This is a genomic window from Bradyrhizobium sp. WYCCWR15520 (assembly GCF_056174665.1).
In genome coordinates this window covers 57,672-105,248 of the sequence record NZ_JBWBWM010000030.1, presented here as the reverse complement: position 1 = coordinate 105,248, position 47,577 = coordinate 57,672, and the positions used below count along the sequence as shown (strand labels likewise).

The 47,577-nt window shown below is 62.9% G+C and carries 48 protein-coding genes (1 of these 48 cut by a window edge); 17 read left to right on the top strand and 31 right to left on the bottom strand.

What is annotated here, in order from left to right; genetic code table 11:
* Positions 1-208: 208 nt before the first annotated feature.
* Both AC0QUY_RS30035 and AC0QUY_RS30030 read right to left on the bottom strand, forming a co-directional pair.
* Complete coding sequence (locus AC0QUY_RS30035; protein WP_161851752.1) at positions 209-574, bottom strand: hypothetical protein; 366 nt, start codon at positions 572-574, stop codon at positions 209-211.
* Between the two features lie 490 nt (positions 575-1,064).
* Entirely contained in the window at positions 1,065-2,330 is a 1,266-nt protein-coding gene (locus tag AC0QUY_RS30030; protein ID WP_161851751.1) for a tyrosine-type recombinase/integrase, read from the bottom strand.
* A 333-nt stretch (positions 2,331-2,663) separates the two neighbouring features.
* Between AC0QUY_RS30030 and AC0QUY_RS30025 the strand changes: the two genes are divergently transcribed.
* Entirely contained in the window at positions 2,664-3,821 is a 1,158-nt protein-coding gene (locus AC0QUY_RS30025) for a sensor histidine kinase (protein ID WP_475389831.1), read from the top strand.
* A 207-nt stretch (positions 3,822-4,028) separates the two neighbouring features.
* On the opposite strand, the gene AC0QUY_RS30020 is transcribed toward AC0QUY_RS30025, so the two are convergent.
* The 5 genes from AC0QUY_RS30020 to AC0QUY_RS30000 form a co-directional block, all read right to left on the bottom strand.
* Entirely contained in the window at positions 4,029-5,303 is a 1,275-nt protein-coding gene (locus AC0QUY_RS30020; protein WP_475389830.1) for an MFS transporter, read from the bottom strand.
* A 150-nt stretch (positions 5,304-5,453) separates the two neighbouring features.
* Positions 5,454-6,014, bottom strand: coding sequence for a group I truncated hemoglobin (locus AC0QUY_RS30015; RefSeq protein WP_475389829.1), 561 nt, complete (start codon positions 6,012-6,014; stop codon positions 5,454-5,456).
* Positions 6,015-6,491: 477 nt separating this feature from the next.
* Positions 6,492-7,100 (bottom strand): LabA-like NYN domain-containing protein, encoded by a 609-nt coding sequence (locus AC0QUY_RS30010; RefSeq protein WP_202639244.1) that lies wholly within the window; start codon positions 7,098-7,100, stop codon positions 6,492-6,494.
* A 290-nt stretch (positions 7,101-7,390) separates the two neighbouring features.
* On the bottom strand, positions 7,391-8,389 hold the full coding sequence (locus AC0QUY_RS30005) for a DUF808 domain-containing protein (protein ID WP_475389828.1): 999 nt from the start codon (positions 8,387-8,389) through the stop codon (positions 7,391-7,393).
* A 152-nt stretch (positions 8,390-8,541) separates the two neighbouring features.
* Positions 8,542-9,348 carry a response regulator gene (locus AC0QUY_RS30000; RefSeq protein ID WP_161851748.1) on the bottom strand — a complete coding sequence of 269 codons (807 nt, stop codon included), beginning with the start codon at positions 9,346-9,348 and terminating at the stop codon, positions 8,542-8,544.
* A 297-nt stretch (positions 9,349-9,645) separates the two neighbouring features.
* On the opposite strand from AC0QUY_RS30000, the gene AC0QUY_RS29995 reads away from it, so the two are divergent.
* Positions 9,646-9,837, top strand: a complete 192-nt coding sequence (locus AC0QUY_RS29995) for a NepR family anti-sigma factor (RefSeq protein WP_161851747.1) — start codon at positions 9,646-9,648, stop codon at positions 9,835-9,837.
* Positions 9,837-10,385, top strand: coding sequence for a sigma-70 family RNA polymerase sigma factor (locus tag AC0QUY_RS29990; RefSeq protein ID WP_057838540.1), 549 nt, complete (start codon positions 9,837-9,839; stop codon positions 10,383-10,385). The genes AC0QUY_RS29995 and AC0QUY_RS29990 overlap by 1 nt, the downstream gene beginning before the upstream one ends.
* 323 nt (positions 10,386-10,708) lie before the next feature.
* On the opposite strand, the gene AC0QUY_RS29985 is transcribed toward AC0QUY_RS29990, so the two are convergent.
* The 15 genes from AC0QUY_RS29985 to urtA all read right to left on the bottom strand — a co-directional run bounded on the left by AC0QUY_RS29985 (position 10,709) and on the right by urtA (position 24,796).
* The gene (locus AC0QUY_RS29985; RefSeq protein ID WP_161851746.1) at positions 10,709-12,358 is read right to left on the bottom strand and encodes a CHASE domain-containing protein; all 1,650 of its coding nucleotides are present in this window, start codon (positions 12,356-12,358) and stop codon (positions 10,709-10,711) included.
* Between the two features lie 388 nt (positions 12,359-12,746).
* Positions 12,747-13,385, bottom strand: a complete 639-nt coding sequence (gene ureG / locus AC0QUY_RS29980; RefSeq protein WP_475389827.1) for an urease accessory protein UreG — start codon at positions 13,383-13,385, stop codon at positions 12,747-12,749.
* 135 nt (positions 13,386-13,520) lie between these two features.
* Complete coding sequence (locus tag AC0QUY_RS29975; RefSeq protein WP_475389835.1) at positions 13,521-14,255, bottom strand: urease accessory protein UreF; 735 nt, start codon at positions 14,253-14,255, stop codon at positions 13,521-13,523.
* Positions 14,236-14,856 (bottom strand): urease accessory protein UreE, encoded by a 621-nt coding sequence (locus AC0QUY_RS29970; RefSeq protein ID WP_475389826.1) that lies wholly within the window; start codon positions 14,854-14,856, stop codon positions 14,236-14,238. The genes AC0QUY_RS29975 and AC0QUY_RS29970 overlap by 20 nt, the downstream gene beginning before the upstream one ends.
* Before the next feature lie 21 nt (positions 14,857-14,877).
* Positions 14,878-15,156, bottom strand: a complete 279-nt coding sequence (locus tag AC0QUY_RS29965; protein WP_475389825.1) for a putative quinol monooxygenase — start codon at positions 15,154-15,156, stop codon at positions 14,878-14,880.
* A gap of 25 nt (positions 15,157-15,181) precedes the next feature.
* A complete protein-coding gene (locus AC0QUY_RS29960) occupies positions 15,182-15,481 on the bottom strand; it encodes a putative quinol monooxygenase (protein ID WP_057858349.1) in 300 nt (99 codons plus the stop codon).
* A 46-nt stretch (positions 15,482-15,527) separates the two neighbouring features.
* Positions 15,528-17,243, bottom strand: coding sequence for an urease subunit alpha (gene ureC, locus AC0QUY_RS29955; protein WP_475389824.1), 1,716 nt, complete (start codon positions 17,241-17,243; stop codon positions 15,528-15,530).
* Positions 17,244-17,399: 156 nt separating this feature from the next.
* Complete coding sequence (locus AC0QUY_RS29950; RefSeq protein ID WP_475389823.1) at positions 17,400-17,705, bottom strand: urease subunit beta; 306 nt, start codon at positions 17,703-17,705, stop codon at positions 17,400-17,402.
* 114 nt (positions 17,706-17,819) lie between these two features.
* A complete protein-coding gene (locus AC0QUY_RS29945; RefSeq protein ID WP_057838531.1) occupies positions 17,820-18,122 on the bottom strand; it encodes an urease subunit gamma in 303 nt (100 codons plus the stop codon).
* A 43-nt stretch (positions 18,123-18,165) separates the two neighbouring features.
* Positions 18,166-19,002 carry an urease accessory protein UreD gene (locus AC0QUY_RS29940; protein ID WP_475389822.1) on the bottom strand — a complete coding sequence of 279 codons (837 nt, stop codon included), beginning with the start codon at positions 19,000-19,002 and terminating at the stop codon, positions 18,166-18,168.
* 43 nt (positions 19,003-19,045) lie between these two features.
* Positions 19,046-19,741 (bottom strand): urea ABC transporter ATP-binding subunit UrtE, encoded by a 696-nt coding sequence (urtE, locus tag AC0QUY_RS29935; protein WP_057858344.1) that lies wholly within the window; start codon positions 19,739-19,741, stop codon positions 19,046-19,048.
* 3 nt (positions 19,742-19,744) lie between these two features.
* Complete coding sequence (gene urtD / locus AC0QUY_RS29930) at positions 19,745-20,506, bottom strand: urea ABC transporter ATP-binding protein UrtD (RefSeq protein WP_161851739.1); 762 nt, start codon at positions 20,504-20,506, stop codon at positions 19,745-19,747.
* A 4-nt stretch (positions 20,507-20,510) separates the two neighbouring features.
* Positions 20,511-21,677, bottom strand: coding sequence for an urea ABC transporter permease subunit UrtC (gene urtC, locus AC0QUY_RS29925; RefSeq protein WP_161851738.1), 1,167 nt, complete (start codon positions 21,675-21,677; stop codon positions 20,511-20,513).
* On the bottom strand, positions 21,674-23,209 hold the full coding sequence (gene urtB / locus AC0QUY_RS29920) for an urea ABC transporter permease subunit UrtB (RefSeq protein ID WP_475389834.1): 1,536 nt from the start codon (positions 23,207-23,209) through the stop codon (positions 21,674-21,676). The genes urtC and urtB overlap by 4 nt, the downstream gene beginning before the upstream one ends.
* 270 nt (positions 23,210-23,479) lie before the next feature.
* Positions 23,480-24,796: an urea ABC transporter substrate-binding protein gene (urtA, locus tag AC0QUY_RS29915; protein ID WP_475389821.1), complete on the bottom strand. Its 1,317-nt coding sequence runs from the start codon at positions 24,794-24,796 to the stop codon at positions 23,480-23,482.
* Between the two features lie 539 nt (positions 24,797-25,335).
* Between urtA and AC0QUY_RS29910 the strand changes: the two genes are divergently transcribed.
* The 3 genes from AC0QUY_RS29910 (at position 25,336) to AC0QUY_RS29900 (ending at position 27,566) form a co-directional block, all read left to right on the top strand.
* Positions 25,336-26,772 (top strand): DEAD/DEAH box helicase, encoded by a 1,437-nt coding sequence (locus AC0QUY_RS29910; protein WP_475389820.1) that lies wholly within the window; start codon positions 25,336-25,338, stop codon positions 26,770-26,772.
* Positions 26,773-26,795: 23 nt separating this feature from the next.
* The gene (gene infA, locus AC0QUY_RS29905; RefSeq protein WP_057838523.1) at positions 26,796-27,083 is read left to right on the top strand and encodes a translation initiation factor IF-1; all 288 of its coding nucleotides are present in this window, start codon (positions 26,796-26,798) and stop codon (positions 27,081-27,083) included.
* 270 nt (positions 27,084-27,353) lie between these two features.
* The gene (locus AC0QUY_RS29900) at positions 27,354-27,566 is read left to right on the top strand and encodes a cold-shock protein (protein ID WP_002714433.1); all 213 of its coding nucleotides are present in this window, start codon (positions 27,354-27,356) and stop codon (positions 27,564-27,566) included.
* A gap of 137 nt (positions 27,567-27,703) precedes the next feature.
* Here the strand turns inward: AC0QUY_RS29900 and AC0QUY_RS29895 are convergent, their stop codons facing one another.
* The 7 genes from AC0QUY_RS29895 to AC0QUY_RS29865 form a co-directional block, all read right to left on the bottom strand.
* On the bottom strand, positions 27,704-28,276 hold the full coding sequence (locus AC0QUY_RS29895) for a TadE/TadG family type IV pilus assembly protein (protein WP_475389818.1): 573 nt from the start codon (positions 28,274-28,276) through the stop codon (positions 27,704-27,706).
* A gap of 19 nt (positions 28,277-28,295) precedes the next feature.
* On the bottom strand, positions 28,296-28,829 hold the full coding sequence (locus AC0QUY_RS29890) for a TadE/TadG family type IV pilus assembly protein (protein WP_475389817.1): 534 nt from the start codon (positions 28,827-28,829) through the stop codon (positions 28,296-28,298).
* 164 nt (positions 28,830-28,993) lie between these two features.
* Complete coding sequence (locus AC0QUY_RS29885) at positions 28,994-29,494, bottom strand: pilus assembly protein N-terminal domain-containing protein (RefSeq protein WP_161851733.1); 501 nt, start codon at positions 29,492-29,494, stop codon at positions 28,994-28,996.
* A gap of 137 nt (positions 29,495-29,631) precedes the next feature.
* Positions 29,632-30,459, bottom strand: coding sequence for a sterol desaturase family protein (locus AC0QUY_RS29880; RefSeq protein WP_475389815.1), 828 nt, complete (start codon positions 30,457-30,459; stop codon positions 29,632-29,634).
* 58 nt (positions 30,460-30,517) lie between these two features.
* Positions 30,518-31,570 (bottom strand): acyltransferase family protein, encoded by a 1,053-nt coding sequence (locus tag AC0QUY_RS29875; protein WP_475389814.1) that lies wholly within the window; start codon positions 31,568-31,570, stop codon positions 30,518-30,520.
* The gene (locus AC0QUY_RS29870) at positions 31,567-33,024 is read right to left on the bottom strand and encodes a hypothetical protein (protein WP_475389813.1); all 1,458 of its coding nucleotides are present in this window, start codon (positions 33,022-33,024) and stop codon (positions 31,567-31,569) included. The genes AC0QUY_RS29875 and AC0QUY_RS29870 overlap by 4 nt, the downstream gene beginning before the upstream one ends.
* Positions 33,025-33,043: 19 nt before the next feature.
* Complete coding sequence (locus tag AC0QUY_RS29865) at positions 33,044-33,874, bottom strand: sterol desaturase family protein (RefSeq protein WP_475389812.1); 831 nt, start codon at positions 33,872-33,874, stop codon at positions 33,044-33,046.
* Positions 33,875-34,183: 309 nt separating this feature from the next.
* Between AC0QUY_RS29865 and AC0QUY_RS29860 the strand changes: the two genes are divergently transcribed.
* The 9 genes from AC0QUY_RS29860 (at position 34,184) to AC0QUY_RS29820 (ending at position 42,985) form a co-directional block, all read left to right on the top strand.
* A complete protein-coding gene (locus AC0QUY_RS29860) occupies positions 34,184-34,348 on the top strand; it encodes a Flp family type IVb pilin (protein ID WP_057858333.1) in 165 nt (54 codons plus the stop codon).
* 204 nt (positions 34,349-34,552) lie between these two features.
* The gene (locus tag AC0QUY_RS29855) at positions 34,553-35,077 is read left to right on the top strand and encodes an A24 family peptidase (RefSeq protein WP_161851728.1); all 525 of its coding nucleotides are present in this window, start codon (positions 34,553-34,555) and stop codon (positions 35,075-35,077) included.
* Positions 35,078-35,203: 126 nt separating this feature from the next.
* Positions 35,204-35,995 carry a Flp pilus assembly protein CpaB gene (cpaB, locus tag AC0QUY_RS29850; protein WP_161851727.1) on the top strand — a complete coding sequence of 264 codons (792 nt, stop codon included), beginning with the start codon at positions 35,204-35,206 and terminating at the stop codon, positions 35,993-35,995.
* A 41-nt stretch (positions 35,996-36,036) separates the two neighbouring features.
* Positions 36,037-37,488, top strand: coding sequence for a type II and III secretion system protein family protein (locus AC0QUY_RS29845; RefSeq protein ID WP_371419403.1), 1,452 nt, complete (start codon positions 36,037-36,039; stop codon positions 37,486-37,488).
* A 9-nt stretch (positions 37,489-37,497) separates the two neighbouring features.
* On the top strand, positions 37,498-38,253 hold the full coding sequence (locus tag AC0QUY_RS29840; protein ID WP_161851725.1) for a CpaD family pilus assembly protein: 756 nt from the start codon (positions 37,498-37,500) through the stop codon (positions 38,251-38,253).
* On the top strand, positions 38,250-39,524 hold the full coding sequence (locus AC0QUY_RS29835; RefSeq protein WP_161851724.1) for a CpaE/TadZ family protein: 1,275 nt from the start codon (positions 38,250-38,252) through the stop codon (positions 39,522-39,524). The genes AC0QUY_RS29840 and AC0QUY_RS29835 overlap by 4 nt, the downstream gene beginning before the upstream one ends.
* A 22-nt stretch (positions 39,525-39,546) precedes the next feature.
* Positions 39,547-41,013 (top strand): CpaF family protein, encoded by a 1,467-nt coding sequence (locus tag AC0QUY_RS29830; protein WP_475389811.1) that lies wholly within the window; start codon positions 39,547-39,549, stop codon positions 41,011-41,013.
* Positions 41,014-41,027: 14 nt separating this feature from the next.
* A complete protein-coding gene (locus tag AC0QUY_RS29825; RefSeq protein ID WP_161851722.1) occupies positions 41,028-41,999 on the top strand; it encodes a type II secretion system F family protein in 972 nt (323 codons plus the stop codon).
* Positions 42,000-42,010: 11 nt separating this feature from the next.
* Positions 42,011-42,985, top strand: a complete 975-nt coding sequence (locus AC0QUY_RS29820) for a type II secretion system F family protein (protein ID WP_475389810.1) — start codon at positions 42,011-42,013, stop codon at positions 42,983-42,985.
* Positions 42,986-43,064: 79 nt separating this feature from the next.
* On the opposite strand, the gene AC0QUY_RS29815 is transcribed toward AC0QUY_RS29820, so the two are convergent.
* Positions 43,065-43,901 carry a tetratricopeptide repeat protein gene (locus AC0QUY_RS29815; protein ID WP_475389808.1) on the bottom strand — a complete coding sequence of 279 codons (837 nt, stop codon included), beginning with the start codon at positions 43,899-43,901 and terminating at the stop codon, positions 43,065-43,067.
* Between the two features lie 140 nt (positions 43,902-44,041).
* On the opposite strand from AC0QUY_RS29815, the gene AC0QUY_RS29810 reads away from it, so the two are divergent.
* Together AC0QUY_RS29810 and AC0QUY_RS29805 are read left to right on the top strand one after the other, a co-directional pair.
* A complete protein-coding gene (locus tag AC0QUY_RS29810) occupies positions 44,042-45,424 on the top strand; it encodes a leucyl aminopeptidase family protein (RefSeq protein WP_475389807.1) in 1,383 nt (460 codons plus the stop codon).
* Positions 45,417-46,259 (top strand): C40 family peptidase, encoded by an 843-nt coding sequence (locus AC0QUY_RS29805; RefSeq protein ID WP_475389806.1) that lies wholly within the window; start codon positions 45,417-45,419, stop codon positions 46,257-46,259. Before AC0QUY_RS29810 ends, AC0QUY_RS29805 begins: the two co-directional genes overlap by 8 nt.
* 138 nt (positions 46,260-46,397) lie before the next feature.
* On the opposite strand, the gene AC0QUY_RS29800 is transcribed toward AC0QUY_RS29805, so the two are convergent.
* Positions 46,398-47,577 carry the 3' portion of an ABC transporter ATP-binding protein gene (locus AC0QUY_RS29800; protein WP_475389805.1) on the bottom strand. Its footprint extends 446 nt past the window's final position, so only the last 1,180 of its 1,626 coding nucleotides appear in the window; the start codon falls outside the window, past its right edge — the gene reads right to left on this strand; the stop codon is at positions 46,398-46,400.

Sequence of the window (47,577 nt, the reverse complement as noted above, 5' to 3'; positions counted from 1 at the left end):
GATGCTTCATGTCGATGATCTGATCGAGCCGGGAGCGGAAAAGATCCTGTTCCCCCGTCTCGCTCCGCTCTCGTGGCCGCATCGAATCTCTCGCCAAAGCCGGTTCTGCGCGAGTGAATCACAAATCCGATAGCTGACATCGGCAGGGCCAGGAGGCCGGGCTGCGCCCGTATGGTCAGAAATACGCTGTGCCGCTTGTCGCCGGCTTCTAGGAAGCGCCGGGCGGCCTGTTCATCGACCGAGGTCGAAAGAAGCCGCCGTATTCGTAAACAAGGCCGACCGATCGCTCGGGTTCGCTGTGCCAGAGGCTTCCCACTGCCGCGTAGCCATTCCCAATACCGGCATATAGGGTCGCCTCGTCTAGCAGACGCCATTTGCGGGTCGCCGACGCGATGAGGGGCAGGAGCCTAAAGTCTTTGCGCAGCTCGCTCTCGAACGCTGGGCAGCCCATGGCGTCTCGGCCCTGCATGAGATGGTGGAGTCGCGGAGATTCCGCAGCGTAGGACTGCACTGCCGCGACTTCTTCATCGGTAAAGTCACCCAGCTTCTCAAACTTTGGGCAGGGGATGGTCATGAGCACCACTCGCTACTTGCGCCTTCACCTAAAAGAGGAAAGTGTTGTCTCCGATCAATCAGCCCGTGCCGTCCGCTGCCAAGCTGGTCACGATAGCCGATCTGGCCGAGCGTCTGACTCATTAACGAAGCGGCTCCTCCCGCTTCCGACTTTTGAGTCGAATTTCCGCATTGCACGTGTCAAAAGACGAACGAGAGTGCTCCACCATAGTGCTCCACCGCAAATAACCGGCGGTTCGGGAAAAGCCTGATTTTGGAGGACTTTTCGCTATTGAAAATCCAGTGGCGGAGAGGGAGGGATTCGCGCCCCCACTATCGGTCGAACTATTGGTGTTGGTATTCCTGCTGGTAGCGCCCTTAATTCGCCTACGAAATTACGTCTAATCAGCCACTCATCTCCAAAATTCAATGCCGGCCAGGACAGCAGCACGGAGAACGGCTGATGACTGCCAGACGTGCGTGATCCCGCTACGCCTGCATCACCAGGAACTCTATTGCGATGCTCGCCGCGGAAGTGCGATCACATTAGAAGCGCTTCCAACGTATCGCCCCCAAGCTTCCATCAATTGTCGCCGCTTCTTCAACGCACTACCGCGTCGATAGGCTTGTTCCGTTTCGTCGCCAACCTTGTGGGCTAACGCCATTTCAGCGATGTCACGTTCGAAGCGAGTTTCATCACCTGCCCAATCGCGAAAGCTCGACCGACACCCGTGCGTCGTCATCGCCGGATAAACAGCCTTGAGCGCGTGTAGCACCGCGTTCATACCAAGCGGCTTCGAGTGGTCCGTTGACCACTGCCCGGCGAACACGTAGGCATCAGAGGCAGCATCCTTCGGAATGACTGCGTTCAAGATCGCGATTGCGCGATCGCAAAGCGGTACTTCGAAATCCTTGCCTTCCGGATCGACCTCCGCCTTCATCCGCTCTGCTGGGACGATCCAAAGCCGTTCTGTGAAGTCGACCTCGCGTACGCGCATAAAGCGGGCTTCGCCGGTCCGCACCGCCGTTAAGATGATGTATTCAGCTGCGAGATTCACTGTCGTGTCGGCCATATTGTGTTTGGCATTCAGCGCCCGAACGATACCAGGCACGTCCTTGTAGGGCGCAGCTTTGTGATGGCGCTTCGACCGTTTTGCCTTCGGCAAAAGCGGCTTCAATGTCTTCCACATGGCAGGGTTCTTTCCAGACCGGAACCCCTTGGCTTCTGCGGCGTCAAGCACACGCTCAATTCGGCTTCGCGTCTCGCGAGCCGTGCGGTTGATCGTCATCCAGATCGGCGACAAGATGGCCAACACATCATTCGAGTTGATGTCGGCAAGCTCCATAGCACGGATAGGTTTGCAGTGCACCTTCAGATCCCGCGTCCAATCGACGAGAGTGTTCTTACCTTTGAAGCCCGCTTTGATCGATGCCAAAAAGGTGTCCGCGAATTCTCCGAACGTAGTGCCCGCTACCACGTCGGCGCGTCGCTCTGCGGCAGGACTCCTGCCTTCAGCTAGCGCCCTGCGGGCGTCCCCCGCCTTGAGGCGAGCATCAGCGAGCGACAAGCCGTCCTTGCCCTTCCCCTTGGCCGAGCCGAGGCCAATCTCTCTGCGCTTGCTTGTACCGCGCACGCGATACATGAAAATCCATTGACGCCGCCCGTGCGCTCCTGTCTCGATCGCGAGATAAAGTCCCCCACCATCGCTGTGCCGTCCGGGTCCAGTGATTGTCTCCGCTTCTCGCGCGGAAAGCTTATGTAACTGTCTTTTGGCCATGTCCGCCCCACCATCCGCCCCACCATTGATCGCGGATTGCGACGAACGCCCGCGAATTTCCGTGGACTACTGCGAAATATGATCCGAGAATTATAGCAAAATTAACAAGCCGTTAGAAGCCAACAGCGGCTTGCGACGGACAATTACAAAAACTCCGCGCGACTGTGGTGATGCCGGTCGCGCCCTGCTTTTTTTGTACGGATGCGATCAACGTCGAGCGATACCGAATTGCCTCAGCGTGATCCCGATACCATCCTGACGAGACCCTGCCCCACCGCCAACGATCTAGTCGCCAGCCGTCTCCGAGTTATAGTGTCGGAGGGGGAAGAGATCATGGGCCGCCCAGCAGAACTGCCCGCCGCAATAGCGCAGGTTTTTACCACCGACGAGCTTTTGGTTCGCCCGGCGCCGGCGCCCGATTACCTCAGCGAAAAGCTGGCGCTGCAGGATCTCGCCGGCAATATGGCGGATCATCCCGCCGACGTGCTGCCGCGCCTCGTCGGGCTATCGATGGAAGTTTGCGACGCGGACTCGGCTGGCGTCAGCGTTCTCGATGGCGACGTGTTTCGTTGGAACTCACTCGTCGGCAAATTATCGGCGTTCGAAGGCGTGACCACGCCCCGGAACTTCAGCCCGTGCGGCGTTTGTCTCGACCAGAGCAGTCCGATCCTGATGGAGCGGCCCGAGCGTGCTTATTCGTGGATTGCGGAAGCCAACATCACCGTGCCCGAAGTTCTGCTGGTGCCGCTGTTGAGAAACGGCACCATCCCGGTTGGAACGCTTTGGGTGGTCGCCAAGGAGGGACACAAGTTCCACTCAGGTCATGCGCGCGTGCTGTCCGAACTGGCCGTGTTCACCGGCATCGCGCTGCAGATGATCCACGCCGATCTTCACTTGAAGAAGGCGCTCGAAGCCCAGGAGATCCTGGCCAAGGAGATGAGTCACCGGCTCAAGAATCTGTTTGCCGTCACCGGCGCCATGATCAAGATGACCGCACAGCATGCGGAAACCAAGGAAGAAATGACCGAGGCCTTGACCGGCCGCCTCACCGCGCTCTCCGATGCCCATTCGCTGGTTCGGCGCTCGTTCAATGCCGGTAACGCCCTCAAGGGCGTGGACATGGCAGAGGCTATCCGTACCGTCCTGAGGCCTTACACCATGCCTGACCTGAACGGGCCGATGGTGTCGCTGGGAGAGCGTTCCACCAACAGCATCGCCCTCGTCTTCCACGAACTCGCAACCAACGCCGCCAAATACGGCGCTCTCCGGGATGACGGAAAGGTCGCCGTGGCGTGGCAGATCGAAAACGAAAACGTCGACATCGTCTGGCGTGAAATCGGCAAAGCGGTCGAGGCGCCGGCTCAGTTGGGGTTCGGCAGCAATCTCGTTGCCTCAACGATTGCCTCGCATAACGGCCGCATCGATTACGACTGGTCGCAAAACGGCTTGGTCATCAAGCTGCAAATTCCGCTGGCGAACCTGGTGAATTGACGGCCGTTCAAATCCCTTGCCGTCTCCTCGGCGACGGCCGGCCCGGTACGATCACGACGCGCATCCATGACATCTACTGGCAGCGACACGACGATGAAGCGTTGTCGACTCCGATCGATTACGCCGGTTGATCGTGCAGCCGTTCGCGGACTCGCGTGGCGCAGGCCATCGGCGTGCCTTCGCCGACGGACGAATTTTTCACGCCGCTCACCGCCTTGCCGCCTTCATCTCATCACTCGGTTTGACATCCTGCGAGCGGCTGTAGATCGCGACCGCTGCGATCAGCACCAGCGTCAGCGTGCCGAACAGCGCGCGATAAGCCTCTTCCGTGCGGGCGCCGCTGGTGAGCGGTTCGAACGCGCCGATGATGATGCCGGAGAGCGTCTGCATGCAGGCGACGCCGAGCATCACTGATGTGTTCATGGTCGCGATGCCGCGGCCGATCAGGCGGTCGGGGAAGATGCCGCGGCCGTGCGTCATCACCATGGTGCTGGAGGCGGAGAAGAAGCCCATGGCGATGATGACGGCAACCGGCAGCCAGGCCGGCGGGTGCGAGAACAGTGCCAGCGTCGCGAGCAGGCAAACGATCACCAGCGTGCCGCCGATCGCAATGCCCTTGCGGGTATCGAGCCGGCGGTCGAGCGGACCGAAGGCGAGCATGCCGGCCTGGTAGGCGATCACGGCGCAGAGCAGGACGTTGCCGGCTGCGATCGGGCTCAAGCCATGGACCTCGCGCAGGAACGCGCCGCCCCACAGGCCCTGCACGGTGAAGGTGCAGGCATAGTTGCAGAAATTCAGCGCCAGGATCGGCTTCAGGCGCGGGTTGCGCAGCACCTCGATCAGGCCTTTGAGCATCTCGCCGGGCGGCTCCGCCTTGCGGCTCAGGAAGGGATGGCCGGGCGGCGCGTCGCGCACCACCAGAAAGATTGCGATAGTGGCGAGCGCGGTGAAGATGACGACGGCGCCGAACACCGGACGCCAGCCGACCGCCTGCGACGCCCAGGCGAGCGGCGTGGTGGCCGCAAGGTTGCCGAGCAGGCCGATCGACAGCACGAGCGCGGTCAGCGTGGAGAAGCGATCCGGCGGAAACCAGCGCGAGATCACCACCATGCTGCCGATCAGCATCACGCCGCAGCCGGCGCCCATCAGCACGCGGCCGGTGAGCAGCACCGGCCAGCTCGGCGCCAGCGTGAACATCGCGCCGCCGATCGAGGCCACGATCAGCATGCCGACCACGGTATAGCGCGGCCCGAAACGGTCGAAGAAGAAGCCGCAGGGGATCTGCATCGCGGCAAAGCCGAAGAAGAACGCGCCGGTCAGCGCCCCCAGCGCTTCCGGTCCGATGGCGAGGTCGCGCATCAGATCGAGACCGATGGTGACGTTCGAGGCGCGAAAAAAATGGCTGGCGACATAGGCGGTGGCCAGTGTCGCGACGATGATCAGGCCCCGGCGGTGGGGGAAAGGCCGCTCGGCGGACTGCATCGGAGAAAGGACGTTCCCGTTTATTTTCTTATTGCTCAGCACGCGTGAAGCGAGCCTAGGCGGCATCACGCAGCAGTTCAAGCTTCGCGTTCCGCACGTGCACGGCATGTGCGGATGAGCGGAATCGATCTGCGCCGCAACCGGGAAGCCTTAGCCGCGTTTGGCGCCCGCGGCGTAGCCGGCGGTGACCTCGTCCTTGTGGGCGGCAAACGCTGCCAGAACTTCATGCTTCTCGCGCTTCGGCACCTTGAAGAAGCTCAGCGTCCGCCCGAGTTCAGCCGCCACCTCATCGAATTCCGCGGGCGAGATCCGCAAGCTCCGGTGGGCCTCCTCAAGGCCGACCTGCGTCTTGCCGGGTTTCGTTGCGGTGAACTGGAACGGGCCCCCCGAAACGTTGCAGACCCAAAGCGTCCGCATGAATTTGAGACCGGGCAGCCTTTGCAGGTTCTTGGTGTGCCATTCCCGCAGTTGCGGGTTTTTGGACTTTTGGCCGACTACGGGGTTCTTCACGATGGCGTCGCTGAAGTGGTCCACGACGGCTGCGATGGCGAAAACGCCGCCGAGCCGGTCATACAGGCTTTTCTCTGAGGTCGCCTCCTTGCCCTGCGCGTGGACGCTGCTGGCTGTTGTCAAGGCCGCTGGCGCGGCCGTGAGCGCCAGTGCCGCGACGACGCTTCGTCGCGAGATGGAAGTCGAACGAGCCTGTGCCATTGATTACCTCCATGGTGTGGGTACGAAAGGCATTACGTCCGCCGTCCCACTTGGATGGAGTTGAAGGAAAAACGTTCCTGGAAAAGTTGAGCTAGGCCGGCGTCTCGCGTGCTCCGTAAAGCGCTATTGGAACACCGGCCTCGCGCCTCCTGCAGCGCCAACGCCACCGCGACACCCTCGCGCGCACCGGTCAAGCATGCCCCTCGCTTGGCAGCTTGCCAGACAACCGCTCGATGTCGGCGCGCGCAAAAAAAGATCCGGCGCGCGCTGGGTGAAACGCGCCGGATCAGTCCAACCAGCTTTCAAATCCAAGCTGGTGGCCCAGCCAGGGGGAGGTGCCTGGCCGCGAACTTGGGTCGCCCGTCCCGAGGCGTCGTCTCCGTGTCACGACGATAATACCGCGAGCCCGGCCAAGGCGACGTGAACTGGTTCACACGGCGCGCGCAAATCCGGCGCGCCCGCGGATCGATGGATCAATCATTTCGCGAGACCATTTCCATTGACCGGCGCGCGCGAAAGTTGCGGCGATTGATGGCGGAGCTCGCGTGCTGGCGGCCGCTCCAACGGATCGCGGCCCAGCTTTGGCTTCAGCTCGGAAAGATCGAGGAAGGCGTCGGCCTGACGCCGCAGTTCGTCAGCCACCATCGGTGGCTGACTAGCCAGGGTGGAGACGACGGTAACGTGGACGCCGCGACGCTGTACCGCTTGCAGCAGCGGACGGAAGTCCCCATCGCCCGAGAAAAGAAACATGGCATCGACATGATCGGCGAGCTCCATTGCATCGACGGTAAGCTCGATACTCATGCTGCCCTTTACCTTGCGACGGCCGGTGGCGTCGATGAATTCCTTGGTGGGCTTGGTGACGACGGTGTAGCCGTTATAGTCGAGCCAATCGACGAGCGGACGAATGGATGTATATTCCTGATCCTCGAGAATGGCGGTGTAGTAGAAGGCGCGCAGCAGCGCGCCACGATCCTGGAATTCCTTCAATAGACGCCTGTAGTCGATGTCGAAACCGAGCGCTTTGGCGGTCGAGTATAGATTGGCGCCATCGATAAAGAGCGCAATTCTTGCAGACAATGACATCAGACACTGACCTCTCATCCAGCATACGCGCCAAGCGAAGCATCCGTTCCGGCTTAGCCCGCAGCCGGGTGCGGTGCCGAAGTTGACCGAGGTGACGAGGCAGGCGGCGTCGGCGACCGGGAGGAACAGACAACGCGCCGAGCAATTCGATAATGCGCACCTGCCTCGACATGCCGACGCTAAGGCCGATTCGCGCCATGCTCAATTGTACCGAGGTAAATGGCCGGCATCGAAACGGATGGACCGGCTATACGAAGGTTTATGGTCTCCGGCCGGCAAACGGCCGCTCTTCATCGAGCCGACATATCCTGACGGCGCTGCAGGAGACGCTTTAGCGATTTCCATGCAGGCGCGAACACAAATCCGACCGCCGGAATCGCTGCGGCGCCGATCAAGAGGCCGATGATGCCAGATATGGCCGCCTCTACCGCCCATTCGAGGATCGCGGCAAGCGACGGAAATACGTGAGCCACGGCCTCCGCCGCGGTCTTGACGGCGTGGTGGATCTCGGGTGGGCCGTAGACTTCGACGCCATGCAGGATGATGCCACCGCCAACCCAGATCATGGCAGCGGTCCCGACTACACTGAGGACTTTCAGGAGCACGGGCATGCCGCGAACAATGCCGCGTCCGAGCGCGCGGCCGACGAACGAGGCGCTGTCGCTCCGTGCCAGCGTCACCCCGACATCGTCGGCCTTCACGATCAGGGCCACCACGCCATAGACCGCGACGGTGATTCCGATGGCCACTACCGCAAGCACCAGGGCCTGCTTCCAGATGCTCCCTGCGGGAAGGGCGGCCAGCGTGATCGCCATGATCTCGGCCGAGAGGATGAAGTCGGTCTTGATCGCGCTTGCGACCTTCTCATCTTCGACCGACTGCGCGTTCAACGCCACGGTGCCGAGCTGGGCTTCATGGTGGTGCGCACGATGGGGCATGACGGCCTCGAGCACTTTCTCCGCTCCCTCGTAGCAGAGATACGCACCGCCCAGCATCAGGAGCGGCGTGATCGTCCAGGGCAGGAAGTAGCTCAGCACCAAAGCAGCCGGCAGCAGGATCAACAGCTTGTTGCGCAGCGATCCTGCGGCGATCCTGCCGACAATGGGAAGTTCGCGCTTCGGCTCGAACCCGATCACGTAACCGGGCGTGACCGCGGTATCGTCGATGACGACACCTGCAGCTTTCGCACCCGCCTTGGCAGCCTGGCTTGCCACATCATCGAGCGAGGCTGCGGCTACTTTCGCGATAGCGGCAACATCATCGAGAAGGCCTATCAGCCCGATACTCATCGATTTCACCAATCAAAGGTTCGTTGCGGTGACATTGGCGGGTGCACCGCTTCCAGCACAAGACCAGAATGGAGGCCAACAATTCACGACAAAAAAATCCGGCGCGCAGTGGGGCGCGCCGGATCCTTTTCTACTCACTCAACAAGAAACTGTCAGCCCGTGGCCGCCCGCGGCGCACGGTTGCGCGAGTTGCGCTGGAAGAACAGCGCCTGGCTCGCCACCGCCGAGACCATCGCGGGCTGGAACGGTTTCGAGATCAGGAACGCCGGCTCGGGCCGCTCGCCGGTCAGGAAGCGCTCGGGGTAGGCAGTGATGAACACCACCGGCACCTCGAACACGCGCAGCAATTCGTTGACCGCATCGAGGCCGGACGAGCCGTCGGCGAGCTGGATATCGGCTAGGATCAGGCCGGGCTTCTTGTTCTTGGCCAGCGCCACCGCATCGGCATGGGTACGGGCGACGCCGATCACGTTGTGACCGAGGTTCTTCACCAGGCTCTCAAGGTCCATGGCGATGAAGGTCTCGTCCTCGATGATCAGAACGTCGGTGGCGATCTCCGCCGCCATCTCGCGGCCGGCGGTATCGGTCAGCTGTCGGGTCTCGGCGATGTCGGTATTGAGAATGAACGCCACCTCCTCCTCGGAGAAGCCTTCGAGCGACAGCAGAAGGAAGGCCTGCCGCGGCAGCGGCGTGATGTTCGACAGCCTGCGCTCCGGCGGCAGCGCCAGCGTCGCGACATCAGGGTTGTCGTTGAGCGAGACCGAATTCCAGATCTGGGTGAACAGTTTGAACAGCCCGGCGCGCGGGCCGAAGCGTTCGTCCAGCAGGGAGCCATCCTGCAGCAGGGCCTCCAGCATGGCAGCCACATAGGCATCGCCCGAGGCCTGGTTTCCGGTCAGCGCACGGGCATAGCGCCGCAACAGCGGCAGATGTTCAGCAACGAGCTGTGATCGGGACATCCCCATTCCATCCTTATCTTGGGCCGTATCCTTGGCCGTTAGGGTCTCAGCCGGGCGGACGTAACCAAATCGCCGCGTCGGGCGTCAATTTAGTTTCGGCGGGGGGACCCAGGTTCCCCTGTCACCCCCGACTACTCGCGAAGGGCAAAAAAGTTCCAGAAAAAGTTCCCAGAATTCGGAACCTTCCGGGGATATTCGCATTAGCCTTTGACCAATAACGCGGCGGCCTATGCCCAATTTCGAGGTAACCTCTTGAAAACACAGAGAATTAACTCTCGGGGAAGCGTGGATCACACCATGAAGGAAGTAAAGAAGCAGGGCGGGCTCAATGCCGAGATTCAATCCAGGATCGGGCATCAGCTCCGCGCCATGTACGATGACGTGGTCCGACAAGGCGTGCCGGACCGCTTTGCGGAGCTGATCCGAAAGCTCGATGGGCCTGAGGCGGCGGCGGCCCAGATCGATGACAAAAACGACGGGAGGGACTAATGCCTCTCACCGACTCTCTTCGCGACGACATTTTGGCGTCGGTACCAAGCCTGCGCGCGTTCGCGATCTCGCTCTCGGGCAATGGCGACCGTGCGGACGACCTGGTTCAGGAAACGTTGCTGCGTGCCATTGCCAACATCGACTCGTTCCAGCCCGGCTCGAACCTGCCGGCTTGGCTGTTCACCATCCTGCGCAACCTGTTTCGCTCCGACTACAGGAAGCGGCGGCGCGAGGTGGAGGACGCCGAGGGCAATTATGCGAAAACTCTGAAGACCCAGCCGTCGCAAGGCGCGCATCTGGAATTCGAGGAGTTTCGCACTGCTCTCGACAAGCTGCCGCAGGACCAGCGCGAAGCGTTGATTCTGGTCGGCGCCTCCGGCTTCTCCTACGAGGATGCCGCGGCTATCTGTGGCTGCGCGGTCGGCACCATCAAGAGCCGCGTCAACCGCGCGCGCTCGAAACTCTCGGCCCTGCTCTATGTCGAGGGCGCCGAGGATTTCGGACCTGACGAGACCGTGCGCGCCGTGATCGGCGGCAATGGCGGATGATGACACCATCGAAATGACACGAAAGGCGGCCCAATCGGGCCGCCTTTTTGTTTGCAGCCGGGGTGATGCGCAGTCGCTTCGTAGTTCGTAGGAGCGATGGTCGCGGATGTCGCTTCGCTCATCTGGGCTACGAGCCTGTTCTTAGTTCAGGCCGCCGAAGGCGTAGATCAGGACCAGAATCGGAATTGGCACGCCGAGCAGCCACAGCAAGAGATAACGTCCCATACGAGCTCCTCCCTTAAATGCATGGGGCATGCAGGGGGTTCCGAGCCGTAGGGTGGACATGGCGCAAATGCGCCTCCGTCCCGCGCGTTACGATCCCGTCAACGCAGCGGAGCGGAAATCTCGCCGGTTCGGTCGCGCTCGGTCATATCGACGACGGTAACCATCGGCGCGGTGAGTTCGTAGACGTAGCTGACGTCGGTGAAATAGCGTTTCGCGGTGCCGCCCATCGCTTCCGGCGCGACGCGGTCAAGCAGGATCAGACCGAAATCACTGTCCTCCCGCCGTGTCGCCGCGCTGGTGTTGAACTCCTCCCAGCGGAAATGAAAGATCTCGTCCGGCTCCTCGCCGGTGACTTCCCAATTGGCGACGATGTGCGGATGCTTGCCGACCAGCGACAGCCCTTCGTCGGAATGCGAAGCCAGCTCGAAAAACAACAGCGACAGCGACTGCGCGGCGCGCGCGCTCACCGAAATGTCCGGGCCGTTGACCACAATGCGATCAGCATGCGGTATCGCGCGCGATTCGAACAGGCCCCTGAGCTTGACGCCCTGCCACTGGCTTTCGCTGAGCAGCGTCACCACGTTCGACATCGCGTGGATGCGGCCGATCAACAGTTCGCGCGACACGTCCATGTCGGAGCCGTGGCGCAGCGTGCGCGTCACGATCGACTGAATCACGGCAAGGATGTTCTTGACCCGGTGGTTGAGCTCGTCGATGACGGCGGTCAATCGCCGCTCGAAACCGATCCGGACCTGGATCTCGCGGCTGAGCCGCAGATTGTTGTAGGCGACATAGCCGAACAGGCCGCAGACGATGCCGGTGAGCGCCAAGCCGATCGCCGCCACGATGATCGCCGTCTGCTGCGCGCGCTGCGCAGCGTTGTTCTTGGCATAATAGCCGAGCGACCAGTCGCGGCCGCCGAACGTCACCGTGCGCACCACCGACGGCAACGGGTCGCCCTGCTTCACCGGCCGCAAGGTGACGACACCCTGCTCGTTGGCGACATATTCGTCGCTGACGTCATCGGGGTCCTTCAGCACCACCGCAAACAGCGAGCGGTCGTCGTTGGTCAGCATCAAGGGCGCCAACTCATACGAAAAGGTGACGAAGCCTGCCGGCTCGGTGCTGCCTTCCGGCACGATGGCGGACGCCAGCACGATGCCGATCGGCCCGTTCTGGCGCAACAGCGGGATCGGGTCCGACGCCAGCGGCTTTCCGGCTGCCGCCGCCTGCACCAACATCGGCCCGATCACCGAATGCCGGTCGTAGGCCCGGCCCGGAGCGCCCAGCGTATCCGGGCTGCGCGGCTCGACATCCATCAGCACGTCAATCGGCTTGTTGATCGTCTTGATGTCCAGCGGCTTGTCGTCGAAATCCCGGATCGTCGGATTGGTGAAGCCGGCGCTCTTCAGCTCCGCCTGCGCCACAGGCAGATCGCCCGGCTTGAGCCGCGCGATCCAGGACGCGACCACGAAATCGGTCTTGAAGGCATAGATCGCCGAGCGCAGCGGCTGCAGCATGCTGGCCTTCACTACCGACGGTGCGCGAAACAGCCCGGATGCAACGCGTGCGAGCAGTTCGCGTTCGGTCAGGCGGTCCTGCACCAAGCTGGCATGAACGTCGATGGCGCGGGCGAGCGCGATCCCGTCGAGGGCCAATTCCTGATCGTGGACGCGATAGGCCGCGAGACCGGAGAGCAGAACTCCGACCAGCGCGATAAAGCCGATAATGAAGCCCAGCCGAACCACTCGCTTACTCAGGAATGACGTGTTGGCGACGACGTATTGAAAGCATTTTTGGGTCTGCCGGGGCAGAAACACATTGGCAATAGCGCGCAAGCCAACCGCGGCGAATATGACGGAGCGATCATCAGCACGCAACTGAGAGGTTGGCAGCGGGCAACAACACGGCCACCGTTAACGCTGATTTGGCGGGACCGGAGTTTGATAATCTGACAGCGCCGGTTTGGTTCCACTGCGGACCGACAAATCCGCGGGCTACGGCGGGGGACCGTGTATTAAGATTAACGTGCGGCCACCCGGCCGCTGGCCTGAACGCTTGTCCGGCCGCTTGCTCGCCGGGCCGGCAGGCCCCGATTATTCCAGCCTGCTTGTCTCCTGCTACTTGTCTCCCGGACTACTTGGCTTTGGCCTTTGCGGCCGGACGCAGGCCGCCCTTGGCCTCGATGAAGCCGATGATGCGATCGAGCCCCTCGCTCTTCTTCAGGTTGGTCATCACGAACGGCCGCTCGCCGCGCATCCGTTTGGTATCGGTATCCATCTTCTCAAGCGATGCGCCGACATAGGGCGCGAGGTCGATCTTGTTGATCACCAAAAGGTCCGAGCGGGTGATGCCGGGTCCGCCCTTGGAGGGGATCTTGTCGCCGGCGGCCACGTCGATGACGTAGATCGTGAGATCGGCAAGTTCGGGCGAAAACGTCGCGGCGAGATTGTCGCCGCCGGATTCGATCAGCACCAGATCGAGATCGGGAAATTTCGCGCGCATGTCGGCGACCGCTGCGAGGTTCATCGAGGCGTCCTCGCGGATAGCGGTGTGCGGACAGCCGCCGGTCTCGACGCCGGCGATGCGGTCCGGCGTCAGCGAGCCCGAGCGCACCAGAAATTCCGCATCCCATTTGGTGTAGATATCGTTGGTGATGGCGGCAATGTCGTAGCGCTCGCGCATCGACTTGCAGAGCAGGTCCATCAGCGCGGTCTTGCCGGAGCCGACAGGGCCGCCGACGCCGATCCGGAGCGGGCCGTGAGAATTAGACATGTCGAGTGCTCTTCCAGTTGCGCTTGAACGATCGTAGCCCGGATGGAGCGCAGCGCAATCCGGGACAGGTTGATGCGAATGTGGGACGGCCCCGGATTGCGCTTCGCTCCATCCGGGCTACAGCTTGCTGCAGCGTCATGACCGGAACAGCCTCGTATATTGCGTCTCGTGGCGAAGGCTGGCGAGATCGGCGCGGAAGGTGGCGCTGCCGAGATCGTCAAGCGACGCGATGAGCGCGCGCTTCGCGGTGGCGGCAACATCGGCTTCGAGGCTCGCGAGAATGCGCTGGCTGTCGGTCTGCCCGAGCGGCACGAGGCGCGCGCCGGCGGAAATCCAGTTCGACACCACGGCATGCAGGAAGGCGTGCATCGCCGGCGCGAGAGGAACGGCGTGCGCCGCGCTGACGACGCCGACCGCGACCGGATAGACCACGCCGCCACAGGCCGCCACCATTTCGTCGAGCCCGTCGCAGGCCCAGGCTGACCGTGCGATCTCGATGAAGGCGCGGCCCTGCGTCGAGGTCTCGAGCTGGCGCTCACGCGACGGCACGAACGCGGCCGCAAGTTCGGCAATCTCGCGCAATGCGGCGCCGTCTTGCGCTGCCGCCGCGCGATGCGCCTGCGCCAGAAGCACGGCGTCGCAAAAGCCGGAGCCCTCGCTGAGCATCGCCGCGAGCCAGTCGCGCAGCGATGCAGCGTCGGTGATGTCACCCGCCTCCACCGCCCATTCGATGCCGCTGGAATAGGAGAATGCACCGACCGGAAAGGACGGCGACAGCCACGTCATCAGCCGATACAGCGCCGCGGATTCCTCCGCCGGCATCCCGCCGGTTGGGTCGGCGGGCGCGGGCTCATTTGTGGTCATGAGCATGGGAATGGTCGTGATGGCGGTGATCGTGGTCGCAATGCTCGTCGTGATGATGATCGTCATCACCGTGGTGATGGTGATCACCGTGGTGATGGTGCGCGTGATCATCATGGTGACGATGACCGTGATCATGATGGTGATGGTCGTGATCGTGCGCGGCATGATCGTGAGCAGCTTGCGCATACGCCCCGCCCTCGGGATCGAACGGCGCCTCGATCTCGATGATGCGCGCGCCAAGCCCCTTCACCATCGCTTCGATGACATGGTCGCGGCGGATACGCAGGCCCTTCGGCATGATCTGCGTCGGCAGATGGCGGTTGCCGAGATGCCAGGCGATGCGGACGAGATGCAAGGGATCGACGCCGCGGATCTCGAGGAGCGGCTCGGCTGCCGCCACCACCTCGATCAGCCTGCCGTCCTCCAGCACCAGCGCATCGCCGCCGCGCAACGCGACCGCGTTCTCCAGATCGAGCAGGAATTCGAACCCGCGCGTTCCCGTCATCGCCATCCGTCGCCGGTGCCGGTCGTCGAAATCAAGCACGACGGTATCGGCGGCGGCTTGCGTCCAGCGGTGCTGGCTCAGGACTTTGGTCGCGCGGATCATGGTAGCTTGCTCAAGGACACGTCAAAATTTCTCCACCTTGCCGTCGCTGATGATCTCGATCACCGTCGGCGCCGTCTTCATCTGTGAGGAATGGGGCGCACGGCCGTGCGCATTGAGGTCGTCGCGGGTTTCCCACCGTTCGACCACTACATACAGATTGGGATTGTTTACGCTGACATGGCCTTCATAGGAGACGCAGCCCTTCTCCTTCAGAGTTTCGGCGATGCAGGCCTTGTGTCCCTTGATGAAGTCGTCCTTGTTTTCCGGCTTCATCGGCGTGGTGGCGATGACATAGATCATGAATTCTCTCCCGTTGCTTTTCTTGTTAGCGGGTTTCGACTTTTTCGGGCGTGATGTACTCGATCTTCGGCGGCGCGCTCATGCATTTGACCGCGACCCGGCCGAACGTCTTCATGTGCTCGGCAGTCCGGTGCGGCCCCAGCGCTTCCATGTTCTCCCACTGCTCGACGAACACCATCTTGGCGGGATCGGTAACGCTTTCGTGCAGGTCATAGGCGATGTTGCCGGGCTCTTTCCGGGTTTCCTTGATGCAGGCGGTGGCGGCGGCGATGAAATCGGCGCGCGTTTCAGGCTTGATGGTCAGCGTGGCAACGACGTAAATCACTAGATCCTCCCGGACTTTTGTTCTGGCTTGAGTTCCGGGGAGGACCTTAGAACATGAAATAGCGCTGCGCCATGGGCAGCACCTCTGCCGGCGCGCATGTCAGAAGCTCGCCGTCTGCGCGCACCTCATAGGTCTCGGCATCGACCTCTATCTTGGGGGTAGCGCCGTTGTGGATCATGCTCTTCTTGGAGATGCCGCCGCGGGTGTTTTTGACCGGATACAGCGTCTTGCTGATGCCGAGTTTGCGCGCCAGCCCGCCGGTGATGGCGGCCTTGGACGTGAACACCACCGAGGATGCCGTCAGCGACTTGCCGTAAGCGGCGAACATCGGCTGATAGTGCACCGGCTGCGGCGTCGGAATCGAGGCGTTGGGATCGCCCATCGGGGCGGCCACGATCGAGCCCCCCTTGATGATGCAATCCGGTTTGACGCCAAAGAAGGCCGGCGACCACAGCACGAGGTCGGCGAGCTTGCCCTTCTCCACCGAGCCGATCAGTTTCGACACGCCGTGCGCAATGGCGGGGTTGATGGTGTATTTCGAAATGTAGCGCTTGACCCGGAAATTGTCGTTGTCGTTGCCTTTGTCCTCGGGCAGCGCGCCGCGCTGCTTCTTCATCTTGTCGGCGGTCTGCCAGGTGCGGATGATGACTTCCCCCAACCGGCCCATTGCTTGCGAATCCGACGACATCATCGAGAGCGCGCCGAGATCATGCAGGATATCTTCCGCCGCAATCGTCTCCTTGCGGATACGGCTTTCGGCGAACGCCAGATCTTCCGCGATCGAGGGATCGAGATGGTGACAGACCATCAGCATGTCCAAATGCTCGTCGATGGTATTGCGCGTGAACGGCCGCGTCGGATTAGTCGAGGACGGCAGCACGTTCTTCAGCCCGGCGATCTTGATGATGTCGGGCGCGTGGCCACCGCCGGCGCCCTCGGTGTGGAAGGCATGGATGGTGCGGCCCTTGAACGCTTTCACCGTGTCCTCGACGAAGCCGGATTCGTTCAGCGTGTCCGAATGCAGCATCACCTGGATGTCGTAATCGTCGGCCACGCTCAGGCAATTGTCGATCGCGGCCGGCGTGGTGCCCCAGTCCTCGTGCAGCTTCAGCGCGCAGGCGCCGCCCTTGATCATCTCGACCAGCGCCGCGGGGCGCGCGGCATTGCCCTTGCCTGATATGCCGAGATTGACCGGGAACGCGTCGAACGACTGGATCATCCGGCCCATGTGCCAGGGGCCGGGCGTACAGGTGGTCGCAAACGTGCCGTGCGAAGGTCCGGTGCCACCGCCGAGCATCGAGGTGACGCCGGACATCAGCGCGTGCTCGATCTGCTGCGGGCAGATGAAATGGATGTGGCTGTCGAACCCGCCGGCAGTGAGGATTTTCCCCTCCCCCGCGATGACGTCGGTGCCGGGGCCGATCACGATGGTCACATTGGGCTGGATATCGGGATTGCCGGCCTTGCCGATGGCACTGATCATGCCTTCCTTGATCGCGACGTCGGCCTTGACGATGCCCCAGTGATCGACGACCAGCGCGTTCGTGATGACGGTATCGGCCGCGCCCTGCTTGTTGGTGACTTGCGACTGCCCCATGCCGTCGCGAATCACCTTGCCGCCGCCGAACTTCACCTCCTCGCCATAGGTGGTGAAATCCTTTTCCACCTCGATGATGAGATCGGTATCGGCGAGGCGCACCTTATCGCCGGTGGTCGGCCCGAACATGTCGGCATAGACGCTACGCTTGATTTTTACGGACATGTCAGACTCCAGCCTTCAATCTGAATTCAATCATCGACATTGCGACTCGTGGCCACCCCTCTCCCCAACCTCGAGAGCGAGCTTCGCCCGCCTCGGACCCCGCAAGGGGGCGGGAGCCTGAGAACCTCACCATAGATCACAGCGCGTCCCTGCAGATCACAGCTTGCCCATGACGTCGCCGCGAAAACCGTAGATGGTGCGTTTGCCGGCGAGGGCGACGAGTTGGACGTCGCGGGTCTGGCCGGGTTCGAAGCGGACCGCGGTGCCGGCGGCGATGTCGAGACGCATGCCGCGGGCGCGTCTACGGTCGAATTTCAGCGCTGGGTTGGTTTCGAAGAAGTGGTAGTGCGAGCCGACCTGGATCGGACGGTCGCCAGAGTTGGCGACGGTGAGCGTCACCGTCTTGCGGCCGGCATTGAGTTCGATCTCGCCGTCCTTGATGAAGAGTTCGCCGGGGATCATCTTTCCTCCTCCGTCATTCCGGGGCGATGCGCAGCATCGAACCCGGAATCTCGAAATGATTAAACTCTGGATTCCGGGTTCGGCCGCTTTGCGGCCGCCCCGGAATGACGATGACTATCGGATCGGCTCATGGACGGTGACGAGCTTGGTGCCGTCGGGAAATGTCGCCTCGACTTGGATGTCGTGGATCATTTCGGGAATACCGTCCATACACTGCGCGCGGGTGATGACCTGGGCGCCGGCCTGCATCAGTTCGGCGACGGTGCGGCCGTCGCGCGCGCCCTCGACGATGAAATCGGAGATGATGGCGACCGCCTCGGGGTGGTTGAGCTTGACGCCGCGCTCGAGCCTGCGGCGCGCCACCATGGCCGCCATCGAGATCAAGAGCTTGTCCTTTTCGCGGGGGGAGAGGTTCATACGAGCACTCTGGTAATTGATAGACCTAGTTGAGCCACAGCCTTTAGTTTAGCCAAAGTCTTGGCAGCGCCGTGCCGCTGGCGCGGCCGAGCACCGTCATCATGTCGGCGCGCAGCCGCGCCGCATCTTGGGCACAGAAGCGGGCCATTGCAAATCCATTCCAGCAGGAGATGCCGACCTCGCCGCCGAACGTGTCCTGCGCCTCGCGGATCCGCTCCACCAGCACCTCGTCACCCGGCACGATCAGCGCGGTGCCGATGGCAACGCCACCCTTCGCAATGGCAGGCCGCGCCAGCTTTTCGCCGATGTCACCATCGAGCCGAACGGTCTCCGCAAACACGAGGCGACCGCCGCGGCGTAGCCGCCAGCGATCGACGAATTCGCCATGCTGCATGGTTTCGCCCATCGCCGCGCGGCCGAACACCACGATTTCGCAAAGCAGAAGCGAAGCGTCCTCGGCTAGGTCGATATCGATCCGCCTGATGATCCGCGCACGGTCGAACAGGATGGTCTCCTGTGGCAGCCAGGCGAGATGCGCACCGGCCTCGGCCTTCAGGGCGATGCTCAGTTGAGCAGCAGCGCCGGGCGCGCGATAGACCTTCTCGGCCGCCGCCGTCGTCAGCGTCAGCCGTGCCCCCTCGCCTGCCGCGATATCGATATCGAAGCGGTCGCCGCCTGCGATTCCGCCGGCGGTGTTGACGAACACGCCCGACAGCCCTTCTGCTTCAGGGGAAGGAAACCGCACGCGCAGCGAGCCGGATTCATGCAGGTCGCCGCGGCGCGTGACACCGTCGTTAAGATGCACGCCGAACCGAACCGCGCCCTGTGCCCGGTTGGCCGCGAAGGTGGCTGAAGTCCCGCGCGCAGTTTCGGCCTGCATCCGTCCCCCAAACGACGTTACGACGCACCCCGATACACGAGGTTCACAGCGCCATCTGGCGGCTGATCTCGGCGGGATCGAGGTTGGAGCGGTCGCAGGCAAACTTCACCGCGCCGCGGTCCATGACAGCAAAATTGTCGCCGAGCTCGCAGGCAAAGTCGAGATATTGTTCGACCAGCACGATCGCGATGTTGCCGAGGCTGCGCAGATAGGAGATGGCGCGGCCGATGTCCTTGATGATCGACGGCTGGATGCCCTCGGTCGGCTCGTCGAGCAGCAACAGCTTTGGCCGCATCACCAGCGCGCGGCCGATCGCCAGTTGCTGTTGTTGCCCGCCGGAGAGGTCGCCACCGCGCCGGCCCAGCATCGTGTTCAGCACGGGAAACAGCGAGAACACGTCGTCGGGGATATGGCGGTCGTCACGCTTGAGCGGGCCGAAGCCGGTCTTGAGATTTTCCTCCACCGTCAGCAGCGGAAAGATCTCGCGGCCCTGCGGCACGAAGCCGATGCCGCGCCGTGCGCGCTCGTACGGCTTCAAGCCGGTGATGTCGTTGCCTTCGAGCGTGATCGAGCCGCCCGCAATCGGATATTGCCCGACGAGGGCGCGCAGCAGCGAAGTCTTGCCGACGCCGTTGCGCCCGAGCACGCAAGTCACCTTGCCCGGCTCGGCGGACAGCGAGACGCCACGCAGCGCCTGCGCCGCGCCGTAGTAAAGGCTGATGTTGTCGACCTTCAGCATGGATCAGCGCCCCAGATACACTTCGATCACCCGCTCGTTCGACGAGACCTGATCGATGGTCCCTTCGGCCAGCACCGTGCCTTCGTGCAGGCAGGTCACCTTGACGCCGAGCTCGCGGACGAAGGTCATGTCGTGCTCGACCACCATGACCGTCTTTTCCTTGTTGATTTCCTTCAACAGCTCCGCGGTCTGATGGGTTTCGACGTCGGTCATGCCCGCGACGGGTTCGTCGACCAGCAGCAGTTTTGGATCCTGCGCAAGCAGCATGCCGATCTCCAGCCACTGCTTCTGGCCGTGCGACAGGCTTCCTGCCAGACGATTGCGGGCATTGGTCAAGCGAATGGTTTCCAGCACGCGGTCGATCCGCTCAGATTCGACCCCGTTGCCGCGCCAGAACAGCGTGCCCTTGACGCTGTGATCGACATTGAGCGCGAGCAGCAGATTGTCCTCGATGGTCTGGCTCTCGAACACCGTCGGCTTCTGGAATTTGCGGCCGATGCCGAGTTCGGCGATGCGGGTCTCATCGAGACGCGTCAAGTCGGTCATGCCGTCGAACAGCACCGTGCCCTCGTCCGGCTTGGTCTTGCCGGTGATGATGTCCATCATCGTGGTCTTGCCGGCGCCGTTGGGGCCGATGATGGCGCGCATCTCGCCGGGCTCGAGCGTCAGCGAGAGATTGTTGATGGCGTGAAAGCCGTCGAACGAGACGTGCACGCCGTCGAGATAGAGCAGCGCCGAAGTGGTCCTTCCCTCCATGACACTCATGCGCTTACTCCGCGGGCTTCGGTTCGCCGACGCCGTCCTCGAGCGCGGCACTTTCGGCATTAGCCGCTTCCGTCGCCTTGCGGGACTCCCGCCAGGCGCTGAAGGTGCCGACGATGCCCTTCGGCAGCAGCAGCGTCACCAGGATGAACAGCGCGCCCAGCATGAACAGCCAGTACGGCGCAAGCGGGCCCGAGGTGAAGAAGGTCTTGGCGTAATTGACGACGACGGCGCCGAGGGCTGCGCCCACCAGCGTGCCGCGGCCGCCAACGGCGACCCAGATCACCGCCTCGATCGAATTGCCCGGCGCGAATTCGCTCGGATTGATGATGCCGACCTGCGGCACGTAGAGCGCACCGGCGACACCGGCCATGCAGGCCGACAGTGTGAACACGAACAGCTTGTAGGACTCGACGCGGTAGCCGAGGAAGCGCGTGCGCGATTCGGCATCGCGGATCGCGATCAGCACCTTGCCGAGTTTGGAGGTGACCACCGCGCGGCAGATCAGGAAGGTGAGGATCAGCGCCAGGCAGCTCAATGCGAAAAGGGCCGCACGGGTGCCGTCGGCCTGCACATTGAAGCCCAGAATGTCCTTGAAGTCGGTCAGGCCGTTGTTGCCGCCAAAGCCGAAATCGTTGCGGAAGAACGCCAGCAGCAGCGCGTAGGTCATCGCCTGCGTGATGATCGAGAGATAGACGCCGGTGACGCGAGATCGGAAGGCGAGCCAGCCGAAGCAGAACGCCAGGAGACCCGGGACCAGCAGCACCATCAGCGCGGCGAACCAGAACATATCAAAGCCGTGCCAGTACCAGGGCAGCTGCGGATAGTTCAGGAACACCATGAAGTCGGGCAGGATCGGATTGCCGTAGACGCCGCGACTGCCGATCTGGCGCATCAGGTACATGCCCATCGCGTAGCCGCCGAGCGCGAAGAACGCGCCATGGCCGAGCGAGAGAATGCCACAATAGCCCCAGATCAGATCGATCGAGAGCGCGAGAATCGCGTAGCAGGCATATTTGCCGAACAGCGCGACCAGATAGGTCGGCACCTGCAGCGCCGAGCCGGCCGGCATCAGAAGGTTGGAGAGCGGGATCAGCACGCCGAGCGCCGCGACGATGACGAGGAATATGGTGGCGCTGCGGTCCAGCGAGCGCGTCAGGACATGCGGCGTCATGCTTCCACCGCCCGGCCCTTGAGCGCGAACAGGCCGCGCGGACGCTTCTGGATGAACAGGATGATCAGCACCAGAATGGCGATCTTGCCGAGCACGGCGCCCGCCACCGGCTCCAGGAACTTGTTGGCGATGCCGAGCGTGAAGGCGCCGACCAGCGTGCCCCAGAGATTGCCGACGCCGCCGAACACGACCACCATGAAGCTGTCGATGATGTAGCTCTGGCCGAGATTGGGGCTGACATTGTCGATCTGCGACAGCGCCACGCCCGCGATCCCGGCAATGCCCGAACCGAGGCCGAAGGTCAGCGCATCGACGCGCGAGGTGGCGATGCCCATCGACGCCGCCATGCGGCGATTTTGAGTGACCGCGCGCATCTCGAGCCCGAGCGCCGTGTAGCGCAGCATCGCCAGCAGGATGACGAACACCGCCAGGGTGAAGCAGAGGATCCAGAGCCGGTTGTAGGTGATGGTGATCTGGCCGAGTTCGAACGCGCCGCTCATCCAGGAGGGATTGCCGACCTCGCGGTTGGTAGGGCCGAACATGGTACGCACGGCCTGCTGCAGCACCAGCGAGAGGCCCCAGGTCGCCAGCAGCGTTTCCAGCGGGCGGCCGTAGAGGAAGCGGATGATGCCGCGCTCGATCAGGACGCCGATCGCTCCGGCCACCAGGAAGGCCAGCGGTACCGCGATCAGTAGCGAGTAGTCGAACAGGCCGGGATAACGGGTGCGGATGACCTCCTGCACCACGAAGGTGGTGTAGGCGCCGATCATCACCATCTCGCCATGGGCCATGTTGATGACACCCATGACGCCGAAGGTGATGGCGAGCCCAATCGCGGCAAGCAGCAGCACCGAGCCGAGCGACAGGCCGTACCAGGCGTTCTGCACCATCGACCACATCTGCAGATTACTCTGGATCGAGGCGATCGCGCTGGCCGCGGCGCGCGCGACATTGGGCGGCACATCGCTGCCAAGTCCGGTCAGGAGAGCCATCGCTTCCTGGTCGCCCTTCGCCTTGACGATGGCGACGGCCTCTAACTTTTCCACCTCGGTCGCATCGCCCTTGTAGAGCAGGATGGCAGCGCGGGCTTCGGTGAAGGCCGCCTTGACGGCCTTGTTGGTTTCCTTGGCCAGTGCGCCGTCGATCACGGGTAACGCATTCTCGTCGTGGCTCTTGAAGACCGACTGCGCGGCCGCGATGCGCTTGGCGGGATCGGGCGACAACAGCGTCAGGCCGCCGAGCGCGGCCTCCACGGCGCGGCGCAGGCGGTTGTTGAGACGGACGGCGGCAGCATTGTCGGGCAGCTTGTCGACGGCCGCGCCGGTAGCAGCGTCGATGATCTTGCCGTCGGCGCCGGTGACGAAAACCTTCTTGGTGTCGGGATCGGCCGATAGACGGCCGTCCTGCAGCGCGCTGATGATGGGAAAGGCGAGCGCATTGCCCGAAGTCGCGACTGCGCCGATCGCCTCGTCGGTGTCGGAAAAATCGTCATTGGCGAATTTGGCGACCGCATCCTCGAACGGACCGGCCATCGCCGGCACGGCAAAGGAGGCGGCGAGCAGAATGGCGAGCAGAACCGCGCGAAAACGGTCAAGGAAATTGGCAGACACGATACGCCCCGGCAGGAGTGTGGGGAGAAGGCGGCGGCATCGCCGCCTTCTCCGTTCTTGCTTGTAGTTCAAGTTCTCTTGGAAGTTTATTGGAAGTTTTTTTGTTGCAAGTCAGGCATCATGATCCTTTCGGATCAGATCGGGATCATGATCGATCAGATCGAGATCATATCCTGTCGGATCAGATCGAGATCAGGAGCCCTGACCGCCGCACTTGTTGGTCTTGGTGTTGTAGTTGCCGCACTTCTTGCCGACCCAATCGCCGATCAGGTCCTTGGAGCCGTCGAGCTCCTTCGACCAGGCATCGCCGGCCACAAGGCCCGGGGTCTTCCACACCACGTCGAACTGGCCGTTGGCTTTGATTTCGCCAATGAACACCGGCTTGGTGATGTGATGGTTCGGAAGCATCTTGGAGGTGCCGCCGGTCAGGTTCTTAGCTTCGATGCCGGGCAGCGCGTCGATCACCTTGTCCGGATCGGTCGACTTCACCTTTTCGACCGCCTTGACCCACATGTCGAAACCAATGACGTGGGCTTCCATCGGATCGTTGGTCACGCGCTTCGGATTCTTGGTGTAGGCCTTCCACGCCTTGATGAACTTCTCGTTCTCCGGCGACTTGATCGACTGGAAGTAGTTCCAGGCGGCGAGATGGCCGAGCAGCGGCTTGGTGTCGATGCCGGCGAGTTCTTCCTCACCGACCGAGAACGCGACAACCGGAATGTCGGTCGCCTTGATGCCCTGGTTGCCGAGCTCCTTGTAGAAGGGAACGTTGGCGTCGCCGTTGATGGTGGAGACCACAGCGGTCTTCTTGCCGGCCGAGCCGAACTTCTTGATGTCAGCCACGATCGTCTGCCAGTCGCTATGACCAAACGGCGTGTAGTTGATCATGATGTCTTCCTGCTTGACGCCCTTCGACTTCAAGTAGGCTTCGAGGATCTTGTTGGTGGTGCGCGGATAGACGTAGTCAGTGCCGGCCAGCACCCAGCGCTTCACCTTCTCGTCCTTCATCAGGTAGTCGACCGCGGGGATCGCCTGCTGGTTCGGCGCTGCACCGGTGTAGAACACGTTGCGCTCGCTCTCCTCACCCTCGTACTGCACGGGGTAGAACAGGATCGAGTTCAGCTCCTTGAACACCGGGAGCACGGACTTGCGGGACACCGAGGTCCAGCAGCCGAACACGACCGAAACCTTGTCCTTGGTGATCAGCTCGCGGGCCTTTTCGGCAAACAGCGGCCAGTTCGACGCGGGGTCGACGACGACGGCTTCGAGCTTCTTGCCGAGCACGCCGCCCTTCTTGTTCTGCTCCTCAATCAGGAAGAGGATGGTGTCCTTCAGCGTGGTTTCGCTGATGGCCATGGTGCCGGAGAGCGAATGCAGGACGCCGACCTTGATGGTCTCCTGTGCCTTGGCGTTCGAGAACGCCGCCAGACCCAGAACCAGGCCGGCGGTGGCCGCCAGCCAGCGGCGGCGGCTCAGCGTCGCTATATCGTGAGTCAATTTTGTAAGCATGAAATGTCATCTCCCTGACGCAGGCGTTTAACGCTGCGAACGGCCCCACGGCCGCCTGCGTTAAGGGAATCGCAAGAACCATGCCACCGCTTTTTGACGGGATAAGCCCCTATAATCGCTCGGAATTTCCGGCTATGCGAAAAGCGTTGGCGGCAAATATGCCTATTTATTGGACTGCAAAAATGTATGCTTTGGCGGCAAACTATCTATTTTTTATGCAAAAGCCGCAATTTGGCTAAATTTCTTGCACGAATTTTGGTCGTTTGGAGCTGACGCGCGGCACACGACCGCTGGCCTATCGGTTTCCTTAACCGCGCGGGCGACAGGCGCGGAATTCACCTTGAAAGCGCCGTGCAACTGCTCCATATGATCCGCGTGACCTAGAGAATCATCAGGTCCCTGCGAGCCGCGTGTTCTGATCCCGTTTTGCGGTTTCTGGCTTGCCCCCTTCAGCTAGCAAAACCGACGCCCCAAACACGCGGGTGTCTCTGACACACTCGCGCGCTCCCTGGCTGACACCGCCGGGCGCCTGCTCTTTTATGGAAAGAACCACCCTTTTGACCTCCTTTCAGGATTTCGGCCTCGCCGATCCCATCTCGCGTGCACTCAAGGAAGAAAATTACCACACGCCCACGCCCATCCAGGCCCAGACCGTTCCCATCGCAATGACCGGCCGTGACGTCGTCGGCATCGCCCAGACCGGAACCGGCAAGACCGCGGCCTTCGCGCTGCCGATCCTGCACCGGATCCTGGAGAACCGCGTCCGGCCGCAGCCGAAGAGCTGCCGCGTGCTGGTGTTGTCCCCCACCCGCGAATTGTCGGGCCAGATCCTCGACAGCTTCAACGCCTATGGCCGCCACATCCGCCTGACCTCGGCCTTGGCGATCGGCGGCGTGCCGATGGGCCGGCAGGTCCGTTCGGTCATGCAGGGCGTGGAAGTGATGGTGGCCACCCCCGGCCGCCTGCTCGATCTCGTCCAGAGCAACGGGCTGAAGCTGAACCAGGTCGAGTTCCTGGTGCTCGACGAAGCCGACCGCATGCTCGACATGGGCTTCATCAACGACATCCGCAAAGTCGTCGCCAAGCTGCCGATCAAGCGGCAGACGCTGTTCTTCTCGGCCACCATGCCGAAGGATATCGCGGAACTCGCCGAATCCATGCTGCGCAACCCGGCGCGGGTGGCGGTAACGCCGGTGGCCTCGACGGCCGACCGGATCGCCCAGCGCATCATCCAGGTCGATTTCGCCGCCAAACCGGCGGTGCTGGCGCAGCTCCTGAAGCAGGAACCTGTCGACCGTGCGCTGGTGTTTACCCGCACCAAGCACGGCGCCGACAAGGTGGTGAAGGTGCTGGCCAAGGCCGGCATCGAGGCCAACGCCATTCACGGCAACAAGTCGCAGAACCACCGGGAACGCGTGCTGGCGGCGTTCCGCTCCGGCGAGATCCGCACCCTGGTCGCCACCGACATCGCCGCCCGCGGCATCGACGTCGACGGCATTAGCCACGTCGTGAATTTCGACCTGCCCAACGTTCCCGAAACCTATGTCCACCGCATCGGCCGCACTGCCCGCGCTGGCAGGGAAGGCGTCGCGATCTCACTGATCGCGGGCGCCGAGGAGATGGGCTATCTGCGCGACATCGAGCGGCTGATCCGTATTGCGCTGCCGCGGGAAGACCGCCGCACACCGGGGAGCCGCGACGCCGCTCCGGCAGCCGCGCATCACTCTGCCCAGCACCGGAACGGGCGGTCCGCGCCGCGCGCCCATGCCGGCCGTTCCAATGAGCAGCAACCGTCAAAAGGCCCTCGCCGACGACGCCGCGGTGGTGGTAATAATGCCGCGCCGCAGCCGAACCGGCATGAGTCGCCGCGTCAGCCGCACGTCGGCCAAAGCGAAGGCATTCAAGGCGTTGCCTTCTTGCATCGCGAGAGGCGTCCGAATAATCAACCGAACCGTAGCCACCGACCGCAGCGCTAGCCTCGATCGACCTGGAGACCACCATGGCTAAAGAAGAGCTGATCCAGTTCGAAGGACTGGTGACCGAAATCCTTCCCGACGCGCGCTATCGCGTGCAGCTCGATGCCGGACACGAGATTGTTGCCTATACCGCGGGCAAGATGAAGAAGAACCGGATCAAGACGCTCGCAGGCGATCGGGTCACGATCGAAATGTCACCCTACGACCTGGAGAAAGGACGCCTGATCTTCCGTCACAAGGACGAGCGTCCCAGCAATCCCGGCGCCCCACGCGGTGCGCCACCGCGCGGCGGACAGTTCCGTCGCCGGTAAATGATTCCTTAACATCTGCGAAAACGCGCCCGATACGCTCATATCGTGCGCGGTCGCGGCCGGCTGGCCGACCGAATCAAAAAATCGTGCACGTCAGGATTGTTTTGAACACTACTATCGAATAATATTAGCCATCGATTTTCGGCCGGACGACATTAGCTATCCACCGGTACAGCCGGTTTAGACGCTGACGACCCTTCCAAAAATTCGATCTCACCAGCCCATCGAAGGGTGGGCTACGACTTGTATATCTGAGAAGGGACTACCCCAGTGAGCATGGGAACCGTGAAGTGGTTTAACGCAACCAAGGGCTATGGCTTCATCCAGCCGGATGACGGCGGCAATGACGTGTTCGTGCACATCAGCGCTGTCGAGCGTGCCGGCCTCGGAACGTTGCGTGAAGGCCAGAAGATCTCCTACGAAATCGTGGCAGATCGCCGCTCTGGCAAATCTTCGGCCGACAATCTGCGCGCCGCCGGATAAGCGATTTTCGGGTCGCATGCGACAGCGTCCCGAAGACCGCCGCTGAACAATTCAGCCGAATAAATCAAAAGGCCGCGCCCATGGCGCGGCCTTTTTCATCTCATCATTTTCCCGGCAGTTCGCCCGGCGCAGGCGTCTCATTTCTGTTCGCAGACAGTGGTGTTGTACATCACGCAAAGCGACTGGCGCGGACGGGTGAAGGTGACATCGCTCAGCGTGATGCCATTCGCCTTGTTGAGGAACCAGGCGACGCTGGGAACATATTTGTATTTCACCTCGCTGTAGATCAGGTAGGTGCCGGCGATCTTGAGCGCCTCCGGAATCTCGATGATGTCGCCCGGGGAGTGCGCGTTGGCGCCTTTGCTCCACTGCACCCGCGCCTTCAGCGTGGTCGGATTGATCCAGAGTTCGGTGATCGTCCCCTCCACAGGAGCCGACGCATAAGGCGTCATGACCGCCTTGCTGGCATTGAAGAAGTTGGTCAACTGCGCATCGGTGACCTTCTCGTTCTGGGACGTCAGATCCGACAGCGTGCGCGCCATGATCGTCACCTTGCGGTCGATGGCGACGCCGGCCGAGAACTCGTTGGTTCCCACGAGCAGCATCGCCATGAGCGGAATGATCATGGCGAATTCGACGGCCGCCACACCGTTGTTGTTGCCCCGCAACTCGAATGCGTGGCGGCGCATGCGAAGCCAGATTGTGCTCATCGGTTTCATTACCTTGGCCCTAGTAAGGTTCGTTCTGGAACGCGGCGGTCGCCGTCAACAGCCGCTGGTTCAGCCCGATATTCGCGACATTGAAGCCGAGGCCGGTGACGAACAGCGGCCATTTGTAGAACAGCCGCACGACGACGATGTCGCCGGGTCCGCCCGGCAGATAATTGTTCGGAGGAACGAAATTTCCCGCAACGATCGGGTCGGAAACGTTGACGCTGGAAAACGCCTTGTAGCTCTGCACGTCGATCGAGATGCCGTTGACGCAGTCGAACATGATGGTGAGCTTGGCGCAAACGGCGTTCTTGAATTGCGCCTGGGTGAAGGAGGAGTTCTGCGCCTGGCCGGTCAAGATCAGACGCGACGTATCCTGCGTCACCGTTTCGAGAATCTGGCTGGCAAAGAACACCAGCGCCAGTTCGATGATCGCGAACAGGACGCCGAAGAATATCGGCGCGACCAGCGCGAACTCGACGGCGGCCGTGCCCCTTCGATTGCGACGAAACCGGCGCAGGATGTTTGTCTTGGGAGCTGTAGAAGGCGGCATCGACGAGACCTCAGAACGCGAGGGGATTGCCGCAAAAATCTATCCGAAACTGATTGTCGAATTGTTTCGGCCGATCCAGCCAGAACGACCCGCTGCGTCAACCGTCTCTTAACCCTGCCGCGAGCCCGCCGGAGATTACCCGCGGGTTCTCTACCGCAACAAACTCACCTGATGCCAGCCGCCGCGGCTCCCGCAGCCTGGCCCGACAGCGAACCGGCCTGGCTGATTGCGGTCTGGAAGTAGTTCACGCCGTCACCGAGGGTGACGCGGCGCTGGCAGATCGGCATGCAGCTATAGGACTCCCGATCAACGCCGCGGTAGACGGTGACGAGCTGATCGGACGGGCCCTCGACCTGGATCTGGCGATCCACCAGCACCTCGCCGTTGCGGTCCATGGCGATGAAGTTGGTCGCGCCGTAGCCCTTGCCGGTAACCACGACGATGCCGCCGCTCTGCAGCGTCACGTCCGCAATCAGCGGGTTTCCAACCACGATGGTGGAGACCTTGGCAGGAAGCTTCACAAGCTTCGCCTGATCGACATAGACGGCTATGCGGTCGGGATCGGGCGAAGCTAGGCAGACGGCCGGCCACAGCAGGATTCCTGCAACGAGCGAACGCAATCCAAAACGCGCGCGTGCGCGAATACGCGGAAACTTGAACGACATACTCTACCCCGGGGCATCAACATGCCGGCAATGGCGGATACACAGCGGAACCGGCGCCCGACAGGGTGAATCTGACGACAATTCATGAACAAAGGGCAAATAGGCCGCCGCCCGGCGGCAAGAAATCCGCCATTTACCTACTTGCGGAATGGATAGGCCAGCTGCCCGACGATCTCGCGGGGAAACGAGACCTGGTCGTCGACGCCATAATGCTCCGGCAGGCGGTCTTTCGGCATCCGGAAGGTCCCGAACAGGAGATCCCAGAGCGGAAAGGTGCCTGCGAAATTGGTGTCGCCGCCCTCTTCGCGGGCAGTGTGGTGCCAGCGGTGAAACACCGGCGTCGCCACGACATATTTCAGCGGCCCGAGCGTCCAGTTGAGGTTGGCGTGGACGAAGGCCGAATGAAAGATGTTGAACGGTCCGAGCCAGAGCATCACGCCCGGCGAAATGCCGGCCATCAGCAGCGCGACGTCGACGCCGATGGTCCCCAGCAGCAGGTTGGCGGGGTGAAAGCGCGCCGCCGAGATCCAGTCCACGTCTTCCGAGGAATGGTGAATGGCATGGTATTTCCAGAACCCGCCGCCATGAAACATGCGGTGCAGCCAGTACATCACGAAATCGGCTGCGACCAGGAACAGGATCGCCTGCAGCCATAAGGGCAGCGTCGATAGCGGGCCGTGACCGTTGTCGTAGAATGCGATCAGTTCGTCGGCATCGCGAATTCCAAACAGCAGGGCGGCCCCGAGCACGAGCAGCCCGATGCGGAACACGCGCGCAAACAGCGGTACCAGGAACCAGTAGCAGATGTCGGTGACAAGCTCGCGCTTGCGCCACCAGGGCTTACCGGGATTGCAGGCCCAGAAATGCGAAAGTAGCGAGAACAGCAGCGCCAGCGCGATCGTGACGGGCACCACCTTGGCCAAGGTCTGGCCGAACATTTCGACGATTTCGGTCGGCAGGTTCATTTCGACCGGCGTAGCAGAATCCCCGCCTCGCCGCCAGTTTGGACGGCCGTCGGCGGCCTCAGGCGGTCGTCACGACGGCTTTCGGGGCACCGCCGGCCGACGCCAATGCGTGGCCCAGCCGGTTGAAGGGACGCTCGATCCGGGGCTCGATCAGATAATAGCTGAATGCCAGCGACACGGCGGAGACCAGCACGAACAGCGGCACCAGGCCCACCGGGACCAGTCCGGCTATCAGCGACACCGCGGCGAAATGAACGAGATAGATGGCGTAGGAGTGACGTCCCAGCACCATCATCCACGACAGCGAGACGTTCGAGATCAGGACACCGAACGCGAATGCAGCCAGCAGCGCGATTTCGGCGCCCTGCGGCGTGACGATCAGCGCAGCGCCGAGCAGAAGCAGCGCGGCGAATGTCGGCCTGTTCTTCAGCTCGATATAGTCATACAGCAGGATACCGAAGCCGAAGCAGATCACCTGGCGCGGCAGCCAGCTGGTGAAGACGCCCTCAGCCAGATACGCTTGGCTGGCGGGCAGCGACGCCGCCAGCCGCGGAATCAGATAGGGCTCGACGGCCAATTGTCCGATAACGCTCACAAGTGCGATCGACGCGTAGCACAACGTGGCGCCGTTGCGGCGGCGGAACAGATAGATCAGAAGCGGAAACAGCAGATAGAACTGCATTTCCACCGCAATGCTCCAGCCGCCCGGAACGACCGAATTGTAGGCGGTGACGCTGCACGAGTGCAGGAAGAGGAATGTCAGCAGCACCTCGCTCAGGCCGACGCCGTCAGGCGCAAAGTTCGTGATGCCGCGGCCGCGCGTCGCCAGCAGATAAAAAACAATGGCGACCCAGAACAGCGGCGCGATCCGGAAGAAACGCCGGATATAGAACGAGCGGGCGGCGGCCAGGTCGAGCCTGTCGCCAAATGTCAGCATCATCGTATAGCCGCTGATGATGAAGAAGAGCTGGACGCCGAGCCCGCCGTAGTTCTTGGCAAACCAGGTCAGGCCGGGAACGACGCCGGTAGACTCTTCCTGGCAGTGCACCAGGACGACCAGCAGGATGGCCACGCCGCGCAGAAGATCCAGCGACTGGTTGCGCCGTGTCATGGCGTGCCGGCGGTACGGACGTGCAACACCGCGTTGCCATCGGCGTAGACGCGCCGCCAGCCGGCGGTGTGATCAAGCAGGCTGGCCGCCGGCGTGAAGGGCGTCAGCAGCACGGCATCGATCTGCCAGGCGTTGAGGATATTCAGGAGCTCGTTCACGTCCTTGAGCTGCATCGCGCGGTAGTAGGCCATCTCAAAGGCTTCGCCGTAGAGCTCGGCACGCCCGTCGATGAAGACCGGGATCTGCCGCCAGATCAGATAGCCGCCGAACGGGAGATCGTTGAGAACCCGCTTCGGATTATGCGCCATCAGCGCATCGACAGCCGCCGCCGGCGAATGATTTTGGGGTGGCGCGAAAGCGGTGTTGGCTGCCAGCAGCCACGTCCAGCCACCGAGCAAGGCGATTACCGCCGCCACCACGGACATCGGGGCACCGTTGCGGGCAGACCAAGCCGGCCGCAGCGCAAACTGCGAGGCCACCGGCGCGAGCACCACGATCGGCAGCAGCAGCGCAAAGATTTCGACGTTCCTGACATGCGACAGCGCCATGTGCAGCAGGCCGAGCACCAGCGCGATCCGCGGCGGCGTGAGCTTGACGCCGCCGTAGAGCGCGCCGGCGATCAGCATGAGGATCGCCATCTCGAACGCGCCGAATTTGCTGAAGTCCGCCGGCATCCATTCATAGATCAGATGCAGGAGTTCGCCGAGATCCAGGATCCTGCGGGCGGCGAGGATCGATCCCCAACCGTAAGGCGTGGCGCAGCAGGCCAGCAGCGCGCCGATGCCGAACGCTGCCCAGCGCAGCGCCACCGACCTGCGCTGCGCGCGCTCGGCATTCCACAGCGCATCCAGCGCGAACGCGCCGACCAGCACGAGGCCGAACACGAACCCGCCGTGCAGGTTCGCCCACAAAGCCAGCAACGGCAACAGCCATGACGACGGTGCCTGACCGCGCTCGCTCGCCGACATCAGCCCGTACGCCCAGGCCAGCATGATCGGCAGCACCAGCACGTGCGGGCGCGCCAGAAAATGTCCCATCGAGAGCACCAGCGCCGCGATCGCGACCATGATCGCATAGCCGGCGGGGATGCGGCGGCCAAGAATGTGGGCAAACAATGCAAAGGTTGCGGCGATTGAGCTCGCGGAGAGAACCACCGGCCCGGACCAGCCCGCCAGATTGTAGCTCACCGCATACAGCACCTGCGCCAGCCAGGACGACGACGTCCACGACTCTCCGGTCTTGGTGAAGGAGTAGATGTCGACGCGCGGCAAGGCATGATGGTCGAGGATCCACTGTCCCACGGCGATCTGCCAGTAGGTATCGGAATCGTTCAGAAGCGCCACGCCGCGGACCAGCAACAGCGCGTAGATGCCGATGCCGAGCCACAGCCATGCCGGAACGTCGGCAAGGCTGAAGGTTCTCTCCCTCTGGATCGCCTCCGCTTCAATGCTCATGCGAAATTACCGGCCGTTCCTATTGACGGAATGGATAGGCCAGTTGCCCGCCAATCTCGGTCGGGACCTGTTGATCTTCGTCCACGCCGTAAGTTTCAGGCAGCCGGTTCTCGGGCATGCGGAACGTTCCGAACAGAATGTCCCAGAGCGGGAAGGTGCCCGCAAAATTGGTGTTGCCGCCCTCTTCCAGCGAGGTGTGATGCCAGCGATGGAAGACCGGCGTGGCCAGCACATACTTGAACGGCCCGAGCGTCCAGTTCAGGTTGGCGTGAACGAAGGCGGAGTGGAAGGTCGTGAACGGCCCCACCCACAGCATGATGTTGGGCGATATGCCCGCCATCAGCAGGATGACGTCGACCAGGATCGTTCCGATGAACAGGTTGACGGGGTGAAACCGCGCCGCCGAGATCCACTCGAGATCTTCCGAAGAATGATGGATGGCGTGATATTTCCAGAACCCGCCGCCGTGAAACATGCGGTGCAGCCAGTACAGCATGAAGTCGGACGCGACCAGGAACAGTATCGCCTGCACCCAGAGCGGAAGCTGCGCCAGCGGTCCATGGCCGTTGTCGTAGAATGCGATCAGTTCGTCGACCTCGTGAATGTTGAAGACGACTGAAGCGCCGATCACCAATAGCCCGATGCGGAAGATGCGCGCGAACACCGGCACGAAGAACCAGTAGCAGATGTCGGTAATGAGCTCGCGCTTACGCCACCATGGTCTGCCCGGATTGCAGGCCCAGAAATGCGAGAGCACCGTGAAAACAACGGCGAGCACGATCGTGACCGGAACGACCTTCGCCATCGTCTGGCCGACCACCTCGATGACTTCCATTGGCAAACTCGACATGACGGCCTCGCTCGATCACACCTGAAAAGGGGTATCCGCTCGCGCTTAAGGAGCCGTGAATCAAAGGAGCCGGCGGGCACAAGCGATCGCGACGAAGACGCTTCGAAGGCGCACCTGGATTTTTATCGAACGCTTTAATGCAGCGTTTACTGTGCTCAATAACAGCAAGTTCCAAGCATTTTTCGACGTTCGAATTAACTGCGCCGAAATTGTCGCACCCTAGGGTGACGCCCATGGTCACGGTGCTGAGAACGCCGGCGAGACCAAACTTAAGTTCGACCAGCCACGTGTACACAGGAGTTATCATCTATGAAGAATCTCGTTTCGCGTTTCGTGAAGGATGAGTCCGGCGCCACCGCCATCGAGTACGGTCTGATTGCCGCCGGCATCGCGATCGCGATCATTACCGCCGTCAACGGTCTCGGCACCAAGCTGTCGACGAACTTCAACACGATCTCGAGCTCGCTGAAGTAAGCGACGGCTGCGAGCTAGCGTTAAAGGCCCCGGCAAGCCGGGGCCTTTTTCGTTTCTCGTCAGAGCGCGCACGCGCCGGAGCTGACGGCCGGCTGCCGGAAGCGGCATGCCCGCGCAACGTTCCGCTGTTTCCCGATTGTTCATTTCTCATGGCTAGGCTCAGCCAGAGCCTGCATCCCGGTCAACCGCAGCAAGCGTGATTTCATGATCCTCGATACCGCCCGCCTCCTGCTGTTTCCGGCCCTGATGGCGTTCGCAGCCGCGAGCGACCTGTTCACGATGACGATTTCGAACCGGGTATCGCTGGCGCTGATTGCCGGCTTCATCGCGCTTGCGGTGCTGGGCGGCATGAGCCTGCACGACATCCTTCTGCATTTCGGCGCCGGCGCCGCCGTTCTGGTGGTGGCCTTTGGCTGCTTCGCGATGGGATGGATGGGCGGCGGCGACGCCAAGGTCGCAGCCAGCGTGGCGCTGTGGTTCGGCTTCGACCATCTGCTCAATTATCTGCTCTATGTCTCGCTGCTCGGCGGCGCGCTGACGATCCTGCTGATTCAGTTCCGGCAATGGCCGCTGCCATCCTTCCTCACGGGACAAGCCTGGCTGAACCGGCTGCACGACAAGCAGAGCGGAATCCCCTACGGCATCGCCCTCGCGCTCGGCGCGCTGATCGTCTATCCGGAGACCGAATGGATCAAGGCGGTCGACCTCACTCACCTCGCCATGCGCTGATCCGGCGTCGCTAACTTTCCGTTAAGGCAATTTACACACGCCTCATTAACCATGCTTTGACGAATAGCTGGTCAACTCCCATCACGGCGGCGGAAGCGTCGCAGCGTAATGTGGAAAGTGAAGCGTATGAATAAGCCACGCATAGTGGTTCTGGCCATCGCGATCGTCGCCGGCGGCATTGCCGCCTATCTCGCCAGCGGGTCCGACGACAAGCCAGCGCCGGCGCCGGTCGCGCAGATGCCGACCGTCGAAATTCTCGTCGCGAAATCGGATATCGGCCTCGGCCAGTCGGTCAAGCCGGACGATCTGCAATGGCAGATGTGGCCGGCCGCAACCGCCAGCAGCAACTTCATCAACAAGGCCAGCAAGGCCGACGCCATCAACGAAATCACCGGCTCGATCGCGCGCTCCCCGTTCATCGCGGGCGAGCCGATTCGCGAGCAGAAGCTGGTGAAAGCCGACGGCTCAGGCTTCATGGCGGCGATCCTGCCGGCCGGCTACCGCGCCATTTCCACCGAAATTTCCCCGGAAACCGGCGCCGGCGGCTTCATCCTGCCGAACGACCGCGTCGACGTGCTTCTCACCAAGCGCGAGAGGAGTGCCAACGGCAGAGGTCCGGACGTCTCCAGTTCGGAAATCATTCTCTCCAATGTTCGCGTTCTCGCGATCGACCAGGCGCCGAAGGAAAAAGAAGGCGCCAACTCGCTGGTCGGCAAGACCGTCACCCTCGAACTGAAGCCCGAGCAGGCCGAGACGCTGGCGCGGTCGCGCCAGAGCGGCACGCTGACGCTGGCGCTGCGCAGCATCGCCGACGTCAACGCGGTCGATGATCTGGACGAACAACAACGCAACAGGCGCGGCGAAAATTTCAACGTCATCCGTTATGGCGTCGCCAGCCAGCAGACAATGCAGAAGTGACCGAAAGGACGCACGATATGAAGTGCAGGGAAATTCAGCCGATGATGCGAACGTTCATCGTCCGCGCCCTGTCGTTTTCGGCCGTGGCTGCTCTCACGCTCAATCCGGCGCTGACGCCAGTGGTGGCGAGCGACTATCGCGCCATGGCTCCGGTCGGCGCCGAAGGACAGATGAACGCGCGTTTCGTTTCGCTCGGGATCGGTAAATCGATGGTGGTCGATCTGCCGCGCGAGATCAAGGACGTGCTGGTCGCCGATCCCAAGGTCGCCAACGCAGTCGTGCGGACGACCCAGCGCGCCTATATCATCGGCGCCGCGGTCGGCCAGACCAACATCGTTTTCTTCGATTCCACCGGCGCGCAGATCGCGGCCTATGACATTGCGGTCAAGCGCGACCTCAACGGCGTCCGCGCCGCGCTGAAGCAGTCGCTGCCGAACTCGGACATCCTGATCGAAGGCGTCGGCGACGGCGTCGTGCTGACCGGCAGCGCAGCAAGCCCGATCGAAGCGCAACAGGCTGCCGACATTGCCGCCCGCCTCGTCGGCGGCAGCGAAAAGGTCGTCAATTCGATCGCGGTCCGCGGCCGCGACCAGGTGATGCTGAAGGTGACGGTCGCTGAGGTCTCCCGCAATATCATCAAGCAGTTGGGCATCGATCTCACGGCCAGCTTCAATTACGGCACCTCGGTCGTGAACTTCACCAATGCCAATCCGTTCACCGCGCTCGGTCGTTCGCTGGTCCCGGGCAATTCGGCACAGGGAACGTTCGGAGGTACTTCGTCAGTGACGGCTACGCTGCGCGCGATGGAGAGCGCCGGCGTCGTCCGCACGCTGGCCGAGCCAAACTTGACCGCGATCTCGGGTGAATCCGCGACCTTCGTTGCCGGCGGCGAATTTCCCGTTCCCGCAGGCTATGCCTGCGATCCCGTCACGCGCGTCTGTACGACCCAGATTTCATTCAAGAAGTTCGGCATTTCGCTCAACTTCACGCCGGTGGTGATGACCGAAGGACGGATCAGCCTTCGCGTCATGACCGAAGTGTCGGAACTGTCGAACGACAACTCGATCACGCTGACGCAGGCTCTCAGCAACAACTCGACGAACTCGCTGACCATTCCCTCGATCAAGACCCGCCGCGCGGAAACCACGCTGGAGATTCCCTCGGGCGGCGCGATGGCCATGGCGGGCTTGATCGCGGAGCAGACCAAGCAGGCCATCAACGGCCTGCCCGGCCTGGCGCAACTGCCTGTTCTCGGCTCGCTGTTCCGCAGCCGCGACTACGTCAACAACCAGACCGAACTGATGGTTCTGGTCACGCCATACGTGGTCCGCGCGGTGGCGCAGAAGGACCTGTCGCGCCCCGACGACGGCTTTGCCGCCGCAGCGGACCCGCAGGCCGACTTGCTCGGCAGCATCAATCGCATCTACGGCGTTCCGGGCCGCGTCGAAAAGGCACGGAATTATCGCGGCACCTACGGCTTTATTACGGACTGAGGCGGGACGATGACATCACAGAGCACATTCCCAAGACCCGCCGATCGCAAGCGCGCGCTCCGCCTGACGGGAGCGCTGATCGGTCTTTCCGTGGCGCTCGGCGCCTGCAAGCATGCCGTTGTCGACCCCGCGACGACGGCCAGCGTTCCCGAGGATTACCGCCTGCGCCACCCGATCGCGGTCCAGGAAGCCGACCGCTCGATCGTCGTTTTCGTCGGTCGCGGACGCGGCGGCCTTTCCGCATCCCAGCGCGCCGACGTCATGTACCTGGCCCAGACCTGGCTTCGCGAAGGCACTGGCGCGATCAGCGTCGACATCCCCGTCAATACGCCGAATGCGCGGGCGGCCGAGGATTCATTGCGCGAGATCCAGGCGACCTTCTCCGCCGCCGGCGTGCCGCCGCGGGCTGTCAATGTCCGCCGGTATCGTCCCGAAGATCCCAGGCATATGGCTGCGATCCGCCTCAACTATCCAAAGATTTCGGCAGTGGCCGGCCCATGCGGGCTGTGGCCGGAGGATCTCGGCCCGTCGATCAACAACAAGAGCTACTTCGACAACAAGTCCTATTACAATTTCGGCTGCGCCAATCAGCGCAATCTTGCGGCGATGGTCGACAATCCGGCCGATCTCGCGCAGCCGCGTCCCGAAACACCAGCCTTTACGCCGCGCCGTGCCATCGCCTTCGACAAATATCGCAAGGGCATGACAACCACGACCACCTATCCCGAGGCCGACAAGGCCAAACTCAGCGATACCGGCAAATGATCACTTACTCGCGCCAGAATACAGAACAGCTGCAGCCGGAAATCACGGCGCCGTCGACCGAGGATCACATCGCGCCGGCGCCGCGGGTGTCGGTGCAAGCCTTCTGCGAGACGGTGGAAACCGCGGCCGCGGTGCAGTCGGCGGGCGAAGACCGCCGCCTGGGCAAGGCCCATCTCAAGATCCAGATGGGCGGCATGGCCGCCGCCATCGAGGCCTACCGCTCGGCCCCGACCCCGAACGTCATCATCCTGGAGACCGAAGGCCGCAACGACATTCTCGCCGGACTCGACCAGCTCGCCTCCGTTTGCGACGCCGGAACCCGCGTGATCGTGGTCGGGCGCATCAACGACGTCATGCTCTATCGCGAACTGGTGCGCCGCGGCGTCAGCGACTACGTCATCGCCCCGGTCAACGCCATCGACGTCGTGCGCTCGGTCTGCAACCTGTTCTCGTCGCCGGAAGCCAAGGCCGTCGGCCGCATCATCGCCGTCGTCGGCGCCAAGGGCGGCGTCGGCGCATCGACCGTTGCCCACAACGTCGCCTGGGCGATCGCGCGCGATCTGGCGCTGGATTCGGTGGTCGCCGATCTCGACCTAGCCTTCGGCACCGCCGGGCTCGACTACAACCAGGATCCGCCGCAGGGCATCGCGGACGCGGTGTTCTCGCCCGACCGGATCGATACCGCGTTCCTCGACCGCCTGCTGTCGAAATGCACCGATCATCTCAGCCTGCTGGCGGCGCCGGCGACGCTCGACCGTGTCTACGATTTCGGCGCCGAGGCATTCGATTCGATCTTCGACACGCTTCGCACCACCATGCCCTGCATCGTGCTCGACGTTCCCCATCAATGGTCGGGATGGACCAAGCGCGCCTTGATCGCGGCCGACGACATCCTGATCGTCGCGGCGCCCGATCTCGCCAATCTGCGAAACACCAAGAACATCTTCGACCTCCTGAAAGCATCGCGGCCGAACGACCGCGCGCCGCTCTACTGCCTCAACCAGGTCGGCATCCCGAAGCGGCCGGAGATCCCCGCCGCCGAGTTCGCCAAGGCGATCGAAAACCACCCGATCGCCACCATCCCGTTCGAGCCGCAAATCTTCGGCTCGGCCGCCAATAACGGCCAGATGATCGCGGAAATCTCCGCGACTCATCGCACCACCGAGATGTTTCTGCAGATCGCGCAGCGGCTCACCGGCCGCGGCGAGACCAAGAAGCCGAAGAGTTCGTTGCTGTCACCTTTGATCGAGAAGTTGCGGGCCAAGAAGTAGACAGCCCGCGTGGAGTGCCATCGTGTTCGGTAAGCGTAGCGGAAATGATAGTGATACGCGGGTAATGAAACCCGCCATTCAGGCGCCGGAGCCGGCGGCTGCGCCGGTCGTTGCGCGCGAGATGGCCGCGCCGGCCGTCGCTTCGCCCTCAATCGCGCCCAAGGCGCCGCCACCGCCCGCCCCCACCATGGAGGCGCGGCGTTCCGACAATTACTACCAGGTCAAGGCGACCATCTTCGGCGCCTTGATCGAGGCGATCGACCTCGCCCAGCTCGCCAAGCTCGACGGCGAGTCCGCGCGCGAGGAAATCCGCGACATCGTCAACGAAATCATCGCGATCAAGAACATCGTGATGTCGATTGCCGAGCAGGAAGAGCTGCTCGACGACATCTGCAACGACGTGCTCGGCTACGGCCCGCTGGAGCCGCTGTTGTCGCGCGACGACATCGCCGACATCATGGTCAACGGGGCCGGCACGGTGTTCATCGAAGTCGGCGGCAAGATCCAGAAGACCGGCATCCGCTTCCGCGACAACCAGCAGCTTCTCAACATCTGCCAGCGCATCGTCAGCCAGGTCGGCCGGCGCGTCGACGAATCCTCACCGATCTGCGACGCCCGCCTCGCCGACGGCAGCCGCGTCAACGCCATCGTGCCGCCGCTGGCAATCGACGGCCCTGCGCTCACCATTCGTAAGTTCAAGAAGGACAAGCTGACGCTTGACCAGCTGGTCAAGTTCGGCGCGATCTCGCCGGAAGGCGCGCAGATCCTGCAGATCATCGGCCGCGTCCGCTGCAACGTGCTGATTTCCGGCGGCACCGGCTCCGGCAAGACCACCCTGTTGAACTGCCTGACCAACTATATCGAGCATGACGAGCGCGTCATCACCTGCGAGGACGCCGCCGAGCTTCAATTGCAGCAGCCTCACGTGGTACGGCTGGAAACCCGCCCGCCCAACATCGAGGGCGAGGGCCAGGTCACGATGCGCGAGCTGGTCCGCAACTGCCTGCGTATGCGCCCCGAACGCATCATCGTCGGCGAAGTCCGCGGACCCGAGGCGTTCGACCTGCTGCAGGCCATGAACACCGGCCACGACGGCTCGATGGGAACGTTGCACGCCAACAATCCCCGCGAAGCCCTGTCGCGCTGCGAATCGATGATCACGATGGGCGGTTTCTCTCTGCCCTCGCGCACCATCCGCGAGATGATCTGCGCCTCGATCGACGTCATCGTGCAGGCCGCGCGCCTGCGCGACGGTTCACGCCGCATCACCCACATCACCGAGGTGATGGGCATGGAAGGCGACACCATCATCACCCAGGACGTGTTCCTGTATGACATGCTGGGCGAAGACGCGAACGGCAAGATCATCGGACGGCACCGCTCGACCGGCATCGGCCGTCCGAAGTTCTGGGAACGCGCGCGATACTACAACGAAGAGAAGCGGCTTGCGGCCGCGCTCGATGCCGCCGAAGTCATCGAGAAAGTTTGAGGAAGGTAACAAGCATGCAGGCACTCGCACTGGCCTTCCTCGCCGCCACCGCCCTCGGCGGCCTGGCATGGGTATTCATCTATCCGCTGCTGTCGGGCGAGCGGAAGGCCGAATCGCGCCGCGCCTCGATCGCCCGGAACGACGCTCCGGCGCGCCAGGCCGAAAAGAGCCAGCGCTCGCGCCGCGAACAGGTCGAAGGATCGCTCAAGGAACTCGACGCCCGCCGCAAGAAGGACAAGACCGTCGCGCTGTCGACCCGCCTCGCCCAGGCCGGCCTGGGGTCCTGGACGACGCAGAAATTCTGGATCGTTTCCGGCGTCCTCGCCGTGGTCGGCTTCGTGGTTGCATTCGTCGTCGGCGGCTCCCCGCTGGGCGCCATCGTGATGGCTTTCGGCACGGGACTCGGTCTGCCGCGATGGCTGCTCAGCTATCTCAAGAAACGGCGCGAGAAGGCGTTTCTGAAGGCGCTCCCCGATGCCGTCGACGTCATCGTGCGCGGCATCAAGGCCGGCCTGCCGCTGTTCGAATCGATCAAGGTGGTCGCGGCCGACTCGCCGGAGCCGCTCAGGAGCGAGTTCAACGCCATCATCGAAACGCAGACCATCGGCATGCCGCTCGGCGAAGCCTGCGGGCGGCTGTACGAGCGGATGCCGGTGCCGGAGGCGAACTTCTTCGGCATCGTGGTCGCGATCCAGCAGAAGTCCGGCGGCAACCTGTCGGAAGCGCTCGGCAACCTCTCCAAGGTGCTGCGCGACCGCAAGAAGATGGCGGAGAAGATTCAGGCGATGTCGACGGAAGCAAAGGCCTCCGCCGGCATCATCGGCTCGCTGCCGCCGATCGTGATGCTGCTGGTCTGGCTTTCGACGCCTGACTACATCTCGCTGCTTTGGACCCACCATATCGGCCAGTTCATGCTGGTGTGCTGCGTCGGCTGGATGTCGATCGGCATCATGGTGATGAAGAAAATGATCAACTTCGATTTCTGACGGTAACGGCCATGATTGATATTGTGATCGCCAAGATGCACGATGCGCGGTTCATGACCATGCTGCTTGCCGCCATCGCAGCAAGCGCGACCGCCTATACGCTGATCATGCCGCTGTTTGCCGGCGAAGGGCTTGCCAAGCGCATGAAGGCGGTCGCTAGCGAGCGCGAGCGGCTCAGGCAGCGCGAGCGCGAGCGGCTCAACAAGTCGGAAAAGGTGTCGCTGCGGCAAACCCCGAAGCAGCTCGTTTCCAAGGTGGTGGAAGACTTCAACCTGACCAAATGGCTGGCGCAGGAAGCCGCGCGCGACAAGCTGATCATGGCCGGTTACCGCGGCCACGCGCCGTACGTCACCTTCCTGTTCGCCCGCGCGGTGACGCCGATCGTGCTGTTCCTCGGCGCGGCTCTCTACGTGTTCGTGATCACGCAGATGGACAAGCCGTTGACGATCAAGCTCGGCATCTGCATCGGCGCCGCCTATCTCGGATTGCAGGCGCCGATGTTGTTCCTGAAGAACGCCATCAGTAAGCGCCAGCTCAACATCAAGCGCGCCTTTCCCGACGCGCTCGACCTCCTGCTGATCTGCATCGAGTCCGGCATGTCCGTGGAAGTCGCCTTCCGCAAGGTCTCAGCCGAGATCGCCTCGCAATCGCTCGCGCTGTCGGAGGAGTTCGCGCTGACCACGGCGGAACTATCCTACCTGCAGGACCGCAAGGTGGCCTACGAGAATCTCGCCAAGCGCACCGGCCTCGAGGGCGTGAAATCGGTCTGTCTGGCGCTGATGCAGTCGGAACGCTACGGCACCCCGCTCGGCCAGAGCCTGCGCGTGATGGCGCAGGAAAACCGCGACATGCGGATGACCGAGGCCGAGAAGAAGGCGGCCGCGCTGCCGCCGAAGTTGACCGTGCCGATGATCCTGTTCTTCCTGCCGTGCCTTTTCATCGTCATTCTCGGACCGACCTACATCAAGCTCCAGATGATGCCGTGAGGTGAGCGCGCAACCGTGCAATGCGCCGACTTGCGCGCTTCGAAGGACGGCTCACATCTCCAACTTTGGTTAGAGAAGCTCAATCCGGCCGGTTGAGGGCCGCGACCGGGACGGTCGCCTTGCTGCCGGGAGGACGCGAATTGTCCTTGTCCTTGCGGCTCAGCATTTCCCGCAGGTAAGCCACGTTGGCGGCCGCCTCGTCGGCGGGCAGATCGCCCTTGGCGATGGTCTCGGCCTCCGCGAAGCGGCCCTGCAGGCCGACGACGAGCGCGAGATTCTGGCGCACCCGTCCGTCGGCGCGCGGATTGGAATAGGCGCGCCGCAGCGTTTCCTCGGCTTGCGCCAATTCCCGCGTCAGCATGTAGGAGAGGCCGAGATTGGACAGCACCGACGGCTCTTCCGGCACGATCTTCAGCGCAGCCGTATAATAGCGGCGGGCCTCCTCGTGCTTGGCCATCTTGTCGAGCGTGGTGCCCTGCACCGAAAGAATGCGCCAGTCCGGATTGGTCGGCGAATGCGCGCGGCTCAGCACATCGAACGCGGCCTGCGAATTGCCGTTGTCGGCAAGCGCGCGACCGTAGGCGGCGAGCAGCGCCTTGTTGCCAGGATGGGCGATGGTAGCCTGTTCGAGCACGGCGGCGGCCTGCGCCCGCTGGCCGGTGGCGCGGAGCGCCTGGCCGTAACCCAGCGCCGCCTCGGCATCCTTGGGATTGGCGCGGTATCGCTCGCCATAGACCTCGGCCGCCCGGCGCGGATCGTCGGGAACGGCCTGTGCCTTGAATGACGAGGAGGTCAGCGACCCCGTGATGTCGGACATGGTCTGGCAGCCGCCAAGGCCTGCGGCCAGAACCGCCGTGACGGCGGCCGAGGTCAGGAACCGGGCAAGAGATCCGGCGTGGCGGGGCTGTCGACGCATGGCACTTCAACTCACGGGATTGGCGGACGAATGGAGCCGTACGAGCCAGCAATAGAGTGTTAACCCTAACGGCCGGTTAATCGGCCGTGCTATGCCAGCTTTACCACACCGTCCTGCCCCGTCCCCTTCGCGAGACAAGCATGCCATTCCCGTTCGAGACCGCGCCCACCGCCTCCGCCATTCCGATTACCTTCGCCACCAAAACGAGTTGGAGCGCAATCGCCAAAGACCTTCCCGAGCATGCGCGGCAGTTTGCCCTTGCCAATGATTTCACCGCCAAGCCCGGCAAATGCCTGACGCTGCCCGGGCCCGACGGGCAGATTGCGCAGGTCGTGTTCGGGCTCGAGGACGAGAGCAGCAAATCCCGCGACCTGTTCCGGCCCGGTGCGTTGCCCGGCCTGCTGCCGCCGGGCGTCTATCGCTTTGCCAACGCGCCACACGACATGCGCCTGGCGACGCTCGCCTTTGCGCTGGGGAGCTATCGTTTCGGCCGCTACCGCAAGGCGGAGAAGCCTGACGTTCGGCTGGTGCCGCGCGACGGCATCGATGTCGCCGATATCGCGCGGATGGCGGAAGCAGCCGCGCTGGCGCGCGATCTGATCAATACGCCGTCGAACGACATGGGGCCGGAGCAACTGGCTGATGCCGCGCAAGCGCTCGCGGCCCGCTTCGGCGCCGGGTTCAATTGCATCGTCGGCGACGATCTCGTGAAACAGAACTTTCCGCTTGTTTACGCCGTCGGCATGGCCTCGACGCGCCCCCCGCGCCTGATCGATCTGAGCTGGGGCGACCCCACCCATCCCAAGGTGACACTGGTCGGCAAGGGCGTCTGTTTCGATACCGGCGGGCTCGACATAAAACCGTCCAGCGGCATGCTGATCATGAAAAAGGACATGGGCGGTGCCGCCAACGTGCTGGCGCTGGCGCAGATGGTGATGGATGCGAAACTGAAGGTCCGCCTGCGCGTGCTGATTCCCGCGGTGGAGAACTCGGTCGCCGGCAACGCCTTCCGTCCGCTCGACATCTTCAAGTCCCGCAAGGGGCCGACGGTGGAGATCGGTAACACCGACGCCGAGGGACGGCTGGTGCTGGCAGATGCGCTGGCGCTGGCGGACGAAGAGAAGCCCGACCTGCTGGTCGACCTCGGCACCCTGACGGGTGCAGCGCGGGTGGCGCTCGGGCCGGATTTACCGCCCTTTTATACCCACGATGAGACGCTTGCCGAAATGGTCGCAGCCCACGCGAAACGGGAGAATGATCCGTTGTGGCGAATGCCGCTGTGGCCGCCCTATGATTCGTGGCTGGATTCGAAGGTCGCCGACATCAACAACGCGCCGTCCGGCGGCTTTGCCGGCTCGATCACCTGCGCGCTGTTCCTGCAGCGCTTCGTGACGGATGCAAAGAGCTGGCTGCATGTCGATATTTACGGCTGGACGCCGTCGGCGAAACCCGCGCGCCCCGAAGGCGGCGAATGCCAGGCCGCGCGCGCGATCTACAAACTGTTGAGCGAACGCTATGCATGATCCGCGCCTGACACCGGCACGGCCCGAGGTCGCCGCAAAATATCTCGAAGGCAGGGTGAACGCCGCGCGTTTCGTCGACGGCGAGGAATTTTGCGTGGCTGTGGCCATCGCGCCGCTGTGGGAAACACCGGCTGCGGGCGCCATGATGGCGACGCAGGCGCTGAAGGGCGAACGCGTCACGGTGTACGACCGCCATGGCGAAGGGCTCGCCTGGGGGCAGTTGAGCGGCGACGGCTACGTCGGTTGGATTCCGGATGCCGCGCTGGCAAAGCCGGTGGCCGCACCGACACACAAGATCACGGCGTTGCGCACATATGCTTTTCCCGGCCCCTCGATCAAGCTGCCGCCGGTCGAGACGCTCACGACGGGCGCAAGGGTGACCGTCATACGCGAAGACGGTGCCTTCGCGATAACCAGCGAAGGCTGGTATCTGCCGCGTCACCATGTCGGCAGTCTCGACGCCGTCGAAAAGGATTTTGTCGCGGTCGCCGAACGCTTTGTCGGCACGCCCTATCTCTGGGGCGGCAAGAGCTCGCTCGGCATCGATTGCTCCGGCCTCGTCCAGATCTCGCTCAACGCCGCCGGAACTGGCTGCCCGCGCGATAGCGATATGCAACAGGACGGCCTCGGCCGGTCGCTTGATGCGGCGGAGACGAAGAAGCTGCAGCGCGGCGATCTGATTTTCTGGAAGGGTCACGTCGCCATCGTCCGCGACGCCGACACCATCGTCCACGCCAATGCGCATCACATGGCGACGGTGATCGAGAGCACGCGGGAAGCGATCGCGCGGATCAAGGCGGCCGGCAGCGATGTGACGGCGATCAAGCGGCTCTGATGCAAAGAGAGGGCCTCATCCTTCGAGACGCCTGCTGCGCAGGCCCCTCATCAGGATGAGCGGAACATTGGACCCTCATGGTGAGGAGGCGCGAAGCGCCGTCTCGAACCATGAGGCCGGGATGCCGACAAAAGCGGGCTACGTAGCGGCCGCGTCGCCCGGCACAGCCTCGATTCGGAACGCAGCGGCGAACAGCGCGCGAGTATAGTCGCTCTTCGGATTCTTGAAGAGCTCCGCAGCGGGCCCCTCCTCCACCACCTTGCCGTGACGCATCACGATCAGATGGCTCGCCAGCGAAGCGACGACGCGCAGATCGTGCGAGATGAACATGTAGGTCAGGTCGCGCTTGCGCTGCAGTTCGCGCAACAGATCGACCATCTGCGCCTGGAACAGCATGTCCAGCGCTGAGGTCGGCTCGTCCAGCACGACGAAATTCGGCTCCAGCACCACCGCGCGCGCGATCGAGATGCGCTGGCGCTGGCCGCCGGAGAATTCATGCGGGTAGCGGAAGCGTGTCTCGGGGTCGAGGCCGACGTCCCGCAGCGCCTTGACGACGCGCGCCTCGCGCTCCTCATATGACAGCGACTTCTGGTGCACGGAAAGGCCTTCGGCGACGATATCGCCGACCGACATGCGCGGGCTCAGCGCGCCGAACGGATCCTGAAACACGATCTGCATGTCGCGGCGGTGCGGCAGCATGGCCTTGAAGCGCAGGCCCTGGATGTTGTTGCCGAGGAACACGATCGGGCCGTCGGATGAAATCAGCCGGAGCAGCGCCAGCCCAAGCGTGGTCTTGCCCGAGCCCGATTCGCCGACGACACCGAGCGTCTCGCCCTTGCGCACCGCAAGGCTGACGCCGTCCACCGCCTTGATATGGCCAACGGTCGAGCGCAACAGCCCGCGCTTGATCGGAAACCAGACCTTGAGATTGTCGGCCGATATCACCACCGGCTCCTCGGGCCGCGGCGGCGCCGGGTCGGGCTTGGGCTCGGCCGCGAGCAGCGCGCGCGTATAGGCATGCTTCGGTGCGGTGAAGACCTGCTCGACCGGCCCCTGTTCGACGATCTTGCCTGAATTCATCACGCAGACGACGTCGGCGATGCGGCGGACGATGCCGAGGTCATGGGTGATGAACAGCATGCTCATGCCGAGCCGCGACCTGATCTCGGCGAGCAGCGCCAGGATCTGCGCCTGCACGGTGACATCGAGCGCGGTGGTCGGCTCGTCCGCGATCAGAAGGTCCGGCTCGTTGGCGAGCGCCATCGCGATCATGACGCGCTGGCGCTGGCCGCCGGACAATTGATGCGGATAGCTTTGC

Bases quoted from the DNA above. Each gene is read 5' to 3' on its own strand.
- AC0QUY_RS30030 (WP_161851751.1), bottom strand. From the start codon at position 2,330: ATGGCCAAAAGACAGTTACATAAGCTTTCCGCGCGAGAAGCGGAGACA.
- urtD (WP_161851739.1), bottom strand. From the start codon at position 20,506: ATGAGTGTCATGGAGGGAAGGACCACTTCGGCGCTGCTCTATCTCGAC.
- AC0QUY_RS29885 (WP_161851733.1), bottom strand. From the start codon at position 29,494: ATGTCGTTCAAGTTTCCGCGTATTCGCGCACGCGCGCGTTTTGGATTG.
- AC0QUY_RS29990 (WP_057838540.1), top strand. From the start codon at position 9,837: ATGCCTCTCACCGACTCTCTTCGCGACGACATTTTGGCGTCGGTACCA.
- cpaB (WP_161851727.1), top strand. From the start codon at position 35,204: ATGAATAAGCCACGCATAGTGGTTCTGGCCATCGCGATCGTCGCCGGC.
- AC0QUY_RS29820 (WP_475389810.1), top strand. From the start codon at position 42,011: ATGATTGATATTGTGATCGCCAAGATGCACGATGCGCGGTTCATGACC.
- AC0QUY_RS29855 (WP_161851728.1), top strand. From the start codon at position 34,553: ATGATCCTCGATACCGCCCGCCTCCTGCTGTTTCCGGCCCTGATGGCG.
- urtC (WP_161851738.1), bottom strand. From the start codon at position 21,677: ATGACGCCGCATGTCCTGACGCGCTCGCTGGACCGCAGCGCCACCATA.
- AC0QUY_RS29835 (WP_161851724.1), top strand. From the start codon at position 38,250: ATGATCACTTACTCGCGCCAGAATACAGAACAGCTGCAGCCGGAAATC.
- AC0QUY_RS29895 (WP_475389818.1), bottom strand. From the start codon at position 28,276: ATGAGCACAATCTGGCTTCGCATGCGCCGCCACGCATTCGAGTTGCGG.
- AC0QUY_RS29840 (WP_161851725.1), top strand. From the start codon at position 37,498: ATGACATCACAGAGCACATTCCCAAGACCCGCCGATCGCAAGCGCGCG.
- AC0QUY_RS29880 (WP_475389815.1), bottom strand. From the start codon at position 30,459: ATGAACCTGCCGACCGAAATCGTCGAAATGTTCGGCCAGACCTTGGCC.
- AC0QUY_RS30015 (WP_475389829.1), bottom strand. From the start codon at position 6,014: ATGGCACAGGCTCGTTCGACTTCCATCTCGCGACGAAGCGTCGTCGCG.
- AC0QUY_RS29825 (WP_161851722.1), top strand. From the start codon at position 41,028: ATGCAGGCACTCGCACTGGCCTTCCTCGCCGCCACCGCCCTCGGCGGC.
- AC0QUY_RS29870 (WP_475389813.1), bottom strand. From the start codon at position 33,024: ATGAGCATTGAAGCGGAGGCGATCCAGAGGGAGAGAACCTTCAGCCTT.
- AC0QUY_RS29815 (WP_475389808.1), bottom strand. From the start codon at position 43,901: ATGCGTCGACAGCCCCGCCACGCCGGATCTCTTGCCCGGTTCCTGACC.
- AC0QUY_RS29875 (WP_475389814.1), bottom strand. From the start codon at position 31,570: ATGACACGGCGCAACCAGTCGCTGGATCTTCTGCGCGGCGTGGCCATC.
- urtE (WP_057858344.1), bottom strand. From the start codon at position 19,741: ATGCTGAAGGTCGACAACATCAGCCTTTACTACGGCGCGGCGCAGGCG.
- urtB (WP_475389834.1), bottom strand. From the start codon at position 23,209: ATGGCCGGTCCGTTCGAGGATGCGGTCGCCAAATTCGCCAATGACGAT.
- AC0QUY_RS29965 (WP_475389825.1), bottom strand. From the start codon at position 15,156: ATGATCTATGTCATCGCCACCACGCCGATGAAGCCGGAAAACAAGGAC.
- AC0QUY_RS29865 (WP_475389812.1), bottom strand. From the start codon at position 33,874: ATGTCGAGTTTGCCAATGGAAGTCATCGAGGTGGTCGGCCAGACGATG.
- AC0QUY_RS29970 (WP_475389826.1), bottom strand. From the start codon at position 14,856: ATGATCCGCGCGACCAAAGTCCTGAGCCAGCACCGCTGGACGCAAGCC.
- AC0QUY_RS30020 (WP_475389830.1), bottom strand. From the start codon at position 5,303: ATGCAGTCCGCCGAGCGGCCTTTCCCCCACCGCCGGGGCCTGATCATC.
- AC0QUY_RS29950 (WP_475389823.1), bottom strand. From the start codon at position 17,705: ATGATCCCCGGCGAACTCTTCATCAAGGACGGCGAGATCGAACTCAAT.
- AC0QUY_RS29845 (WP_371419403.1), top strand. From the start codon at position 36,037: ATGATGCGAACGTTCATCGTCCGCGCCCTGTCGTTTTCGGCCGTGGCT.
- AC0QUY_RS30010 (WP_202639244.1), bottom strand. From the start codon at position 7,100: ATGTCATTGTCTGCAAGAATTGCGCTCTTTATCGATGGCGCCAATCTA.
- AC0QUY_RS29860 (WP_057858333.1), top strand. From the start codon at position 34,184: ATGAAGAATCTCGTTTCGCGTTTCGTGAAGGATGAGTCCGGCGCCACC.
- ureG (WP_475389827.1), bottom strand. From the start codon at position 13,385: ATGTCTAATTCTCACGGCCCGCTCCGGATCGGCGTCGGCGGCCCTGTC.
- AC0QUY_RS30025 (WP_475389831.1), top strand. From the start codon at position 2,664: ATGGGCCGCCCAGCAGAACTGCCCGCCGCAATAGCGCAGGTTTTTACC.
- AC0QUY_RS29940 (WP_475389822.1), bottom strand. From the start codon at position 19,002: ATGCAGGCCGAAACTGCGCGCGGGACTTCAGCCACCTTCGCGGCCAAC.
- AC0QUY_RS29810 (WP_475389807.1), top strand. From the start codon at position 44,042: ATGCCATTCCCGTTCGAGACCGCGCCCACCGCCTCCGCCATTCCGATT.
- AC0QUY_RS29975 (WP_475389835.1), bottom strand. From the start codon at position 14,255: ATGCTCATGACCACAAATGAGCCCGCGCCCGCCGACCCAACCGGCGGG.
- AC0QUY_RS30005 (WP_475389828.1), bottom strand. From the start codon at position 8,389: ATGAGTATCGGGCTGATAGGCCTTCTCGATGATGTTGCCGCTATCGCG.
- AC0QUY_RS29995 (WP_161851747.1), top strand. From the start codon at position 9,646: ATGAAGGAAGTAAAGAAGCAGGGCGGGCTCAATGCCGAGATTCAATCC.
- AC0QUY_RS29805 (WP_475389806.1), top strand. From the start codon at position 45,417: ATGCATGATCCGCGCCTGACACCGGCACGGCCCGAGGTCGCCGCAAAA.
- AC0QUY_RS29910 (WP_475389820.1), top strand. From the start codon at position 25,336: ATGGAAAGAACCACCCTTTTGACCTCCTTTCAGGATTTCGGCCTCGCC.
- AC0QUY_RS30035 (WP_161851752.1), bottom strand. From the start codon at position 574: ATGACCATCCCCTGCCCAAAGTTTGAGAAGCTGGGTGACTTTACCGAT.
- ureC (WP_475389824.1), bottom strand. From the start codon at position 17,243: ATGTCCGTAAAAATCAAGCGTAGCGTCTATGCCGACATGTTCGGGCCG.
- urtA (WP_475389821.1), bottom strand. From the start codon at position 24,796: ATGCTTACAAAATTGACTCACGATATAGCGACGCTGAGCCGCCGCCGC.
- infA (WP_057838523.1), top strand. From the start codon at position 26,796: ATGGCTAAAGAAGAGCTGATCCAGTTCGAAGGACTGGTGACCGAAATC.
- AC0QUY_RS29945 (WP_057838531.1), bottom strand. From the start codon at position 18,122: ATGAACCTCTCCCCCCGCGAAAAGGACAAGCTCTTGATCTCGATGGCG.
- AC0QUY_RS29890 (WP_475389817.1), bottom strand. From the start codon at position 28,829: ATGCCGCCTTCTACAGCTCCCAAGACAAACATCCTGCGCCGGTTTCGT.
- AC0QUY_RS30000 (WP_161851748.1), bottom strand. From the start codon at position 9,348: ATGTCCCGATCACAGCTCGTTGCTGAACATCTGCCGCTGTTGCGGCGC.